The sequence below is a fragment of the Flavobacterium ginsengisoli genome (assembly GCF_029625315.1).
Lineage (GTDB): Bacteria > Bacteroidota > Bacteroidia > Flavobacteriales > Flavobacteriaceae > Flavobacterium > Flavobacterium ginsengisoli.
The window spans coordinates 4,182,501-4,239,655 of the sequence record NZ_CP121110.1; the positions used below are offsets into that span (position 1 = coordinate 4,182,501).

General features: G+C 32.3%; 57 protein-coding genes, 2 tRNA genes and 7 pseudogenes (1 of these 66 only partly in view). 35 read left to right on the forward strand and 31 right to left on the reverse strand.

The window, feature by feature from the left end:
• Positions 1-84 precede the first annotated feature (84 nt).
• The 4 genes from P5P87_RS19615 to P5P87_RS19625 all read left to right on the forward strand — a co-directional run bounded on the left by P5P87_RS19615 (position 85) and on the right by P5P87_RS19625 (position 2,135).
• A complete protein-coding gene (locus P5P87_RS19615; RefSeq protein ID WP_278020336.1) occupies positions 85-648 on the forward strand; it encodes a Crp/Fnr family transcriptional regulator in 564 nt (187 codons plus the stop codon).
• 63 nt (positions 649-711) lie between these two features.
• Entirely contained in the window at positions 712-1,383 is a 672-nt protein-coding gene (gene lpxA / locus P5P87_RS19620) for an acyl-ACP--UDP-N-acetylglucosamine O-acyltransferase (RefSeq protein ID WP_479724219.1), read from the forward strand.
• Complete coding sequence (locus P5P87_RS26305) at positions 1,335-1,484, forward strand: hypothetical protein (protein WP_479724224.1); 150 nt, start codon at positions 1,335-1,337, stop codon at positions 1,482-1,484. The genes lpxA and P5P87_RS26305 overlap by 49 nt, the downstream gene beginning before the upstream one ends.
• Positions 1,485-1,541: 57 nt before the next feature.
• The gene (locus P5P87_RS19625) at positions 1,542-2,135 is read left to right on the forward strand and encodes a YdeI/OmpD-associated family protein (protein ID WP_278020337.1); all 594 of its coding nucleotides are present in this window, start codon (positions 1,542-1,544) and stop codon (positions 2,133-2,135) included.
• 61 nt (positions 2,136-2,196) lie between these two features.
• Here the strand turns inward: P5P87_RS19625 and P5P87_RS19630 are convergent, their stop codons facing one another.
• Positions 2,197-3,087, reverse strand: a complete 891-nt coding sequence (locus tag P5P87_RS19630) for a DMT family transporter (protein WP_198857847.1) — start codon at positions 3,085-3,087, stop codon at positions 2,197-2,199.
• 339 nt (positions 3,088-3,426) lie between these two features.
• On the opposite strand from P5P87_RS19630, the gene P5P87_RS19635 reads away from it, so the two are divergent.
• From P5P87_RS19635 to P5P87_RS19660, 6 genes are all read left to right on the forward strand, one after another.
• On the forward strand, positions 3,427-4,509 hold the full coding sequence (locus P5P87_RS19635) for an acyltransferase family protein (RefSeq protein WP_278020338.1): 1,083 nt from the start codon (positions 3,427-3,429) through the stop codon (positions 4,507-4,509).
• A gap of 120 nt (positions 4,510-4,629) precedes the next feature.
• The gene (locus P5P87_RS19640; RefSeq protein ID WP_198857845.1) at positions 4,630-5,262 is read left to right on the forward strand and encodes an SMI1/KNR4 family protein; all 633 of its coding nucleotides are present in this window, start codon (positions 4,630-4,632) and stop codon (positions 5,260-5,262) included.
• Between the two features lie 121 nt (positions 5,263-5,383).
• On the forward strand, positions 5,384-5,764 hold the full coding sequence (locus tag P5P87_RS19645; protein WP_278020339.1) for a hypothetical protein: 381 nt from the start codon (positions 5,384-5,386) through the stop codon (positions 5,762-5,764).
• Complete coding sequence (locus P5P87_RS19650) at positions 5,758-5,988, forward strand: hypothetical protein (RefSeq protein ID WP_278020340.1); 231 nt, start codon at positions 5,758-5,760, stop codon at positions 5,986-5,988. The genes P5P87_RS19645 and P5P87_RS19650 overlap by 7 nt, the downstream gene beginning before the upstream one ends.
• Positions 5,985-7,355 carry a hypothetical protein gene (locus P5P87_RS19655; RefSeq protein WP_278020341.1) on the forward strand — a complete coding sequence of 457 codons (1,371 nt, stop codon included), beginning with the start codon at positions 5,985-5,987 and terminating at the stop codon, positions 7,353-7,355. Before P5P87_RS19650 ends, P5P87_RS19655 begins: the two co-directional genes overlap by 4 nt.
• A 95-nt stretch (positions 7,356-7,450) precedes the next feature.
• Positions 7,451-8,914, forward strand: a complete 1,464-nt coding sequence (locus P5P87_RS19660; protein ID WP_278020342.1) for a serine hydrolase — start codon at positions 7,451-7,453, stop codon at positions 8,912-8,914.
• Positions 8,915-9,008: 94 nt separating this feature from the next.
• On the opposite strand, the gene P5P87_RS19665 is transcribed toward P5P87_RS19660, so the two are convergent.
• Entirely contained in the window at positions 9,009-9,572 is a 564-nt protein-coding gene (locus P5P87_RS19665; protein WP_278020343.1) for an adenylate kinase family protein, read from the reverse strand.
• A gap of 248 nt (positions 9,573-9,820) precedes the next feature.
• On the opposite strand from P5P87_RS19665, the gene P5P87_RS19670 reads away from it, so the two are divergent.
• The 3 genes from P5P87_RS19670 (at position 9,821) to P5P87_RS19680 (ending at position 12,334) form a co-directional block, all read left to right on the forward strand.
• Complete coding sequence (locus tag P5P87_RS19670; RefSeq protein ID WP_278020344.1) at positions 9,821-10,876, forward strand: hypothetical protein; 1,056 nt, start codon at positions 9,821-9,823, stop codon at positions 10,874-10,876.
• A 168-nt stretch (positions 10,877-11,044) separates the two neighbouring features.
• Positions 11,045-11,407, forward strand: coding sequence for a MerR family transcriptional regulator (locus P5P87_RS19675; RefSeq protein ID WP_198857839.1), 363 nt, complete (start codon positions 11,045-11,047; stop codon positions 11,405-11,407).
• A gap of 219 nt (positions 11,408-11,626) precedes the next feature.
• Entirely contained in the window at positions 11,627-12,334 is a 708-nt protein-coding gene (locus P5P87_RS19680) for a DUF6090 family protein (RefSeq protein ID WP_278020345.1), read from the forward strand.
• Between the two features lie 50 nt (positions 12,335-12,384).
• Here P5P87_RS19680 and P5P87_RS19685 read toward each other — a convergent pair whose 3' ends face one another.
• Positions 12,385-12,789, reverse strand: coding sequence for a helix-turn-helix domain-containing protein (locus P5P87_RS19685; RefSeq protein ID WP_198857837.1), 405 nt, complete (start codon positions 12,787-12,789; stop codon positions 12,385-12,387).
• A 446-nt stretch (positions 12,790-13,235) separates the two neighbouring features.
• Between P5P87_RS19685 and P5P87_RS19690 the strand changes: the two genes are divergently transcribed.
• The gene (locus tag P5P87_RS19690; RefSeq protein ID WP_278020346.1) at positions 13,236-13,925 is read left to right on the forward strand and encodes a hypothetical protein; all 690 of its coding nucleotides are present in this window, start codon (positions 13,236-13,238) and stop codon (positions 13,923-13,925) included.
• Positions 13,926-14,185: 260 nt separating this feature from the next.
• Here the strand turns inward: P5P87_RS19690 and P5P87_RS19695 are convergent, their stop codons facing one another.
• The 4 genes and pseudogenes from P5P87_RS19695 to P5P87_RS19710 form a co-directional block, all read right to left on the reverse strand.
• Positions 14,186-14,509 carry an NUDIX domain-containing protein gene (locus P5P87_RS19695; protein ID WP_278020347.1) on the reverse strand — a complete coding sequence of 108 codons (324 nt, stop codon included), beginning with the start codon at positions 14,507-14,509 and terminating at the stop codon, positions 14,186-14,188.
• Between the two features lie 76 nt (positions 14,510-14,585).
• Positions 14,586-14,663 (reverse strand) — tRNA-Val (locus P5P87_RS19700).
• A gap of 155 nt (positions 14,664-14,818) precedes the next feature.
• Positions 14,819-14,893 (reverse strand) — tRNA-Val (locus P5P87_RS19705).
• A gap of 178 nt (positions 14,894-15,071) precedes the next feature.
• A pseudogene (locus tag P5P87_RS19710) lies at positions 15,072-16,299 on the reverse strand (bifunctional folylpolyglutamate synthase/dihydrofolate synthase).
• A 130-nt stretch (positions 16,300-16,429) separates the two neighbouring features.
• Here P5P87_RS19710 and P5P87_RS19715 point away from each other — a divergent pair.
• Positions 16,430-17,125 carry a MotA/TolQ/ExbB proton channel family protein gene (locus P5P87_RS19715; protein WP_278020348.1) on the forward strand — a complete coding sequence of 232 codons (696 nt, stop codon included), beginning with the start codon at positions 16,430-16,432 and terminating at the stop codon, positions 17,123-17,125.
• 3 nt (positions 17,126-17,128) lie between these two features.
• Complete coding sequence (locus P5P87_RS19720; protein WP_008464192.1) at positions 17,129-17,524, forward strand: ExbD/TolR family protein; 396 nt, start codon at positions 17,129-17,131, stop codon at positions 17,522-17,524.
• Positions 17,525-17,923: 399 nt separating this feature from the next.
• Here P5P87_RS19720 and P5P87_RS19725 read toward each other — a convergent pair whose 3' ends face one another.
• The 3 genes and pseudogenes from P5P87_RS19725 to P5P87_RS19735 form a co-directional block, all read right to left on the reverse strand.
• Positions 17,924-18,787 carry an energy transducer TonB gene (locus P5P87_RS19725; RefSeq protein WP_278020349.1) on the reverse strand — a complete coding sequence of 288 codons (864 nt, stop codon included), beginning with the start codon at positions 18,785-18,787 and terminating at the stop codon, positions 17,924-17,926.
• A 480-nt stretch (positions 18,788-19,267) separates the two neighbouring features.
• A pseudogene (locus tag P5P87_RS19730) lies at positions 19,268-20,495 on the reverse strand (Glu/Leu/Phe/Val dehydrogenase dimerization domain-containing protein).
• A gap of 144 nt (positions 20,496-20,639) precedes the next feature.
• Positions 20,640-21,215 (reverse strand): chalcone isomerase family protein, encoded by a 576-nt coding sequence (locus tag P5P87_RS19735; RefSeq protein WP_198857830.1) that lies wholly within the window; start codon positions 21,213-21,215, stop codon positions 20,640-20,642.
• 495 nt (positions 21,216-21,710) lie between these two features.
• Here P5P87_RS19735 and P5P87_RS19740 point away from each other — a divergent pair, with 495 nt between their 5' ends.
• From P5P87_RS19740 to P5P87_RS19765, 6 genes are all read left to right on the forward strand, one after another.
• Positions 21,711-22,853 carry an acyl-CoA dehydrogenase gene (locus tag P5P87_RS19740; protein WP_278020350.1) on the forward strand — a complete coding sequence of 381 codons (1,143 nt, stop codon included), beginning with the start codon at positions 21,711-21,713 and terminating at the stop codon, positions 22,851-22,853.
• Between the two features lie 141 nt (positions 22,854-22,994).
• The gene (locus P5P87_RS19745) at positions 22,995-23,972 is read left to right on the forward strand and encodes a M28 family peptidase (protein WP_278020351.1); all 978 of its coding nucleotides are present in this window, start codon (positions 22,995-22,997) and stop codon (positions 23,970-23,972) included.
• A gap of 35 nt (positions 23,973-24,007) precedes the next feature.
• Positions 24,008-24,685, forward strand: a complete 678-nt coding sequence (locus P5P87_RS19750; RefSeq protein ID WP_278020352.1) for an SDR family NAD(P)-dependent oxidoreductase — start codon at positions 24,008-24,010, stop codon at positions 24,683-24,685.
• Positions 24,686-24,712: 27 nt separating this feature from the next.
• Positions 24,713-25,078: a four helix bundle protein gene (locus P5P87_RS19755; protein WP_278020353.1), complete on the forward strand. Its 366-nt coding sequence runs from the start codon at positions 24,713-24,715 to the stop codon at positions 25,076-25,078.
• Position 25,079: 1 nt separating this feature from the next.
• The gene (locus tag P5P87_RS19760; protein WP_198857825.1) at positions 25,080-25,682 is read left to right on the forward strand and encodes a SprT-like domain-containing protein; all 603 of its coding nucleotides are present in this window, start codon (positions 25,080-25,082) and stop codon (positions 25,680-25,682) included.
• A gap of 15 nt (positions 25,683-25,697) precedes the next feature.
• On the forward strand, positions 25,698-26,234 hold the full coding sequence (locus P5P87_RS19765) for a hypothetical protein (RefSeq protein WP_198857824.1): 537 nt from the start codon (positions 25,698-25,700) through the stop codon (positions 26,232-26,234).
• Between the two features lie 71 nt (positions 26,235-26,305).
• Here P5P87_RS19765 and P5P87_RS19770 read toward each other — a convergent pair whose 3' ends face one another.
• The 6 genes and pseudogenes from P5P87_RS19770 to gcvP form a co-directional block, all read right to left on the reverse strand.
• Positions 26,306-27,067, reverse strand: coding sequence for an ABC transporter ATP-binding protein (locus P5P87_RS19770; protein ID WP_198857823.1), 762 nt, complete (start codon positions 27,065-27,067; stop codon positions 26,306-26,308).
• On the reverse strand, positions 27,067-27,813 hold the full coding sequence (locus tag P5P87_RS19775) for an MlaE family ABC transporter permease (protein WP_198857822.1): 747 nt from the start codon (positions 27,811-27,813) through the stop codon (positions 27,067-27,069). The genes P5P87_RS19770 and P5P87_RS19775 overlap by 1 nt, the downstream gene beginning before the upstream one ends.
• 79 nt (positions 27,814-27,892) lie before the next feature.
• A pseudogene (locus tag P5P87_RS19780) lies at positions 27,893-28,740 on the reverse strand (glycosyltransferase family 2 protein).
• 94 nt (positions 28,741-28,834) lie between these two features.
• Positions 28,835-29,356, reverse strand: coding sequence for a methyltransferase (locus tag P5P87_RS19785; protein WP_198857820.1), 522 nt, complete (start codon positions 29,354-29,356; stop codon positions 28,835-28,837).
• Between the two features lie 141 nt (positions 29,357-29,497).
• Positions 29,498-30,555: pseudogene (locus P5P87_RS19790) on the reverse strand (3-oxoacyl-ACP synthase III family protein).
• Positions 30,556-30,969: 414 nt separating this feature from the next.
• A pseudogene (gene gcvP / locus P5P87_RS19795) lies at positions 30,970-33,820 on the reverse strand (aminomethyl-transferring glycine dehydrogenase).
• Positions 33,821-34,016: 196 nt separating this feature from the next.
• Here gcvP and P5P87_RS19800 point away from each other — a divergent pair.
• Positions 34,017-34,829, forward strand: a complete 813-nt coding sequence (locus P5P87_RS19800; RefSeq protein WP_278020354.1) for a UbiA prenyltransferase family protein — start codon at positions 34,017-34,019, stop codon at positions 34,827-34,829.
• 359 nt (positions 34,830-35,188) lie between these two features.
• On the opposite strand, the gene P5P87_RS19805 is transcribed toward P5P87_RS19800, so the two are convergent.
• The 7 genes from P5P87_RS19805 to P5P87_RS19835 form a co-directional block, all read right to left on the reverse strand.
• The gene (locus P5P87_RS19805; RefSeq protein WP_278020355.1) at positions 35,189-35,584 is read right to left on the reverse strand and encodes a DUF1090 domain-containing protein; all 396 of its coding nucleotides are present in this window, start codon (positions 35,582-35,584) and stop codon (positions 35,189-35,191) included.
• Between the two features lie 65 nt (positions 35,585-35,649).
• Complete coding sequence (locus tag P5P87_RS19810; protein ID WP_278020356.1) at positions 35,650-36,105, reverse strand: SRPBCC family protein; 456 nt, start codon at positions 36,103-36,105, stop codon at positions 35,650-35,652.
• A 143-nt stretch (positions 36,106-36,248) separates the two neighbouring features.
• Entirely contained in the window at positions 36,249-37,157 is a 909-nt protein-coding gene (locus P5P87_RS19815) for a TIGR01777 family oxidoreductase (protein ID WP_278020357.1), read from the reverse strand.
• A 122-nt stretch (positions 37,158-37,279) separates the two neighbouring features.
• Positions 37,280-37,666 carry a hypothetical protein gene (locus P5P87_RS19820; RefSeq protein WP_066033505.1) on the reverse strand — a complete coding sequence of 129 codons (387 nt, stop codon included), beginning with the start codon at positions 37,664-37,666 and terminating at the stop codon, positions 37,280-37,282.
• A 12-nt stretch (positions 37,667-37,678) separates the two neighbouring features.
• A complete protein-coding gene (locus P5P87_RS19825; RefSeq protein ID WP_278020358.1) occupies positions 37,679-38,032 on the reverse strand; it encodes a hypothetical protein in 354 nt (117 codons plus the stop codon).
• 19 nt (positions 38,033-38,051) lie between these two features.
• Positions 38,052-38,789, reverse strand: a complete 738-nt coding sequence (locus P5P87_RS19830; protein WP_278020359.1) for a YqjF family protein — start codon at positions 38,787-38,789, stop codon at positions 38,052-38,054.
• A 60-nt stretch (positions 38,790-38,849) separates the two neighbouring features.
• Positions 38,850-39,353, reverse strand: a complete 504-nt coding sequence (locus tag P5P87_RS19835; protein ID WP_177211992.1) for a GbsR/MarR family transcriptional regulator — start codon at positions 39,351-39,353, stop codon at positions 38,850-38,852.
• Positions 39,354-39,682: 329 nt separating this feature from the next.
• Between P5P87_RS19835 and P5P87_RS19840 the strand changes: the two genes are divergently transcribed.
• From P5P87_RS19840 to P5P87_RS19880, 9 genes are all read left to right on the forward strand, one after another.
• On the forward strand, positions 39,683-40,096 hold the full coding sequence (locus P5P87_RS19840; RefSeq protein WP_278020360.1) for a DUF1842 domain-containing protein: 414 nt from the start codon (positions 39,683-39,685) through the stop codon (positions 40,094-40,096).
• Between the two features lie 137 nt (positions 40,097-40,233).
• Positions 40,234-40,902, forward strand: coding sequence for a hypothetical protein (locus P5P87_RS19845; RefSeq protein ID WP_278020361.1), 669 nt, complete (start codon positions 40,234-40,236; stop codon positions 40,900-40,902).
• Entirely contained in the window at positions 40,844-41,722 is an 879-nt protein-coding gene (locus tag P5P87_RS19850) for a hypothetical protein (protein WP_278020362.1), read from the forward strand. The genes P5P87_RS19845 and P5P87_RS19850 overlap by 59 nt, the downstream gene beginning before the upstream one ends.
• Positions 41,723-41,916: 194 nt before the next feature.
• Positions 41,917-43,179 (forward strand): cation:proton antiporter, encoded by a 1,263-nt coding sequence (locus tag P5P87_RS19855; RefSeq protein WP_177211995.1) that lies wholly within the window; start codon positions 41,917-41,919, stop codon positions 43,177-43,179.
• A gap of 246 nt (positions 43,180-43,425) precedes the next feature.
• Entirely contained in the window at positions 43,426-43,557 is a 132-nt protein-coding gene (locus P5P87_RS19860; RefSeq protein ID WP_278020363.1) for a hypothetical protein, read from the forward strand.
• Between the two features lie 8 nt (positions 43,558-43,565).
• The gene (locus P5P87_RS19865; protein ID WP_278020364.1) at positions 43,566-44,246 is read left to right on the forward strand and encodes a helix-turn-helix transcriptional regulator; all 681 of its coding nucleotides are present in this window, start codon (positions 43,566-43,568) and stop codon (positions 44,244-44,246) included.
• Between the two features lie 378 nt (positions 44,247-44,624).
• A complete protein-coding gene (locus tag P5P87_RS19870) occupies positions 44,625-44,843 on the forward strand; it encodes a hypothetical protein (RefSeq protein ID WP_177211997.1) in 219 nt (72 codons plus the stop codon).
• A gap of 115 nt (positions 44,844-44,958) precedes the next feature.
• Positions 44,959-45,669, forward strand: a complete 711-nt coding sequence (locus tag P5P87_RS19875) for a hypothetical protein (protein WP_278020365.1) — start codon at positions 44,959-44,961, stop codon at positions 45,667-45,669.
• A 109-nt stretch (positions 45,670-45,778) separates the two neighbouring features.
• A complete protein-coding gene (locus tag P5P87_RS19880) occupies positions 45,779-46,501 on the forward strand; it encodes a hypothetical protein (protein WP_278020366.1) in 723 nt (240 codons plus the stop codon).
• A 10-nt stretch (positions 46,502-46,511) separates the two neighbouring features.
• Here P5P87_RS19880 and P5P87_RS19885 read toward each other — a convergent pair whose 3' ends face one another.
• From P5P87_RS19885 to P5P87_RS19920, 8 genes and pseudogenes are all read right to left on the reverse strand, one after another.
• Positions 46,512-47,171, reverse strand: coding sequence for a SanA/YdcF family protein (locus P5P87_RS19885; RefSeq protein WP_198857805.1), 660 nt, complete (start codon positions 47,169-47,171; stop codon positions 46,512-46,514).
• A gap of 143 nt (positions 47,172-47,314) precedes the next feature.
• Positions 47,315-49,342, reverse strand: coding sequence for a M3 family metallopeptidase (locus P5P87_RS19890; RefSeq protein WP_278020367.1), 2,028 nt, complete (start codon positions 49,340-49,342; stop codon positions 47,315-47,317).
• Between the two features lie 127 nt (positions 49,343-49,469).
• Complete coding sequence (purE, locus tag P5P87_RS19895; RefSeq protein WP_278020368.1) at positions 49,470-49,952, reverse strand: 5-(carboxyamino)imidazole ribonucleotide mutase; 483 nt, start codon at positions 49,950-49,952, stop codon at positions 49,470-49,472.
• Between the two features lie 108 nt (positions 49,953-50,060).
• A complete protein-coding gene (locus P5P87_RS19900; protein WP_278020369.1) occupies positions 50,061-51,209 on the reverse strand; it encodes a 5-(carboxyamino)imidazole ribonucleotide synthase in 1,149 nt (382 codons plus the stop codon).
• Positions 51,210-51,399: 190 nt separating this feature from the next.
• Positions 51,400-51,696: a hypothetical protein gene (locus P5P87_RS19905; RefSeq protein ID WP_278020370.1), complete on the reverse strand. Its 297-nt coding sequence runs from the start codon at positions 51,694-51,696 to the stop codon at positions 51,400-51,402.
• A 23-nt stretch (positions 51,697-51,719) separates the two neighbouring features.
• On the reverse strand, positions 51,720-51,950 hold the full coding sequence (locus P5P87_RS19910) for a hypothetical protein (protein WP_278020371.1): 231 nt from the start codon (positions 51,948-51,950) through the stop codon (positions 51,720-51,722).
• Between the two features lie 23 nt (positions 51,951-51,973).
• On the reverse strand, positions 51,974-54,073 hold the full coding sequence (locus P5P87_RS19915; RefSeq protein ID WP_278020372.1) for a TonB-dependent receptor: 2,100 nt from the start codon (positions 54,071-54,073) through the stop codon (positions 51,974-51,976).
• A 212-nt stretch (positions 54,074-54,285) separates the two neighbouring features.
• A pseudogene (locus tag P5P87_RS19920) lies at positions 54,286-55,570 on the reverse strand (PQQ-dependent sugar dehydrogenase).
• Between the two features lie 187 nt (positions 55,571-55,757).
• On the opposite strand from P5P87_RS19920, the gene hpt reads away from it, so the two are divergent.
• The 3 genes and pseudogenes from hpt to P5P87_RS19935 all read left to right on the forward strand — a co-directional run.
• On the forward strand, positions 55,758-56,288 hold the full coding sequence (gene hpt, locus P5P87_RS19925) for a hypoxanthine phosphoribosyltransferase (RefSeq protein WP_233074177.1): 531 nt from the start codon (positions 55,758-55,760) through the stop codon (positions 56,286-56,288).
• Positions 56,289-56,354: 66 nt separating this feature from the next.
• Positions 56,355-56,927 (forward strand): adenylate kinase, encoded by a 573-nt coding sequence (locus P5P87_RS19930; protein ID WP_233074176.1) that lies wholly within the window; start codon positions 56,355-56,357, stop codon positions 56,925-56,927.
• 201 nt (positions 56,928-57,128) lie between these two features.
• A pseudogene (locus tag P5P87_RS19935) lies at positions 57,129-57,155 on the forward strand (hemolysin family protein); it runs 1,251 nt beyond the window's last position.

Here is a 57,155-nt window from a genome sequence, read left to right on the forward strand (position 1 = left end):
GGTTCGGTTTGTAGTTTGCTGGTCGAATTTAGTTTTTGTCTTAATTAAGTTTTATTTTTGATTTATTATGGAATTAAAAAATAAATGGAAGAGCTGATTCTAATTATAAATAGTTTTCAGGAATTAGATTTGGAGACTGAGCAGGCTATTAAAAAAAGTTTTGCCGAAGAAATTTTTAAGAAAGGCGAATTTCTTGTTGAAGAAACTAAGGTTTGTAATAAAATCTATTTTATTAAATCGGGTGCGGTTAGAAGATTTTGTATTGAAGATGGTGTAGAAGTTACCAAATGGATTTATACCAATAATCAATTTGTAACTTCGATGAGCAGTTTTTTTGAGCAGAAACCTTCTTTTGAAAATTTTCAGACTTGTGAAGAAACAATCCTATATTCCTTGTCTTATTCTGATGAGCAGGCTTTATTAGAATATCCGTTATTTGTAAAGTTTCATATTAAACAACTTCGACATTATCTTTCTAAATTAAATGAGTTCAATCATTTATTTCGTCTAATGACTGCAGAGAAAAAATACTTATTTCTTTTAGAGTCATTTCCTCAAATTATTAAAAAAGGTAAACTAAAACACATTGCCTCATTAATTGGCGTGAGTCAGGAAACTTTAAGCAGAATTCGAGCGTCAATTATTTGACATTAGATCAATAAAAAGAATAAAAAGTTTTTCAATTTTTGCTGTTAATTAAAGATTTTAAAATTGAAGAATACGTTTATTCATAAAAATGCTGTTTTGGGTAATAACATCTCGTTAGGAAATGGTGTGACGATTGAGCAGGATGTTGTAATTGGCAATAATAGTCAGATAGGAAATAATGTTACAATTTTAAGCGGAACAAGAATTGGAGAAAATTGCCAAATCCATTCTAATGCTGTTTTGGGTGGTATGCCTCAGGATTTGAAATATAGAGGCGAATACACTCTTCTAGAAATTGGTGACAACAATATAATCAGAGAGTTTGTTACGATTAATAAAGGCACAATTTCTAAGGGTAAAACTAGTATTGGGAATTCGAATCTCATTATGTCAAATGCTCATATTGGGCATGATTGTGTAATAGGAAACAATTCTATTATTGGGTTTAGCGTTGGTATGGCTGGCGAAGTAATTGTTCAGGACTGGGTAAATATAAGTGGCTTAACTGCGATACATCAATTTTCTATTATTGGCGAAAATACCATGATTAGTGGTTTGAGTCGTGTAGTTAAAGATGTTCCGCCATATATTATTGTTGCTCATGAACCCTTACGATTTGCAGGAGTAAATACTGTAGGTTTAAAAGAAGAGAATTTACTTCGGATAAAATTGACGAACTTCGATCTATATATCGCGTTTTATTTCAGGAAAAGAGAAATACTAAATTTGCTTTAGAATTGATTACTGAAAAGTTTCGAAAGACTGTTGAGCGCGATAAAATTTTAAGTTTTGTAGAGCAATCTAAAAGAGGGATAATTAAAGGTTATGAATTTTAATGAGATAAAAGATTGTCTAAATTTTTATATTTATAGTAAATTTTAAAAGAATTTATTATGACTGCTTATAGCGAAAATTTTAAAGTTGATTTTTATTTTGAAAAAGCTGAGAAATGGAAAGCTGAACTAGAACAATTAAGAGATATTGTTTTAGACTGTCACTTGTCGGAAGAATTAAAATGGGGATGTCCGTGTTACACTTTTGATGGAGCCAACATTGTTTTGATTCATGCTTTTAAGGAATATTTTGCTTTTTTGTTTTTTAAAGGAGCTTTAATGAAAGACCCTGATAAAATATTAATTCAGCAATCAAAAAATGTACAAGCGGCACGGCAAGTTCGATTTAGGAGTGTTCAAGATATTTTGGCTAAAAAAGAAATTTTAAAAAAGTATATTTTTGAAGCGACTGAAATTGAAAAGTCAGGAAAAAAAGTTGATCTGAAAAAAGTTTCTGAATTTGAAATTGCCGAAGAACTTCAAAACAAATTTGATAGCGATCCTGATTTTAAAAAAGCTTTTTACACTTTAACTCCAGGAAGACAACGAGGTTATTTACTCCATTTTTCTCAACCGAAACAATCTAAAACTAGAGAAGCTAGAGTAGAGAAAAATATGCCAAGAATTTTGGAGGGAAAAGGTTTGAATGATTGAGGCATTTTATATAAAAAGAAAAACTCCTTTTGAGAAAAAGGAGTTTTTTTGTTTTAAAGCGTTAAGAAATTTGATGTTCGATTGTGTTTTTATTTCGAATAGAAATTATGGACTGAAGTAAAACAGAGGTCATAACCAAACTAATTCCAATATAAAATGAGAAATTAACTGATTGTCCTTCGTTAAAAAATAAAAAGGCTAGTATTATTGAATAAATCGGTTCTAAGTTAAAAGTTAGGTTTATGGTAAAGGCAGGAATCTTTTTGAGTGATTCTGCGAACATTACATAAAGTGCAACTGTACAACAGGAAGCCAAAATCAATAAATAGAATATGTCTGTTAAGTTTGGAATAAAAGTCTGATTTGGAAAATTGTAAAAATAGAATGGCAGAGCGAGTCCTAACACTATAGTTCCGCCAAGCATCTGATAAAAATTAATTAGTTTGCTATCATAAAATTGCACTAACCTTTCATTGTAAATGGTATACAAAGCGGCAAATGCAGACGAAATTACACCTAACAAAATCCCAAGCTGATATGAAGAATCAAAATGAAAAATTAGACTTATTCCCAATAAGGTTAGCATACTTAATAAAATTTGAATCAGATTAAATCTTTTTTTATTGAGAATAGGTTCAAAAAAGGCAGTAAAAAAACTAGTCAAACAATAGCATACAACACCTATAGATATGTTAGAATATTTAATGCTGGCATAGAAAAAAATCCAGTGAATGGTAATAAGAACTCCAGCTTTAGAAATTTTTGCTATTTCAGAAAATGATTTGAGCGTTTTAATATTGTATATTTTTAAAACAAAAAATAGAATAATAGAAGCAAATAATACTCTATACCAAACTAAGGTAATTTCGTTAAGAGAAATAAGTTTTCCGAAAACGCCAGTAAAACCAGCAAGTAAAACTGCAGTATGCAGTATCAAATAAGATTTTTTCATAAAAGTTGTCTATCCTTTTGAGGGATGTATTTTGAATATTAATAATTGAATTGAGGTAAAGACATACAAAATTTGACCAAGAATAATCGGTCTAATGTCAATACTAAAAACGTATTATTAATTTATGGAGGAGGAAGACAACCTTTGAAACTCATGATTAAATTTGAATTTTAGCAAACTTATAAAAAGGATATGGAATGAAAAAGTTAAAAAAGTTATTTAAATGTGAAACTTGAGACGTTTTGCGAGAGAATTGAATAAATCTGATTTTGATTTGAATATTTATTTGTAGAACTTGCGTCGGCACCAAATCACTTTAATTAAGAATATTACAATTTAATGACTACCAACCAATCAACTACAGCAGTTCTTGAAACAAAACAGCATTTTGAAATTTTAGACGGACTAAGAGGCATAGCAGCTTTTGCTGTTGTCGTGTTTCATTTTATGGAATGGATTTTTACAGATCCAAGTCAAAACTTTATTGGACACGGATTTTTAGCTGTTGATTTTTTCTTTTGCCTTTCGGGATTTGTAATTGGATACGCTTATGATGATCGTATTGCAAAAATGGGTCTTCGCAATTTTTTTATATCTAGAATTATAAGATTGCACCCTTTGGTTATAGCGGGATCAATATTAGGATTATTGGCTTTCTTGTTTGATCCGTTTGGAGGGCATTTGGAATTGTATAGCACAGGAAAAATTATTTTGACATTTATATGTTCCTTATTTCTTATTCCGTTTCCAGTTATTGAAGATCGCGGATTTAATTTATTTAGTTTTAATGCTCCTGCATGGTCTCTTTTTTGGGAATATATTGCTAATATCGTTTATGCACTTGTACTTTATAAAATTCGCAAAAACTTTTTAGTTGTTCTTACTTTAATTTCTGCAGTTGCAATTTGTTATGTTGGATATAGTTCCGGAAATTTAATAGGAGGATGGAGTGGACCAACTTTTTGGGACGGCTGCGCCAGAATATCGTACTCTTTTTTGGCCGGATTACTTATTTACCGATCCAATTGGATTATCAAAAATAAATTGGGATTTACCGGATTGACTATTTTATTGCTTTTGGCTTTTGTAATGCCTTTTTCAGAGTGGAATTGGCTGACTGAACCTTTTGTGGTTTTATTTTACTTTCCATTATTAATTTCTTTGGGTGCTGGCGCTCATTTAAAACCTTGTTTGAAAAAGATATGCACATTTTCGGGTAGCATTTCATATCCGTTATATATGACACATTATGCTGTACTATGGATGTTCGGAAATTACTTTGTCAATTATAAACCAAACACAATGCAGCTTACATGTATCGTAACAACGAGTGTGATACTTTTAGTTGGTTTTGCGTATTTCGTAATGAATGTTTATGATAAACCATTAAGAAAATATTTGACAGACAGGAGAAAAAAATGATTGTGAAAAAGATAATCTTTCGATATCATAAAATTTAAGATGAAAAAATATTACTTAATTTTAATACTTACATTGTTTTTTAATTATTCAAAAGCACAAATCAAAAAAAATCAATCTAAAATGAAAGCAGAAGCAACAGTCAGTTTAATTAATGTTTGTAAAAGTAAGCTTGATATTTTTGATCGTTTTATGAATAAAGGAGCAACCGATGTTGAAATACAGGAACTGGAAAAATTTACAGGTCAAAAATTGCCTGCATCTTATATTCAATTATTGAAAACTTATAACGGAGAAAAAAGAAGTTTGGGTTTCTTGGGAGGATTTGGATATTTAGGTATTGAAGAAGTTAAAAGAGAATGGTTGTTTTTTAAAAATGCTCCCGAAACAAAACCTGAAGCTATTAATCAGGTAAAAAAAATTACCGATATTTTGTATTCCACTAAAAGAATTCCATTTGCTCATGATGGCTCGGGAAATTTTCTTTGTATAGATTTTATTCCAAATACAGACGGTATTTTAGGCCAGATTATCTATCTTCCATGCGGAGATCCTGAGCCAGTTTCAGTAATCGTAGATGACTTTGAAGATTTTCTAAATTTGATAATTGGAAAAATTAAGTCTGAGAAATTGAAGCTAGTTGATGAAAGAGAAGATTGGGACGCAAAAGATTGGGAGAAGGCAGATATTTATTTTGAGAGTACATGGAATGATGATTGGAGTGATATTGCAGAAGAATATAATACAAAAAAATAGTTTCGTTATTCAAAATACAGAACCAATTCGGAGAGGTTGGAGTCGAGAAAAAGATGTCTAAAAAAAATGATTAATGAAATTTTAGGAACAGCATCATTTAGAAACAACAAAATAAAAATAAATGGGCTTTAACCGATTAGAAATTCAAAAACCTGATGAATCGGGCTATTATGTTTTAGATGAAGAATATCTTCTTTCCTGTATTTACTCAGATGGTTGGACAGAACGTCTTTTAAGATTTGAAATTTTCGTTGATATTTATTATGAATGCAGAGGAGAAATTGCCTTTTATGCTGGAGAAAAAGATAGTAAAGAAATTGAAAGTTTATTGGGGTTTGAATTGCCTACTGAAATCAAAAAACTGATAGATCTTTTAATGAATCAGAAAGAATTGCAATTAAAAAGTACTATTCCGATTTTTTTATGGAAGATTCCAGCAGACTTCATTTTGTTATTAATCGTGACGGAATTTCGCATAATTCAGGAATTGGAATTATGTTGAAAAAACTCGAAAATCCAAACGAATCAGAAAAGTTACTTTTTCTTTTGAAAGAAGAATTTGAAAAACTTCGCGAAGGTTTTTACAACAAAATGCTTTTAGAACGAGGTTTGATTAAAGAAGTTGTAACATCTAAAAAAGAAACGAAACAGGCGCTTGTAAAATATCTTATATTTATAAAACGTTATTCGAAATCTAAACTTTTACTGCTAATAGAAATTGCATGAAAAATACACTTTTGCTGATTTTTTTATTATTAAGTTCACTTTCATTTGGGCAAAATCCTTCTTTTAAAATCAAATATTCTGAACAACTTGCGGTTTTTGTGTTCTTAGAGAATTTATCTGATTATTATCCAGATAATGTTTTTAAAACAGAATTTCAAAAATCAAAGTACAATGTTGAGAAGTATAAAAGCTTAATCTCAAAATTTGATCAATTGTCTATTTCGTATAGTTTTCGGTTCGAAGATTTTCCGTACGGATCAAAGAAAACAATGCAGACAAAAGATATCTTAAAAAAGAATTTAATAGAGACAGATAATTTAAATGATTTCAAACTTCGTTCTGCAGGAATGATTCCTAATAAAACTTTGAGTGATTTAGGCGAATGTATTTCTGAATTTACACCAATTTATAATGAACTGATTTATAATTCGAACAAAGAAAAATTTGAAAAACAGTTGGATGAAATTATCAAATATTCTAATGAACATCACATTGAAGATTACTTTAAAACGGGATTAATATTTTATAATTCTAGTTGGGATAATTCAATTCCGTTTGAGGCGACCTTTTATCCTTTACCCAATTCAAAAGGTTTTACTGCTTCTGCATTCTGCAATAATTTTATGAGTGCCATCCAAACCGATTTAAAATCGCATAAAGATTTGTTTAGTGTAATGATGCACGAAACATATCACATCGTTTATGACGAACAATCGCTTGAAGTTAAAACGGCAATTGATACTTATTTTAAAGAAAATAAATCGAAATGCAGTAATTATGCTTATCAGCTCATGAATGAGGTTTTGGCGACGGTATTGGGTAACGGTTATGTTTACGAAAAATTAGATAATAAAGTTGATGAAGGAGAATGGTATAATAATAAATATATCAATTTGATGGCAAGACAAATTTATCCGTTAACTAAAGAATATATCGAACAGAAGAAACCGATTGATAAGAATTTTATAGATCAGTACATTCAACTTTACGAAACCAATTTTCCAGATTGGATAAACGAAATGAATAATATTATGACGTATCGTTATGTGATTACTGAAAATGAAAAAGATTTTAATGTAATAAACAAAATGTTCCGTTATCGCTCCAGAACAGAATACGAAGATCAAATTACAGACAGCAGTATTGAAAAAATGAAGCAGACACCATTGACCAAAATGGTAATTATTTCAAAAGACAATAAAGAAAAGATTAAACTTTTAAAAGGGAAGTTTAAAGAACTGAAAAACTGGAAAGGAAATCCAGATAAAGAATTTGGAGAGAAAATTCTATTGGACGATAAAAGTCAATTGATAATTGTGAATCAGAAAACATCTAATTTAGAAACATTAATTAAATCAATAATATGAAAAAAGGAAATAGTTTTTTTATCACAGTTATTTGCATTTGTTTTTCATGTGCAACAGCTTTTGGCCAGCTAACATCAGATAAAATTGATTTGTTGATGGAATCTGCATTAACAAAGTTTAAAGTAGCGGGAGCGTCGATTGCGGTTGTTAAAGATGGAAAAATAATTCACTTAAAAGGTTACGGCGTCAGTTCTATAGAAACAAAAAAAGGGGTTAATGAAAAGACAAATTTTCAAATAGCCTCAAATAGTAAAGCGTTTACAACGGCTGCACTTTCTATTTTAGAAGATGAAGGAAAATTGAAATGGACCGATAAAGTAAAAGATTATGCTCCTGAATTTAAAATGTATAATGATTATGTGACGGAGAATTTTAATATACAGGATTTGCTGACTCATCGCAGCGGATTAGGATTGGGAGTAGGTGATTTAATGTTTTTTCCTGACGGCACTAATTTTACCATTAAAGATGTCTTGACAAGTTTTCAGTATTTTAAACCTGTTTCAGCTTTTCGAACGAAATGGGATTATGATAATTTGCTTTATATCGTAGCTGGTGAAATAATTGCAAGAGTAAGTGGTATGAGTTATGAGGAATTTGTACAAAAAAGAATTGTTGATCCTTTACAAATGAACAATACATTTGTTGGAAGTAGTTTAATAAAAGACAGATCTAATTTTGCAGTTTCGCATTCGTCTGAATCTGGAACGATAAAGAAAATCGAGGGGTTTAATGATCAAATTAATGCTGCTGCAGGAGGAATATTTTCTAACGCAGAAGATATGGCGAAGTGGATGATAGTTCGTTTGAATAAAGGTCAGTATGGGCCAGACTCGAAAACATCGCTTTTTTCCTTAGAAAACCACAATGAAATGTGGAGAATACATACCGTTCAGGAAACAGATCAAAATCCGAGATATAATTCTCATTTTAATGGTTATGGTTTAGGCTGGCAATTGTCAGACGAGAAAGGAACTTTAAAAGTATCGCATACTGGAGGTTTGCCAGGAATGCTTTCTATTGTAACCATGTATCCAGATTTGAATTTAGGAATTGTAATTTTAACTAATACAGAAAATGGAGGAGGCGGGCTTTTTACGGCAGTTAGTAATACAATTTCTGACAGTTATTTAGGTTTAGACGATTTTGGATGGACCGATAAATTGGTAGAATGGATGAACGAAGATAGAAATAAAGGCGATGATGTAACTAAAAATGTTTGGGAAAAAGTAAAACTGTCTAAAAAGGTAAAAATAAAGAATGAAGATTTTATAGGCGTTTATGCCGATAAATGGTTTGGTGAAATTGAAATATTTGAAAAAGACAAACAATTATGGTTTAAATCGTATCGTTCGCCTAAATTAAATGGACCAATGGCTTTTTACAATGCCAATACATTTGCTATAAAATGGGAATATCAAGCGATGAATTGTGATGCGTTAGCAATGTTTTCTCTAGACGAAAATGGTAAAGCTCAATCTATTAAAATGAAAGGTATTTCTCCAAACATCGATTTTAGTTTTGACTTTCAGGATTTAGATTTAATAAAGGTTAAATAACAATTAGTATGAGATAAAAAAAACTCCATTATTTCTAATGGAGTTTTTTTATAGAATTTAATGAAGTTTATAATCGAATAAACTATTACTGTTGTTACAAATTATCCTTAATTCGTTTTGTTATTTCTTCAATTGTGCCCATCCCGTCAAAAGTGAGAACTTTAATTTTTGACTTCATATATTCAATTGCTGGCCTGGTCGAGTTTTCAAAAACCTCAATTCTTTTAAGATGAATATTGGCATCTTTATCATCTTTTCTGTTAGAAGTTTCCGCTCTTTTTTTTGCTCTTTTTAAGAGTTCTTCTTTTGGAACATCAATATTAATTACTTTTCCAATTTCTAGGTTTTTAGATTTAACAAGTTCCAATAAATCATTTACCTGTGGTTCTGTTCTTGGATAACCGTCTAAAATGATTCCTTTAGCGACTCTATTTTCATCCAATATTTTACTGAAAAGATCTTTCATGATAGAATCAGGAACTAAATCTCCTTTTTCTTCATATTGAGACATTATTTTTCCAATTTCCGTTTCATTTTGTTTTTCCAAGCGACATCTGTCTCCGGTTGAAATATGTTCAAAATGAAGTTCGTCCTTTAGAATTTCGCATTGCGTACCTTTTCCAGAATAAGGAGGGCCAGTAATTATTAATATTTCCATTTTATTTATAAAGTTTTTTAATTCTATTCCGATTCTTTAAAGTTAAGAATGATTTATTCTAAGCTGACACGAATTGTAAATTTACAAGAAAAACACTTGTCTTTCTGATTCATGTGACAAATCTATAAAAACAGTTGTTGGTGAAACAATTCATCTGTTGGAAACAACAATTCAGTCAATAAAAATTGAATGTTATGCTGAATAAAAATATTTTTACATCAAAATCAAAACAACCATAATAGATAACCATGAAGAAAATTTTAAAATTTATCAAAATCACTTTTATTAGCCTTTTGAGTATTATTTTACTTTTTATTGCTTATTTATATATCAGCAATAAATTATTTTTAGAATCTAAAGATGATGATAATATTAGTTATTTATCAAAAAATAATGTTCAGATAGGAACTTCTATTGACGAAAAACTATTTGATGATGAGTTTTATAAATCGCAAGTTTTTTTATTAGGCGAAATTCATGGTTATGCAGATAATCAGAAAATAGATCAGGAAATGCTTTTTTTCTTGAATAAAAAAGTGGGAATTAAATATTATATTGCCGAAATGGATAGTTTGACGGCTCAAAAGCTGAATGCTTTTTTATCTGAAAAACAAAAAAATAAAACGGCCTTGAAAGAAGTTGTTGAATCTATTAAGAGAAGAATTCCACAGCAGGCCAGTCAAGAATTATTTAATAAATGGAATGCTATTTACGATTACAATCAAAATTTGGCCGATTCTCTAAAAATTACCGTAATTGGAATTGATAAAAATTTTGATGATGAATCTAAAGGTTCTAGAGATGAAGCAATGGTGAGTAATTTTAAAAATGCAATTAAGAAGAAGCATCTTGAAAATGAAAAGTTTTATGGACTTTTTGGATATTTTCACACACTGCAAAAGAAAACAGAATCGAGTAGAGCAACTTTTGTCGCGGGATTAAAAGATTCTGGCGTAAAGGTTACAAGCTTTGTAAGTTATACCATTGATAGCGAAATGTATCTTCCAAAAAATCCTCAGTTTCCAACACCTGAAAATGAAAAAGTTAATTGGATAAATGTTGACGGTCCGCTAATGCTTGTAAAAGGAATTAATGATATAAAAGAATTGAGCAAGCCAGAATCAATTACACTTTTTAAGCTTAACGCGAAAAATTCACCTTACCTGAAATCGCAAAATTTGATAACAGTAAAATCTAGAGCTTTTGGAGAAAATATCGTACCTCTAAAAGATGCTTCTGCGACTGATTATTTTCAATACGTGTTTTTGCTGATGAATTCTAAAGCGTTGACGAAATTGAAATAAAAAACTTCTATATAAAAAAAGCTCCATTAGAAATAGTGGAGTTTTTTTATGCAAAACCTCATTTCTGGCATTTAAAAATTTTAAAACTAAAAACAATTAGTATATTTGTGACATAAAAGTATAGACTATGCTCTATGCTTTGTTGTTTATGTCAAAAAAATAAAAACTATGCTTGTAAACGAATTATCAAAAAAAACAGGATTATCAATCCATACGATTAGATATTATGAGAATTTAGGAATGATCAAAGGATTGACTGATGAAAAAGTGACTTCTAATAACTATAAACATTACGATGCTAATACTATTGAGCGTTTAGAAATCATTATAGAAGCAAGAGAAGTCGGGTTTACTTTAGCAGAAATAAAAAAGATATTGATTAGCTGGTTCGAGACAACTGACTCTAAACCAGAGACACTAGAGCTTTTTCAAGCCAAAATAAAAGAGATCGATGATAAAATGAAATATTTTAAACAAACCAAAAGTCTTCTTGAAAAAGTATGCGAGAAAATACAGAGTAGCAATGATTGATTTTTAAAGTTTAAAAGCATGTAGAGAACTCCTTAAGAAATTAAGGAGTTTTTTTATGGTTCTTATTTTAACTATTTAAGAAAAGTTTTATGCGGAATTTAGGAAATTAATAAGAGATTTTGCAAATAGTCTTATATTCGCTTTTGAATTTATAGAATTAAATAGCGTACTAAAATAAACTTCAAATAACAACCAAAGTTAAAACTAGAAAACTAAATTATGCAAGAAGAAATAACTAAGCATTCAAACAAAATTTATAAAACGGTGAAAAATTCAGAACATACATTAGGAGAGAAAGTAAAAGAAATCATAATAGAAATATTCATAATCGTTTTTGCTGTAACGCTTTCAATATGGCTACACGGTTGGAGCGAACATAGACACCAACAAAAAGAAGTATCTGTGTTTCTTGCTAATTTAAAGAACGATTTAAAGAATGATATAGAAAGTATCGACAGAGAAGTGAAAGCATACCAAGATACAAACACTAGTTATGAAAAAATTTTGGCATTAACGCCTTCTCAGCTTGACAGTATTTATAAGTCTAAAAGTAAAGTTGATTTCCCAATTCATTCGCACGGACAAACATTGACTGTCGGTAATTATGAAAGTTTTAAATCAAGCGGTAAACTTGGTTACATTGAAGACGAAAAATTAAAACAGAAAATCTTAAATTATTATCAAATATTTGTTCCAGCTGCCAATGAAGTTGATAAAATGTACACTGAATTTTTGTTTAAGTGTTTTGATAAAGAAATAGAAAATGCAGATAAACCAGAGAAAGAATTATATTCTGATCCAAAATATAAAAAGACACTTTCATATCTTGTTAAACTAGGTAAAAATAACATAAGGGTTTACAAAGAAAATACAAAACCACTTGCAGTTGAACTTATTAAGGAAATTGAAAAAGAGTTGGGTAAATAAAAAGAAAAACTCCATTAGAAATAATGGAGTTTTTTTTATGCTTAAAAAGGTTATTTACCTTTTACTATTTTTTCGAGATATTCAACTTTGTCTTTTTCGGCTTGGATTAAGCGTTCATAAAGATTTTCTTTTTCTTGATAAAGTTCTACAACTTTATCAAGTGGATTAAAGCTAGGTTGAATATTAATTGCTGTTATTGTTGAATTGTCATGACTACTTATGACATTTAATATGGTTTCGTCGCTATAATTTTTGATAGCTTCCGAAGTCACGCCAAGTGCTTTTGCAACTTCAGCGAGTTTAGTGTCATCTATAGTTTCGCTGTTTTCAATAGCGGAAACCGTTTGCTGACTTGTACCTAAAGCTTGCGCCAAAGCTTCCTGCTTCATGTCGCGAAGTTCACGAATACGACTAATATTTCTTCCGATATGTTTTGGTCTTGATAGTGTGCTCATAATTCAAAGATAATAATTAAGTGAATAAACCAGAACTGTAAAAAACAGATTTTAAATGTATGTTACAGATTTTCTTGGGGAGCGGTAAACAAAAATACAATTTTTATGGTGAGAATTTTGAATTCTGTTCTCAGGCTTAATTTTAGGCAAAGATTTGTCATCCTGAGGAACGAAGGATCACACTAGAAATTCTGCAAAGTATGTCGCTAATCCGTGTCGATTTCCGAGTGAGATTTCTTGTTCCTCGAAATGACAATACTTTGTGTTTGTTTGAATTAATATAAAAATTGTGGAGAAATAGACCTGAATAAACTCCTTAAGATAAATAAGGAGTTTATAATTATGCTAAAATAATTTTACATTTGAACAATTGAAAAACTATCATTATAAATTATATTTCGATTTGATTTTTTAAACCATTAAAAAATAAATGCATTCAAAAATTTATGTCTCAAGATATATCCCTATTAATTTTTAAAGAAGACAATTCAGAAATTCCAGAAACAATCCCACATTTCATTAATGGAGGAATTGTTTACATGCCAATCTGCAATCCGACGGGATATCTGTTTGGGGAATTAATAACAACAGCTCTTAATAAAAAGCAATATGATATACTGGATTATAAAGATGAGTTTAGTTTTGTGAAATTAGCTCATGGTCTTGGTGTTGAAAATTATATGGCTTTTCATAGCTCAGATTTCGGTATGATGCCAATTAATTATTATGAGTTTGCCGTTGTAGAAAATGTCTTTATGAAAGATTCTGTCTGGAGTACAGATGGTATTATAACTTCTGAAAATATTTGTGACTTTGAAGATAATTATGAAAAGAATAGAGGAGATGTATTGTTGGAAATAAAGATTGATTATAATTTTAGAGGTTTTTTAAGGAGTTATGATGATTGTAAATCGGTTTATGAAAAATGGGGGAATCGGGTCAATTTTTATGATATTCAAAAAAGTTATTATCAGCAGAAAAATGACGCTATAAATAATGGTGTTGATGATTCAGGAAACAAATTTTTTACTGGTGAAATCTTCAAAGATGGGATGACAGAAGTTTATTATTCAAAAGAAGGAACGGGGGTAATGAAAACATTTTGGATGCTTGTGAAGCGAAAACTTGGATTTTGAAAGACCTAAAATTTAAACGTTGGTAAAACGATTAACTTAAAATAAGCATAAAAAAAACCTCCTGCTAGCGCGAGCGTCTCGCTCGTGAATCCAGTTTATGCACGAGCGAGACGCTCGCGCTAGCAGGGGATGAAAATTGGATAAAAATATTTATCTTATTTGATTACTGACTTTTTTCTTCAATTTCTCAAATGCAATTATATCCGCTTTTAAAACAAAAGGATTGTTTTCTGAATCAATATCAATCCATTCTAATTTTTCTAATCCCGAATTTGAACATTTAAATCTTCAATATTTAGTATTTTGACAGTATAATAAATATTAAGAATCTGTTTATTGTCTTTTATACGAGATTCAATAAAATCTTCCTGCGTATAATGATGATCTAAGATTTCGATTTTTAAATTTAATTCTTCTTCAAATTCACGATGAAGACATTCAATTGTTCCTTCTCCAAATTCAAGACCGCCTCCAGGTAATTTGCATATTTGTGTTCCTGCATATCTTTCGTGCAGTGCTAAAATTTTATTGTCGTTTATGCAAAAAGCATAAACCCTAACGTTAAATCCGATCAGTTCGCTCATAATTTTAAATTTTTTGATGTCAAGAAATAATATTGAGAAGGCAAAAAAAAACTCCTTAATTTCTTAAGGAGTTTCTTGGTGGGCGATGAGGGGTTCGAACCCCCGACCCCCTCGGTGTAAACGAGGTGCTCTGAACCAGCTGAGCTAATCGCCCTATTTTACTAGGTTGCTATCGTTTATGATTGCGAATGCAAATATACGTTTGTTTTTGAGTTCTGCAAAGAAATTTAAACTTTTCTGAATTTTTAAATATTCTTTTTAGTCTTCTTATTTAAAAGAAAACTCCTTAATTTCTTAAGGAGTTTTTTGTGGGCGATGAGGGGTTCGAACCCCCGACCCCCTCGGTGTAAACGAGGTGCTCTGAACCAGCTGAGCTAATCGCCCTATTTTACTAGGTTGCTATCGTTTGTGATTGCGAGTGCAAATATACGCCTGTTTTTGAGTTCTGCAAACAAAAAACAATAAAAAATAAAACTTTTTTTAAAATAACTTATATCTATTTGTTTATGAATTTGTTATTAAAAAGAATTTTTTAAGTTTTTTTCTAAATCAAAAGTATATTTTAGTCCAAAGGCAATTCGGCAACAACAAAAGTGCTTCCGCCAACGTAAATAAAATCATTTTCTGAAGCATTTTTCTTTGCTTCCGCGAAAGCGATTTCAACAGAATCGTATTTTTCTCCTATTAAACTGAATTTTTCAGTCGCATTTTTTAAAGTTTTAGCAAGCAAAGCTCGTGATGAATTTGGATGGCAGAAATAATATTGCGCTTCTTTTGGAAAAAGTGGCAAAATAGAATCCAGATCTTTATCATTCACAACACCCAAAACAATATGCAGTTTCTCGTATTTTTCATTCTTCAGCTGATTCATCACAACCGACAATCCGTGTTTATTGTGAGCAGTGTCGCAAATAATTTTTGGGTTTTCTCCCAATTGTCGCCATCTGCCTTGCAAACCCGTATTTTTTACAACATGCAATAAACCTTCTTTTAATTGTTCAATCGAAACTTTAAAATCGGTTTCATTGTTCAAAATCGAAATCGTCTGCTGAACCGTCTTTTTATTATGAAACTGATAATCTCCAATCAAGTCAGACAAATAAATCTGATCAATTAAATCTGATGCAAAATAAATCGACGCATTATTCTCTTCGGCCTTAGCCAAAAAGACAGGTTTAGTTTCGTCATTATATTCGCCAATAACAACTGGAACATTCGGTTTTATAATTCCCGCTTTTTCTCCTGCAATCGCTTCCAAAGTATTTCCTAAAAATTGAGTGTGATCTAAACCAATATTAGTAATTACCGAAATCAAAGGCGTAATGATATTGGTAGCATCCAATCTTCCACCCAAACCAACTTCGATTATAGCAATGTCTACTTTTTCTGCGAGCAAAATAATCAAAAGCCAATCCAACCGACATTTCGAAGAAACTCATATCATTGGCTTCAAAAAAATCTTTGTGTTTCGCAACAAATTCAATAACAAACTCTTCCGAGATTTCTTTACCGTTTATTTTAATTCTTTCTCTAAAATCTTTCAAGTGCGGAGAAGTATATAAGCCAACTTTATATCCTGCTTCTTGTAAAACAGAAGAAAGCATATGCGAAGTAGAACCTTTTCCGTTTGTTCCTGCAACGTGAATACATTTCAGTTTCGTTTGCGGATTATCAAGATGAGCTGCCAACAATTTGATATTCGTTAAATCTTCTTTATACGCAGAAGCACCTTGCAATTGGTACATTGGAAGTTGATTAAACATCCAATTGGTAGTTTCTTGATAGTTCATTTGTTTAGATAAAATGGTTGTTGATTGAAATAAATTTCGATTTTTGTAGTTTAATATTACAGCGAAAATTATCTTTATTGCAAATTTCAAATATTTTTTAGAATTAATTATTAAAAACCAGAATTAATATATGTTTAGTTTTATTCAGTTACAAACAGATACAATCGCAAATGCTTCAAATGTAGTGGTCGAGAAGATCGCAGCACCGCAAAATGAAATTTCAATGTTTGGCTTCATCATGAAAGGGGGAGTGTTCTTAATTCCGATCGCGATTTTATTGTTTTACACTATTTACCTGATTTTTGAACGTTATATGTACATCAACCGTGCATCTAAAATCGACAGCAGATTAATGCAAGATATTAGCGAAAAATTACATTCTGGAAATATCGAATTGGCAAGAACAATTGTAGAAAGAAATAATACAGCAACTGGAAATATTTTAAAAGAAGGCGTTTTGGTAATTGGAAGACCAATTTCTGAAATTGAAGCTAATATGGATCGCGCTGCCGATATCGAAATTGGCGAAATGGAAAGACATTTAGGTCACTTAGGACTTATTGCTGGTATTGCGCCAACATTAGGTTTCATAGGAACTATTTCTGGGGTTATCAAGATTTTCTACAGTATTTCGGTTACTGAAAATATTAGTATCGGAAATATTTCTGGAGGTTTATACGAGAAAATGATCAGTTCTGGTTCTGGATTAATTGTGGGTATTATTGCTTATAGCGCTTACCACTTATTAAACGGAAAGATTGATAATTTTGCTTTAAAAATTCAGAAACAGATTTTAGAATTTGTCAATATAATTCAAAGAGCATAAGTCATGTCTATTAAAAGAAAAAGAAGATTTCACGCCGAAGTTGCGACTTCGTCTTTGAGCGATATCATGTTTTTCCTGCTGTTGTTTTTCTTAATTATTTCAACACTGGCAAACCCGAACGTGATTAAGATGACATTGCCAAAAGCTAAAGCGAATGAAAAGACCAATAAACAGCTAATAAGTTTATCGGTTACAGAAGATAAAAAGTTTTACATTGACAAACAGGAAGTAGATTTTGAAAATCTAGAAACCAGTTTAATGTCAAAAATCGGAACAGATAAAGAACAAACCGTTGTAGTTCGAATTCCGTTTAACCTACAAGTTCAAGACTTAGTAGATGTTTTACAGATAGGAGTGAAGAACAATTTGAAGTTTGTAATTGCAACAAGTCCGAAATAGATTTTATATTAGGGCGTGACCACAATAAAGAAAATGGGCCAATCAGCTAAGCGTTGATTCGCCCATTTTTTTATTCTGGTCGGGCTATCCGCGCTACTTCGGTAGCCAGCTTCTATCCCTCACGCGAACTAATTGATAATCTTGACCTGACAGGTTTTTAAAACCTGTTATTTAATAGGAGAAGCAAAAAACGCAATTTTGTCATTTCGACGAAGGAGAAATCTCCACAAGTAGCTCCGCAACGAAAATCCAATCTTTGTAGAGCTTCTCGCGAAGATTTCTCCTTCGTCGAAATGACAAACTGAACGAAAGAAATGAGTCAAACAAGTTCTATAAAAAAGGCTTTCAGATTTCTGAAAGCCTTTTTTATAGAAAACAGATTTAGTGTAAATCTGTTTTTTAATCCAAACTAAAATTATAAATAATTTTTCCAACTTGTTTTGCAGGAGCATCACTGTCAGATTCCCATTTGGTATTCATTGCTGCAATTCTTGCTTGATCTAATAAGCATTTTGCAGTATTTGTTGTTCCTTTAATTCCTGGTGTTGCGCTTATTGTTTTTCCGTTTTGGTCAACACTTACTTCAACAACGACTTTTCCTTCTTCGTTACAAGTATATTTTGGCGCTGGTTTAGATAAGGCTTTTCTGTTTCCTAGAGAATATCCAGATCCTCCGCCAGATCCTCCGCCAGTTCCTGCTCCGTAACCGCTTCCAGTGCCAATGCCATTTCCAGTTCCGTTACCGCCTCCAGTTCCTCCACCAGAACCACCAGAGCCATAATATCCGTTTGAGTTTAAACTTCCGTTAGCTTTTCCTTTGTTTCCTGCTGTTTTATCGTCTCCGTCTCCGCCTTTGTTCGAACCTTTCATAATACTTGCTAAAGCATCGTTTGTTGAGTTAGAAACTTTTGGTTTTTCCGGTACAGGTTTTTGTACAGGTTTCTCAACAGGAACAGGTTTTTTAGGTTTTTCTTTTGTCGGAATTACAACATCATTTTCTGTTGTCGTGTTTTCCTGCGTAATGATCGATTCTTCTTCTGGAGTTGCTTTTGCAGGAGCTTGTTTTACATTGTTTTTTACATCCAAAACTTCGCTTTTATAATTGGCACCAGAACCTAAATCACTATCTCCGAAATTTATGGTTACGCCTCCGCCACCTCCGCCGCCATCAGCAAGAGCAACGTTGTTTTCTGGATTATATGGTGGCCAGAAACGGATAAAAAACAAAAGTAAAATTATGATACCACATATTATACTTGTCATTATAAGAGATTTCTTTTTATCGGAAAGAGAAGATTTTAAAATAAAACCAAAAAGTAATCCGAAAAAAAGGAATGTAAGACGACTTATATTTCTTGATGTGATACTCATTTATACTGTAATTTGATATTTCTTTTTTTAAACGTTTAAAAGTAGTAAAAATTGTTTAGAATGAAAGAGAGAATTTAACCGCAAAGGGTGCTAAGGTTTTTTAAAAAATTATAACGCAAAGCACGCTAAGATTTACGCAAAGAAACGCAAAGTTTTAATTGACTTAAATTTGAGTGAATCTTAAGATTAAAAGTTAGCAAAGCTTTGTCAAGATAAAGCTTTGTCAAGATAAAGCTTTGTGAACTTAATATTTAGATATTGCTTGCGCTCTGAATAAAAATATCTTAGCGTACTTTGCGTTAAATATCTACAGTACAAAAAAACGAGCCAAATAGAAATCTGGCCCGTTTATATATTAAAGTGTAGAATACATTACACTAACTGTTTCAATGCAATCTCAAAAGCAGTTGCACTAATATTTGTTTTTGACGAACTCAGAGCGTGAGCTTTAACAATCGCATTTTTAATGGTATCAGATGTATCGTTAAAAATAGCCTCATCGGTCATTTGAACTTTTTTCTCCATGAAATAAGCAAAAACTCTTGCCATTCCGCAGTTTGAAATAAAGTCAGGAATCAAACTTACTTTACGGTCTACTTCTTCCATGATAGAACCAAAGAAAATTTCTTTGTCAGCAAAAGGAACATTTGCTCCGCATGAAATTACTTCCAATCCGTTTGCGATCAAGCTGTCAATTTGAGCTTGAGTAACCAATCTTGAAGCCGCACAAGGAGTGAAAATTTCAGCACCAATAGTCCAGATTTTAGAATTGATTTCTTCAAACGGAATCATATTGTCAGCAACTAATTTATTTCCGTCTTTATTTAAAAATAACGTTCTGATCTCTTCAAAAGAAAAACCTTCTTCTTTTATTAATCCGCCATCGCGATCAATGATTCCGATAACTTTCGCTCCCATTTCTGCTAAATAAAAAGCAGTACGCAGAACCTACGTTTCCAAAACCTTGAACGATTGCTTTTTTCCCTTTAATGTCTCCGCCATAAGTAGCGTAAAAATGACGAACTGCTTCTGCAACACCAAAACCAGTAATCATGTCGGCAACGGTATATTTTCTAGTAACGTCTGGAGAGAATTTCGGATTTTCAATTACTTTAATTACACCTTGACGTAATTGTCCGATTCTATTAATTTTATCAGCTTCAGTTGGTTTAAAGTGTCCATTAAAAACACCTTCCTGCGGATGCCAAACACCACATTCTTCCGTCATTGGAATTACTTCGTGAATCTCATCAACATTTAAATCTCCTCCAGTTCCGTAGTAGCTTTTCAATAAAGGAGAAACGGCTTTGTACCAACGTTGCAAAACACCTTTTTTGCGAGGATCGTTTGGGTCAAAGTTAATTCCAGATTTAGCTCCTCCAATTGCAGGACCAGAAACTGAGAATTTAACTTCCATAGTTTTAGCTAATGACAAAACTTCGTTCATGTCTAAGCCTTTTCTCATTCTTGTTCCTCCACCCGCAGCTCCTCCACGAAGTGAATTAATAACAGTCCACCCTTCGGCTTCTGTTTCTGAATCTTTCCAATTGAAAACAATTTCAGGTGCTTTGTTTTCAAATTGTTGTAATAAATCTTTCATTTTGTTGTGATATGTTTATTTTGCGTAAATGTATAAAATAGAATAATGCGAATAATGTATTTTGCATCAAATTTATAAAACAAAAAAGAAAAGCCGTCCCGAAATTTTTCGGGACGGCTTTTTGAATATTCAGAAAATTAAGAATTATTGTCCTAATAAATGTTTTTTCAAAGTTTCGTCAACTGGTTTATCAGAAAGCCAGATTCCGAATAATGCTTTTTTGAAATCGAATCCAGGAATTTTTCCTTTCAAAACTTCGTTTTTAGAAACATAAACATTTTGGTCTAATGGGTTGTATGCTAAAATGAAAACATCTTTTTCTGTAATGGCATCGCTTAAGAAACTTTTTAACTGCTCAATTCTAGGACGTAATTGTTCAAGATTTGCACCCGCAGATTTTTCAAAACCTGTGTTCATAGCTTTTGTCAGTTTATTTGAAGAAACCATAGAAGAAGTAATTTCGATTCTAACTGCCATTTCAGTATCACTATCAATAATGAATTGAGGATCCTGCGCTAATTGAGATAAATACAATGCCTGCACATAAACTTCCAACCACATTTTTGATCTTCCACCAGCACCGTTAAGTTGTAAAGTCTTACCTAGAAAATCTATTTTTCTAGGAACTGTTACGCCATTAACATCGATTTGAGTTTGTGCCGAAACAGTAGAAAATTGTAAGCTTAAGAGGAATGTTAGTAATAGTAAAATCTTTTTCATGTTCTATCAATTATTTATTTTTTGGTCAAAAATAATGTTAATTTATTAATATTTGGTTCATTTTCAATATGTTTTTTTTCTGTAAAATTTACATTTAATTTTTGTATTACATTAAAAATCAATTTAGTAAGACTAGTTTTACGTAGATTTACGTGTTTTAAGAATTGTTTAATGAAAGACTGGTAAAAAGTCATCAAAATGTCCGTTTTTATATGCTCTAAAAAGAAAAAAAGACTTTTAAATTTTAAAAGAATTGTTGCGAGATTAACGCTCATTTGGAGAAAAAGCTAAATAATTACGAAAACGTTATCGTTATCTTTGCTGATCTATTAATTTTATATGCATGCATTGTAAATTACACTTTTAAAAAGTATCTTTGGAAGCCTTTGCTTTAAAAAAAGAGGCTCCGAAAAAACACAAAAAACATAAAAAAACTATCAACTAAAGAAATCTGTTTTGAAATCTGGTTGAGAAAAACATTTAAAGTAAACTACTATGGATTTTAATCTTACCGAAGAACATTTAATGATTCAACAGGCAGCAAGAGATTTTGCTCAAAATGAATTATTGCCGGGAGTTATTGAACGAGACGAAAAACAAATTTTTCCAACTGAGCAAATCAAAAAAATGGGTGAGCTTGGATTTATGGGAATGATGGTTGATCCTAAATACGGAGGAAGCGGTCTTGACGCTATTTCTTATGTTATTGCAATGGAAGAAATTTCTAAAATAGATGCTTCTGCTTCTGTTGTTATGTCTGTAAACAATTCATTAGTTTGCTGGGGATTACAAGAATATGGTACCGAAGAACAAAAACAAAAATATTTACCAGGTTTAGCTTCTGGAGAAATTCACGGAGCTTTCTGTTTAAGTGAGCCTGAAGCAGGAAGTGATGCGACTTCTCAAAAAACAACAGCGGTTGATATGGGAGATCACTATTTAGTGAACGGAACTAAAAACTGGATTACAAACGGAAATACAGCTTCTGTATATTTAGTAATTGCACAAACTCATCCAGAATTAAAGCACAAAGGAATCAATGCTTTAATTATGACGAAAGATATGCCAGGTTTCTCAGTTGGTCCGAAAGAACAAAAAATGGGAATCCGTGGTTCTGATACACATTCTTTAATGTTTTCTGATGTTAAAGTTCCAAAAGAAAATAGAATCGGAGAAGATGGTTTCGGATTTAAATTTGCTATGAAAACTCTTGCGGGAGGAAGAATCGGAATTGCTTCTCAAGCGTTAGGAATTGCTTCTGGAGCTTACGAAATGGCTTTGAAATATTCTAAAGAGCGTAAAGCTTTTGGAACAGAAATTTGCAATCATCAGGCAATTGCTTTTAAATTGGCAGATATGGCTGTAAACATCGAAGCGGCGCGTCATTTATGTATGAAAGCGACTTGGGATAAAGACAATCATAAAAACTACGACGTGAGCGGTGCAATGGCAAAATTATTTGCTTCGCAAGTTGCAATGGATACTTCAGTTGAAGCTGTCCAAATTCACGGAGGAAACGGATATGTAAAAGAATACCACGTAGAGCGTTTAATGCGTGATGCTAAAATCACTCAGATCTACGAAGGAACTTCTGAAATTCAGAAAATTGTAATTTCTAGAGCAGTTATTGCAGGATAAATAGATTTCAAAATAAATTTTAAAACCCTTTCAGCTTTTAGTTTGAAAGGGTTTTTTTATGAATATTCTATTACTTTTCATAAGTTTATGCCTTAAAGTAAATTTTTGTTTCTTACTCAGTATTAAATCAAACCAAACATTATGAAAAAGCTATACTTTCTGCTTCCTCTTGTTTTTCTAGCATGCAAATCGGGAACTTCAACAACAAAAGAGAATGAAATAAAAGGAGTTTCAAAACCTATAGAAATCAGTTATAAAGTAAAGGAATCTGAAATTTCAGATTTCTTAAAATATCTTTCTTCTGATGAATTAGAAGGACGTGAGACTGGAACCAAAGGAATTGAAAAAGCGACCGTTTTCTTGGAAGACTTTTTAAAGAAAAATAAAATTAAACCGTATTTTAAAACTTATCGCGATACTTTAACCAATTTCGAAAAGCCAGCGTTTAATATTGTTGGAGTTATTGAGGGAACAGATCCCGAACTAAAAAAAGAATTTGTTGTTTTGAGCGCGCATTACGATCATATTGGTTTAGAGACAAAAGATCAGGCTGATAAAATTAATAATGGCGCAAATGATGATGCTTCGGGTGTGACTTCTGTGGCTGCAATGGCAAAATATTTTAGCACAACTAAAGCTAACAAACGAAGTATATTAATTGTCTTTTTTGCTGGAGAAGAAAAAGGATTGTTAGGTTCTAAAAGTTTAGTAGAGAAATTAAAAAAGCAAAATTTCAATCTTTACACACAATTAAATATCGAAATGATTGGTGTGCCAATGAAACGAGATTATCTAGCTTATATTACTGGTTTTGATAAATCGAACATGGCACAGAAAATAAATGAATACACAGGAAAAAACACCATCGGATTTTTACCTAAAGAAGCAGAATATAAACTGTTTTATAGATCTGATAATTATTCGTTTTTTCAGGCTTTCGGAAAACCATGTCAATCTCTAAGTACTTTTGATTTTGAAAACTTTGATTATTATCATCATGTTTCAGATGAATTTAAATTAATGGATATTCCGCACATCACGGCATTCACACAAGAATTATTGCCTGCAGTAACCAAAATTGCTATTTCGCCTACACAAGAAATAACCATGAATAAATAAGAGGCTGTTTTACAGCATTTGATTATTTTTGTCTAATGAAAAATATTATCGTTACAGGAACAAGCAGAGGAATTGGTTATGAATTGGCCTTGAAATTTGCTGAAGCAGGTCATCAGGTTTTGGCCATTTCCAGAAAAATCCCGCAAGCACTTTTAGAACATCAAAATATAACTTGTCTGTCTGTTGATTTGGCAGATGAAAATGCTTTGGGACAAGTTGAAAATTTTCTTTCTTCGACATGGAAAAAAGTAGATGCAGTAGTTCATAATGCAGGTGCTTTGCTTTTAAAACCTTTTGAGCAAACTACACAAGCAGATTTTGAAAGCATTTATAAAGTGAATGTTTTTGCTGTTGCGAATCTAACTCGTATTTGTATTCCGTATTTAGAAAAAGGAAGTCACGTAGTTACGATTAGTTCGATTGGTGGAGTTCGCGGAAGTTTGAAATTCGCAGGATTAGTCGCTTATAGTTCGAGCAAAGGTGCTGTAATTACTTTGACTGAATTACTAGCCGAAGAATATAAAGAAAAAGGAATTTCATTTAATGTTTTGGCTTTAGGTTCTGTTCAGACCGAAATGCTAAACGAAGCTTTTCCTGGATATCAAGCGCCGATTTCAGCAGAAGGAATGGCAACTTATATTTATGATTTTACATTAAACGGAAATAAGTATTTTAACGGAAAAGTTCTTGAAGTTTCTTCAACTAATCCATAATTAGTTGTGAATTATGAGTTTTGAATTATGAGTGAGAGTATTGTGAAAACTAAAAGTTTTGAGTTAGCTGTAAGAGGAGTTAACTTTTATAAATGGCTAGTAGCAGAAAGGAAAGAATTTGTAATGAGTAAACAGTTTTTGCGTTCGGTTACTTCAGTTGGTGCCAATGTTCGGGAAGCTGTGAATGCACAAAGCAAAGCTGATTTTATTCATAAATTATCAATTTCTCAGAAAGAATGTGATGAATCAATGTATTGGTTAGAAATATTGATTGAAACAAAGTATATTACTATTGCTGAATTTGAATCAATGCACAAGCAATGTGAAGAAGTGCTAAAAATCATAAAAAGTATAATTTTAACGACAAAGAAAAAACTCATAATTCATAATTAAATTGAGCGATACTTTAGCTAAATATATTCCAGAACATGCGGTAAAACCTGTTTTTGATTTGATAGTGGCCAATCAGGTTCATTTGAAAATTGTAAACGAACGCCAAACGCGTCACGGAGATTATAGACGCGGACCAAGTGGAAAACATGAAATTACGGTTAATGCAAGTTTGAATAAATATCGGTTTTTAATTACGCTAATTCATGAAATTGCGCATTTAGTTGCTTTTGAAAAATTTGGACGAAATATAAAACCGCATGGAAATGAGTGGAAATTTACTTTTCAGCGTCTGATGGTTCCGTTTATTCGACCAGAAATATTTCCTGGACAAATATTGCCTTTGTTGGCAAGACATTTCAAAAATCCTTCAGCAAGTAGTGACACCGATACCACTTTGTCTTTGGCTTTAAAACAATATGACAAGGATAATGATAAGAACTATGTTTTTGAAATTCCGTATGGAAGTGTTTTTAGGATCAAAAACGGAAAAGTTTTCAAGAAATTGGCCGTTCGTACCAAACGTTTTGAATGCATCGAAATAAGCTCAGGGAAAACATATCTTTTTAATCCGAATGCGGAAGTGGAACTAATCAATGTTCAATAAAAAATTAAATGAATAATGAATAAAATAATACTAAATGACAATTTTGAGTTTAAGCAAAAAGCAATACTCTTAGTGCCAACATTTTTTTTCTTATATTTTTCATGTGTAGGTTTGCAAACACTCATTAATCACAAAATAAAAGATTTAAATGTTGCCTTTTTTATTATGTTATTTGTTTTTTCAATGATTGGAATATCCTTATTGGTTTTGACATTTTCTAAAGTTGGGTTTAAAGTTCAAGATAATGAACTTTATAGGATATTGTCTTTTTTAGATTTCAATTTCTATTCAAAAAAGATAAATGCAAAAGGAAATAAAATATTCTCTATTTTATATAAAAAAGCATTTCAGCGAAATGAGTACTTAAGCGCTGGAGGTGCAGATGTGAGTTATAATTTCGCTGTTCAAGATTTTGTTTTTTTAAACGAAAATCATTTAGAAAAGGAATCAATAGTTAAGTTGAATTCACAGAAACACTCAGAGGAGCTAAAATTATTTTTAGAGGAATCTGGTAAATTAAAGTTTGAAATTTATTCACCTAACTTTAAATAAAAAGAAATCCCAAATTTCAAAGTTTACAACAACTGGAATTTGGGATTTTTTTATTTAAATTTTGAAAGCTTTTAGCCTTTCAAATAGGCTTCTCTTACTTTTTTGAAAAGGTTTGAAGAATAAACAAACTTTACGATGTCTTTGTTGTCAGTTCTAAAGATTTCCTCTTTAGTTCCTTGCCAAGCTTTAAGACCTTTCTTTAAGAAAACAATATTCTCACCAATCTCCATTACAGAGTTCATATCGTGAGTATTAATTACGGTTGTAATGTTGTATTCTTTTGTGATTTCCTGAATTAAGTTGTCAATCAAAGTCGAAGTATTTGGATCTAGACCAGAGTTAGGTTCGTCACAAAACAAATATTTCGGATTGTTTACAATAGCACGTGCAATAGCCACACGTTTTTGCATACCTCCAGAAATCTCAGAAGGTAATTTTTTGTGAGCGTCAACAAGATTTACTCTTTCTAAAACAAAGTCAACTCTTTCTTTAATTTGTGCTTTGCTATTATTGGTGAACATTTTTAGCGGGAAAGCTACATTTTCTTCAACTGTCATCGAGTCAAATAAAGCACTTCCCTGAAACACCATTCCGATTTCGGTTCTCAAGTCACGTTTTTCGTCTTTGTCCAAATCAGAATAAACTCTTCCGTCAAATTCAATTGTTCCTGAATCTGGCGTATGAATTCCTAATAATGTTTTTAATAGAACTGTTTTTCCAGATCCACTTTGTCCAATAATCAAGTTGGTTTTTCCTGTTTCAAATATTGTTGAAACGCCTTTTAAAACTTTACTATCACCAAATGATTTTTCTATATTTTTTACTTCTATCATTATCCTAATAATAATTGAGTTAATATATAATTAAAAAGAATGATACAAACTGAAGTCCATACGAATGATGTTGTACTTGCCTTACCAACTTCTAATGCACCACCTTTCATATAATATCCGTGAAAAGATGGAATTGTTGCCAATAACATGGCAAAGATTAAAGTTTTAATAAAGGCATAAGTAATATGAAATGGTATGAAATCTTTTTGAGCTCCCATTATAAAATCGGCACCAGTTGAAAATCCTCCATAAGCACAAGCCATCCAGCCGCCAAAAATTCCTAAAAACATACTAATCCCGATTACAAAAGGATACATTAGTAAAGCGATTATTTTTGGAAAAACAAGATAGTTTACAGAGTTAACTCCCATAACCTCTAAAGCATCAATTTGTTCTGTAACGCGCATTGTTCCGATACTTGAAGTAATATACGATCCCATTTTTCCGGCCATAATTACCGAAATAAAAGTAGGAGCAAACTCCAAGATTACAGATTGGCGTGTAGCAAAACCTATTAAATATTTTGGGATTAGAGGGTTAGTTAAGTTTAACGCTGTTTGAATGGCAACAACTCCTCCGATGAAAAAAGAGATAAAGCAAACAATTCCAAGTGAATCAATAATAAGATCATCGATTTCTTTTAGAATTAGATTTTTCATAACAGGCCATTTAGTCTGTTTATTGAAAATTTCCTTCAGCATTAAAAAATATTTCCCGATTTGGGATAAATAACGGATTAGCATCATAATTTTTAAATATTGGCTAAATTAAGGATTAGTTTACAGTTTACCGTTTCGGCTTGGCAGTTTTTTAATTTTTTTAAGATTAAAAAAGCTTTTGTTTCATTTTCTGGAAACGATAATTTCTAATAAATTTAGCTTGTTCTGGTGTTACCAATAAAGGAGTTTTAGCTTTTTTAGCTTTCCAAAAACCTCTAATGTAGTCTAGAAATAGAAAAGGTTTTTTCTTCATCATTGCCAATTTTGCAGAAGCAATTGAAGTGATCCAAAAACCATATCCTAAAGTATAAAAAGCTTCGCCTTGTTTATAACGAGCTGTTTTGTTATAATTTGCACCAGTTGGTTTTAAGTGTTTTACATGTAAAGATTCGTCTGTAACAATTTTCCAATCGTAATACTTGCAAAGCAATTCGTCGACAGTATCCCAACCCATTGCAGGACGTAAACCTCCAATCTGCTGAAAAGTTGCTGCGCGGTATGCTTTTAAAGCACCGCGAATATGGTCTTTATCAGTAAGGTTTTCCAAAATCCATTCGCCATTTTTATCTATGTAGCAGAATCCGCCAGCCATTCCAACCCTTGGATCTGATTCGAAATGTTTAATAATGGTTTCAAAATAATTTGGAGGAAAAATTAAATCGCCGTCAATTTTTACAATAATGTCGTAATTAGAATCTAAAGTTTCAAAACCTTTTTGAAAAGCTTGAATCACTTTACTTCCGGCATATGAATCGCATCTGAAGTTTTATTTACAACAGAGATGTACGGATTCTCTTTTGCAAAACCCAATACAACTTCTTCTGTTTTATCAGTCGAATTGTCATTTACAACCACAACTTTTGAAGGCAAAACAGTTTGTGAAACCAATGATTGTAAAGTAAGACCAATGAGATCTTGTTCGTTGTGTGCGGGAATGACGATGTAATATTTCATAAAATTTTCAATTTAAATCCCAATTTTTATAAATTCCAAATTCCAATCGAAACGAGTTCAATTGGAATTTGAGATTTTTTATTAGAATTTGAAGTTAAGCTCTCTCAGCTACAACAATATAATATCTTGGAGTGAAGTATCTTAATAAAGGTCTTAAACCAAACTTTTTTACTGGATGTGTAAATTGTAATCGGTCGGTTATTTTCCAGCCTGTTTTTTCTAAAAGCCAATCCAATTGCCAATCTTCAAATTCATGGTAATGTCTGTCCCACATATCTGTCTTCGAACGATATGCTGGCGAAAACCATAAGCGTAACGGAATTGAAATTAGTAATTTATCACATTTTACATTTTGCAAAATGGTATATGGATTTAGTAAATGTTCGAAAATCTCAAATGCAGTAAAAACAGTATATTCTTCTGTTTGTAGCGCCTTATGATTGTTGTCTAAATCTTCGCCTTTTGTATTTTTTACAGTGTATCCATTTTCTTCCATTATTTTAGAGAACGGATTTGGAACTCCAAAATCAAAAATAGTCTCTGATGTGCTAACGTGCTTTTGTAAAAACTCTAAGGTAAGTTTGAATCTTTTATTCGGAAACGTTTTTTCGTACATAGTTATTGCGAACGAACAATCTCTCGTTCTTGATTTTAATTAGGTCGCAAATATACTAAAAAAGTCCGCACCTTATAGTGCGGACTTTTTTAGTTTTCAGTCTCAATCAGAGTTTTCAGTCTATGAAACTGAAAACAGCGACTAGTATCGGTAAACAAAAGCATTAATGTTCATTCCTGCTCCAACCGAAGCAAAAATAAGAACGTCGCCTTTGTTGATTTCGTGATTTTCTATTTTTCCTTGTAAAATCAAATCGTATAAAGTAGGAACAGTGGCAACACTACTGTTTCCTAAATCATGAATACTCATTGGCATAATATCTTTTGGAGGTGTTTTATCGTAAAGTTTGTAGAAACGTTCGATAATTGCTTCGTCCATTTTTTCGTTTGCTTGGTGAATCAGGATTTTTTTGACTTCATCAATTGAAATACCGCTTTTATCTAAGCAACTTTTCATGGCGCATGGAACATTGCTTAAAGCAAATTCGTAGATTTTACGTCCGTACATTTTGATGTATTTAATGTCTGGATCTAAATCTGGATTATAAGATTTTCCGAAGAAAAGATAATTGGCTTCATCATTGGCGAAAGTGGCGCTCTCATAAGATAGTAATCCAGTTTCATCTGTTGATGCTTCTAAAATTGAAACTCCAGCTCCGTCAGAGTAAATCATAGAATCACGATCATGATCATCAACAACTCTAGATAGGGTCTCGGCTCCAATTACCATAACCCTTTTTGCCATTCCAGATTTGATAAAAGCGTTTGCTTGCAATACGCCTTCAATCCATCCAGGGCATCCAAAAAGAATATCGTAAGCCACACATTTAGGATTTTTGATTCCTAATTTGTTTTTCACACGAGTTGCTAAGCTTGGCAAAACATCTGTTTGATGTGTTCCTGTTTTTACGTCACCAAAATTATGGGCGAAAATAATATAGTCTAGAGTTTCGGCATCTATTCCTGCATTTGCAATTGCTTTTTGTGCAAAGAAAAAGCTAAATCAGAAGCATTATATTGAGGTTCGGCATAACGACGGTTTTGGATTCCAGTGATGCCTTTAAATTTTTTAATTACAACTTCATTCGGGTAACCAAAAGGAGTTCCATCCTCATTTAAAAAAACATGTTTATCAAAATCTGTGTTTTTTACTTCTAGATTAGGAATATAGCTCCCAATACCAATAATTTTTATTTTCATTTTTTCCCTTAATTATCCGATAAATTTATTGCTAATGTATAAATAATATTATGATAACTATCATAAAAAATAGTATGCATGCATATAATTGTGAAAAAACGATTTTTAAGTTGATATATTGTTTTTTTTCTAATGATTTTTTAATATTTCCTAGATTTCAAACGATTGAAATAGTTTTTAGGACTGATTTTTTTTTCGGTGTAATGTTTATTTTATTGAAATAATTTCACAAAAGATTAGCAGAAAGTTATGTTTCTTTAAATCAGATTTCTTCTTTAGTCTTTTGTTTGAAGAAAGTTTAAAGTTTCAGGTTTAAAGTAGCAATCATAAATGGAAACTTAAAAACCAAAACAAAAAATAAACCCGACAGGTTTTTGAAATCTGTCGGGTTTGGATATTTATAAAAGCTAATTCTTAGCTTTCCATGTAAGCTTCAATAGGAGCACAGCCGCAAACTAAGTTTCTGTCACCATAAGCATCATCAACACGACGAACAGATGGCCAGAATTTATTATCTGCGATGTAATCTAATGGATAAGTCGCTGTTTCTCTTGAGTAAGGGAAATCCCAAGTATCAGAAGTTAACATTGCTAATGTATGAGGTGCATTTTTCAATACATTGTTTTTGTCATCAGCAGTTGCGCCTTCAATCTCTTTTCTGATTGAAATAAGTGCATCACAGAAACGATCTAACTCAGCTAAATCTTCAGATTCAGTTGGTTCGATCATTAAAGTTCCAGCAACTGGGAAAGAAACCGTTGGAGCGTGGAAACCGTAATCCATTAAACGTTTTGCGATATCACCAACTTCGATTCCGTTTTCTTTAAATGCACGGCAATCTAAAATCATTTCGTGAGCTGCTCTTCCGCATTCTCCAGTATAAAGAATTGGGTAGTGACCTTCAAAACGAGATTTCATATAGTTGGCATTCAAGATTGCGTGTTCTGTTGCACTTTTTAATCCTTCAGCTCCCATCATTGTAATGTAGCCATAAGAGATTAAACATACTAAAGCAGATCCGTAAGGAGCAGATGAAATAGCTGTAATCGCTTGTTCACCACCTACTTTTAAGATTGGGTTTGTTGGCAAGAACGGAACTAATTTTTCGTTCACACAAATTGGTCCAACTCCAGGTCCACCACCACCGTGAGGAATAGCGAATGTTTTGTGTAAGTTTAAGTGACAAACGTCAGCGCCAATTGTAGCAGGATTTGTTAATCCAACTTGCGCGTTCATGTTTGCACCATCCATATATACTAAACCACCATTATCGTGGATTAATTTTGTAATTTCAATAATTGAAGATTCGAAAACTCCGTGAGTAGAAGGGTACGTTACCATTAAACAAGATAAATCATCTTTGTGCTCAATCGCTTTTTCTCTTAAATCTTCTACGTCAATATTTCCTTCTGGAGTTGTTTTAGTAACGATAATTTTCATTCCCGCCATCGCAGCAGAAGCAGGATTTGTTCCGTGAGCCGATGAAGGAATCAAACACACATTACGGTGCCCTTCGTTTCTTGACATGTGGTAAGCACGAATCGCCATTAAACCAGCATACTCTCCTTGAGCTCCTGAGTTTGGCTGTAATGTTGTTCCAGCAAAACCAGTAATTACATTTAATTGTTGCTCTAATTTTTTAAGCATTGTAATGTACCCTTCAGCTTGCTCAACTGGTGCAAACGGGTGAATGCTGTTCCAGTTTGGCATTGAAAGAGGCAACATTTCTGAAGTCGCATTTAATTTCATTGTACAAGAACCTAAAGAAATCATAGAATGATTTAATGATAAATCTTTACGCTCTAATTTTTTGATGTAACGCATCAATTGGCTTTCTGAATGATGATTGTTGAAAACATCATGCGTTAAGAAAGAAGAAGTTCTTTCTAATGAAGCCGGTAATTGACTAGTTTCAGTTAATTTAGAAACCGTAACAGTTTCTTTTCCTAAAGCTTCAGCAAAAATCGCAACGATTTGGTTGATGTCGGCAATAGAAGTTGTTTCGTTTAATGATATTGAAACTGAGTTAGCATCAGGATAGAAGAAGTTTACTTCGTTTTTCTCAGCAATAGCTTTTACTTTTTGAGCATCTGCTTTTACCAAAATAGTATCAAAATAAGCTGAGTTAATTTGAGAAACTCCAATTTTATTTAAAGCCTCAGCAGTAGTAACCGCCGATGCATGAACTTTATTTGCAATGTATTTTAAACCTTCTGGTCCGTGATAAACCGCATACATTCCAGCCATAACTGCTAATAAAACCTGAGCAGTACAAATGTTAGAAGTTGCTTTTTCACGTTTAATGTGTTGTTCACGAGTTCCTAAAGCCATACGTAAAGCACGATTTCCATTTGTATCAACAGAAACTCCAATAATACGACCCGGCATAGAACGTTTGTATTCGTCTTTAGTTGCAAAGTAAGCTGCGTGAGGACCACCGTAACCCATTGGTACACCAAAACGTTGAGTAGTTCCAACCACAACTGCAGCACCCATTTCTCCTGGAGAAGTTAAAGCGACTAATGATAAAATATCAGCAAGCAAAGGCAACTTTAATTTCGTTTTCTTTTGCCTTAGCAACAAAAGCACTATAATCATTTACTTGACCGTATTTTCCTGGGTATTGTAAAATAGCTCCGAAAAATTCATTTGAAAAATCAAATGTTTCGTGGTTTCCAATAACCAATTCAATTCCAATTGGAGTTGAACGTGTTTGCAAAACAGACAAAGTTTGTGGTAGAATTTCTTCAGAAACGAAGAATTTATGAGTATTGTTTTTCTTTTGATCTCTTGTACGAACGTCAAATAATAACGCCATTGCTTCTGCGGCAGCAGTTCCTTCATCTAGTAAAGATGCGTTTGCGATTTCCATTCCTGTTAATTCGATAACAGTAGTTTGGAAATTCAATATTGCTTCCAAACGACCTTGAGCAATTTCTGCTTGGTAAGGCGTGTAAGCTGTATACCATCCTGGATTTTCGAAGATATTTCTCTGAATTGGAGCCGGAACGATAGTTGGATGATAACCCAAACCAATATAAGATTTGAATACTTTGTTTTTTCTTCCTAATTCTTGAATGTGATTTGCAAATTCGTACTCGGTCATCGCAGGATCTAAATTCAAAGGTGCTTTTAAACGAATGTCATCTGGAAGGGTTTCATAAACAAGTCGCTCGATCGAGTCAACTCCAATAGTTTTCAGCATATGCTGAAGATCAGTTTCTCTTGGACCAATGTGTCTTAAAGCAAAAGCATCTGTTTTCATGTAGCTATCTAAGTTTTTTTAATTAATGTGCTCGTACACCATTTTATGGTACGAATCACATTTAAAAGTAAATGTGTTGTTTTTTTGTGGCGCAAAATTAAGTATTATTACTAATTTAATAGGTATTTTTAACTTCATTTTTTATCAAATTTATAATCAAATACTTGGTTTGTTAATAAAATATTAGATTTGGGGTATGATAGTATCAAAACGCATCTTAGATTTTTATCTAAATAGCAGTATTCATGTGGCTTTATCTTGTTACGCTCTTGTACGAATTACGTTTCATGTATTTCATATTCAATATGATGAGCCGATGGCACTTTTTGTTTTTTTTGGCACAATTGTAGGATATAATTTCGTAAAATATGATGCGCTGGTTCGCGTAAAGAAAAATCAAATAGGAACGCGACTAAAAATTATAGCCGTTTTGAGTTTTATTTCGCTGATTTTGGTTGGATATTATTTTTTCCATTTAAAGCGAATTACCCAAATTGTCTCCGTTGGAATTTTTGCCATAACTGCACTTTATACATTACCATTTTTTCCAAACCGAAAAAATGCCAGGAATTGGGCTGGCGTAAAAATTTACATTGTAGCGCTTTGTTGGGTTGGAGCAACTTTAGTTTTACCCTTAATAAATGCCGAAATTCCATTTACAACAGATTTCTTTATCAAATGTATTCAGCGATTTATATTGGTTTTTGTGTTGATTTTGGTTTTTGAAATTCTGGATCTCGCAAATGATGACCCGCATCTTCAAACCGTTCCGCAGACAATTGGCGTTAAGAAAACCAAACTTTTAGGATTTCTATTATTGATTCCGTTTTGGTTTTTAGAAGTTTTTATTTCAACGTTCAATTATCACGATGCGATTATAAATCTTATCATGGTCATTATGCTGATGTTGTTTATTGCATTTGCCAATCCAAATCGTTCCAAATATTATACTTCTTTTTGGGTAGAAAGTGTACCTATTTTTTGGTGGTTGATGATTCTTTATCTGTAAAAATATTTATGGCGTGCCCCCGATAATGCAAGCGGGCAAAATTACTTTGCGCTTATTCGCCCGCCTGTATTATCGGGGTCGGGCTATCCGCGCTACTTCGGTAGCCAGCTCCTATCCCTCACGCAACCGTAAAACGAGAAGATTCATTTTCAAAAGAAAATTTTATGAATTATTAAATTTTGGATTGCTCCAGCTTTAGCTGGAGGTAAAAAAAGTCTTCAATAAGGGTTTTAACTAAATGACAAAGTTTGGCTAACGCCAAGAAACAATCTGTCATAATTTATCCTCCAGCTAAAGCTGTAGGCAATTAAAATGTTTTTTTGAAATCTGCTCAAATCTGCTAAATCTGCGAGAGAAAATTATTTGGTTTTCTGTTCCGCCAAAGCTTTATTCAAATCTGCTTTAGCCTCATTTAGCTTTTTCCTTTTTTTGTCGATTTTTTCTTTGCTTTCATTGTCTTTAATAGCTTTGTTCAACTCGGCTGTTCTTTCATTTACTTCTTGCTGTTTCTCTTTTACTTTTTTGTCAAGATCTTTATTCACTGTTTTTGTAGTGCAGTTTTTCTTGGTTTGCGCAATAGCCTTTTCAACACCTTTTATCTGATTTTGATTTCCAGCTTTTTTCGCAGTGACTAATTTTGTATTTAATTCACATAATTTTCTTTCGCATCCTTTTAAAGTGGTGCAGTTACTTTGAGAAAATCCAACAAAAGAAATGGTAAAAAGAAGTATAGTTAATATCGTTTTTACTTTCATAAGTATATTTTTTATTTGTAATTAATTCGTTTTAAGAATAATACTTATAAAGTTAAATAATTTATCTAAACGTACTTCTCTGAAACCGCTTTTAAAATTTTATTTCTTTCTAAAAGAAAATTCGTCAAATGTTTTTTCAAAAACAAAACATCAAATAATTTTCCAAATATCCCAAACGGAGTTTTATATTGCAATTTATCTTTCATGATTGTAAAACCATTTTCTTCATCGAAAAAATGCTCATGTTTGAAAAATTTGAATTTACCTTTTTCCATTTCATCTACAAAATAATCATAAAAATTCATTGCAGTAATTCGGCTTTTGTGCGTGATATAAAATCCGAAATGTTTACCGCGCCAGGTTACCGTTTCGTTTAAATTTATTAAACCAGATGTTATTCCAGCAATCGCTTTTTCTTTTGAAGGACTAGCAGATTGTTGGTGAATATCGATATTCCTTGAGACATCAAAAACGATTTGTTTCGAAGCGTTTATTTTAGTTATGAGATTTATTGTTGTCATTGGTTTAAGTTTTTCTTTGTGTAATCTTGTCATCCCGAGGAACGAGGGATCACACTAGGAACTCCGCAATTTATATCGACAATTCTTTGTCGAGCTTCGTGTGTGATCCTTCCTCCGTCAGGATGACAAAAATGCACATTGTTTTATCGCAATAAATTTTTAAATGCCTCATCAATATCCCCAAACTTAAATTGAAAACCATTTTCCCAAAGCCGTTTCGGAATTACATTCCTGCTTTTCAAAACCAATTCGGTTTCTGTTCGAATAATAAAAGATCCGATTTCAAGAAAGAATTTGCTCAACGGAATTCCAAAAGGAAAACCAACAGCTTTTCGAAGTTTTTCCATAAAATCAACATTTCGAATTGGAGTAGGAGAAACTACATTTATAACTCCAGTCATTTCTTTTTCAATAATAAAATCAACCGCATTGGCAAAATCTTCTTCGTGAATCCAGCTTACAAACTGATTGCCATTTCCTTGTTTTCCTCCAAAACCTATTTTTGCCAAAGTCTTTAACGGAACAAAAGCACCGCCATTTTTACCTAAAACAATTGAAGTTCGCAAAGCTGTTTTTAAAGTCTTTGGAGTTTCGGTTTTAAAGAATGCTTTTTCCCAAGAAAGCGCGACATTTATAGAAAAATCATTTCCAATTTCGCCATCAACTTCATCCATTTGTTTATCGAGAGAAAATCTGTAAATAGTTGCCGTAGATGAATTCAGCCAATGTTTCGGAGGATTTTTGCAATTCAAAACCGCTTTGTTTAGAATTTTTGTGCTTTCAATTCTAGACCAAAGAATTTCTTTTTTATTCTTTTTCGTATAACGACAATCTACAGATTTTCCTGCGAGATTAATTAAGACTGAAGCATTTTCTAATTCCTTTTCCCAGCCAGTAAAAGTTCTGGCATTCCAGTTCACATATTTGATTCCGTCAATTGTATTAGATTTTCCTCTGGTTAGAATTACAATTTCTTCAAATTTATCTCTGAAATGATGGATTAAAACTTGTCCAAGAAAACCAGTTCCAGTTGCTATAATGAGTTTGTTCATTGTGTTGATTTTTTTAGCCACGAATTACACGAATTACACCAATTTTTAAAATGTGTACAATCTGCATTAAAAATAATTAGTGAAAATTAGTGAAATTCGTGGCAGATCCTAACAGTAAATAATTAAGCTTTAAAAACTAATCTTTCTTCTCTCTGAGCTTCTTTAGCTTTTCTTTTTCCTCTAAAAAAGAAATACAAATTAAAGAACAACATGATGCCAAGATAAATAGAAAATCCACCAATTTTATAACTCAGTCTTTCAATTAATTCCTGATAACTGTCTTGGTTTAATTGCAGTTCCAGAATCATTAATGCAAAACCAATATTTAAAAGATAGAATCCAGTTTCAAAAAGTTTGTTCGTCGCTTCAGCAATTTCCTCGCGGCCTTTAAATATATCTAACATAAAGATTTTTCCGTTTTTGAAAAGGGTTTTAGAAACATAATAAGTTAAAAATAAAGCGACTGGTAAATAAATTCCGTAACCAATTAAGATTTTTGTAGTTTCCATAATATTTGAATTTTAGTTGTTGTGAATTATTTTTTTAGCGTATTTGGTGATAATCAAAATGTTGAGGTAATGCAGTATTGAGATAATAAAAATTATGACAGCAGTTTTGATGCAGAGTATTTCGACCAATTGAGACGAAGAAATAATTTTTTGCCAGGAAATTAAAGTCATTGCACAATAGCCAATGTTTAAAAGGTAATAGGCTAAAAGTAAAACCTGATTAATTTTTTGGCAGAGATCGGCGTGATTTGGAATTAGTTCTAAAACAAAAATATTCCCGTTTTTATAGCAGATTTTTCCAACTTTTAGGATAATGAAAATGGTTATGCTGAGGTAAACAAAATACCCAATGATATTAAAATTCATGATTTCCCAATTTATGAGGTTAATACATCTCTTTCAGAACAGGAAGTATTTGCAATTTCCTTTTGTTCTTCACTGTAATTTTTGAACCTTGAGCTAAGAAAATGGAAGTTGGTTTTTGAGTTTGAAGAAATCCAAAATCACTTCCATAATTTTTTTCGAAATCAATATCAATTCTATGATTTACAACTTCAAATTGTTCCCATCTTGAATGTGTCACTTCATATTCAAAAGTGGTTTCTTCATCGATTTTTGTATAGCCGAAGTAATGTTCTGTAATGAATTCAGCTTCAGAATCGATTTCGATTTTACTTAAATCTTTTTTGGTTTCAATTTCAATTGTATTCCATTCTTTGTCATTCTTCCATTGATAGATAAAAGTATTCGTGTTTTGATGTTCTATTATTTCATGTCTCATTTTCTGAGTTTCATAATGTTCTTGATACAAAGTATTGGCGATAAAAGTGATAGATTTTTTAGGAACAATTTCTTTAATGAAAACTACACCACGTTTCCATTCACCGTTTTCAAAACGTTTTACATAAAATCTCAGATTCACTTCTTCAAAATCGATATGAAACGGAACTTTCAATCCTAAAACTCTGGTATTTTTAAACATAAATCCAACTAGACTGACATAACATTTGTTGTCCCAAATATCGATCTCAGTTCCTGTAGGAAGATATTTTTCTAAGATTTCAGCATCAATTTCATAATTGACAAGCGCTAAGTTTTTCCATTCTGCTTTTAAGAAGTTCATATCAATTGTTTTTAAAGTTTTAAACTTTCAGAAAAAAATGAAAGTTTGAATTAAATTTTTTTACTTCATCATTTTCATGACCAATTTTCCTAGCCAGTTATCATTGAATTCAGTCATTTTGTCTAACATATTATCTGCTTTCAAAACAAAATCGTATAATTTGGTAGTTTGATCTACAAAGTGTTTTTCTTCTGCTGAATCTTTTGCTTCAATAGTCGAAACTTCTTTTAAGATTTTCAGCGTTGGTTTAATTTCTCTTTTACTTCTTTCTCTGGAAATTTTAACCGCTAATTCGTCTAAATCTTTTTCAGCTGTAAAGAATTCTTTTCTTTCTCCAGCTTTAAATTCTTTATAGACAATTCCCCAATCCATTAAACTTCTTAAATTCATGCTTGCGTTTCCACGAGAAATTTGCAATTCTTCCATAATGTCTTCCATAGAAATAGGTTCGTTTGAAACCATCAATAAAGCGTGGATCTGTGCCATCGTTTTATTAATTCCCCATTGAGAACCTAATGCTCCCCAAGTTTGTACGAACTTATTTTTTGCTTCTTTGAATTCCATGAGTCAAATGTAAGTAAAAGTTTTTAAACTTTCAAAAATAATTGAAAGATATTTTAAAAAGAGGAATATTCTTAAAATCAGGTATTTATACTTATTTCTTTTTCTTACAATCTTCTTTACTTTGTTTTCTGTAAGAAAAGCCTCTGTCTCATTTCTCATTTTAAGCCTACTATTCGAATCTGCACTTTTGATTTGATAAAATAAACCTAAGTACTTATCTGAAATGAATTCTGAGCTGTTTTTTTAACAAAAGCGTGGAGCAGAACCCACTATAAAAAACGAGGCGCATCCGAAAAGCCTTATGAGTAGGAAACCAAAAACAACAAATTATGTCAGAATTATTAGCAGGTGCTTATTTAGCAAAAGGCACAATCGGAAATGTAGGAACACCAGGTGCTCCAATTGCGGCATTTAGTTTAGTCGTTGTTCCATCGCAACATTCTGTTTCAGGGACAGTAGTAATTACACAAGCTGTTAAAGGAGCAGATAGCCACATTGTAGTTCAAGTAAAAGGAAAGATATTTTCTACTGGGTTTGGCGAATTTACGCAGGTAGTGAGTTTGCAAGGACAATACGTTCAATCTGTTCCGCCTCCAGGGATTGGTTCTTTCTTAGCAGAATTTAATGCTCATTTAGCAATTGATAATGCTTGGAATGGCAAAGGCGGTTTCGGATATTGGAATCACGCTGTTGAAAATGTACCAGTTGCAGTTGCAAAAGAATTAAAGTCTGAGTTGGTTTAAAAAAAACAAAAAGTGAGTAACTCGGATGAATTAAATTTTCGTGTGTTATTTACAATTTGGATTTAGAGGAGCCGTCTGTAATAGGCGGCTCTTTTACATTCAATTCCCTAAAAAAAAACTTAATCAAAAAAAAACAAATGAAAAGAAAACAAGTTATAATCGGTTTAGTAGTTGTTGTTTTGATAGCAGCTGTTACACTCTTTTTTCTAAATAAGGAAAAAATAATAAACAAATATGATTCATCTTCTGGATATGCGAATGCATCGGTACCTTCGACGCCATGCGAATGTGAGTCTAGCTGGTTTCCCCATGAACAGACTCCAGCTCCAGCAGAAGGTGATGGAAGTCCGTTTGATAGCAAGACGACTACAAACTGTGATTTTCATCAATGGTCATGGCAAAAGTTTTTGTGGGTAACAAAACCTTTGCCAAGCGGAAATCCTTTCTTTTTAGATTCTTTAACTTTGGTGAGTCCTCAAATGGAAGATGTAGCACCACAGTTAGGTATAAAATTAGCGCTGAGTTCTATTAATCAGGCTGGTTCCCGTGGCATTTTGCGATCTAATCCAAAATTTAACAATGCTGCAGATACTGTTTATTATTCAATTCACGTTAACAATCTGCTAAAAGACAAGGCCGTTACGACTGCTGCGTTGATCAACAGCGGAAAATTACCGGTTTCGAATTCAGAAACATTTCCTGTTGGGGCATTAGAATTAAAAGTTTCCTGGATTAACATAGATGCAATTGCAAAAGAGCGACAAAAAAATTATTTTACAACAAAAGCTCGCTGTTTTAAACAATAAAGGGAAATATGTTGTAAGAACTGTGGCATTATTAGGTATGCACGTGGTGGGGATTGTAAAAAATCATCCTGAATTTGTCTGGGCTACTTTTGAGCATAAAGATATGGCGCCTGTCTACGATAAGAAAAACAATTCTGTAACAGCTGCAAATGAAATGTTGTTTTATGAAAAAGGAACAAGTACTGGTATAAATGGGATTAAATGGCAAAAAAGTACAGCCTCGCCGATTACTCCAAATAAGGCATTTATTCTTTATGAGTATGGTATTCCAAAAGATTTAGGTACGGGTTCGTTTATGGCAACAAGTCAGACAGAACCAGTTAACTTTAATAATATAGATAATATTAATAAGTGCGTCGCTTCTAATCTGAAAGATGTTTTTAATAATTATTTTTATAATGGTTCTATTTGGTTAGATTTTGATGGATTTTCTTCTCAAGATCAAATCAAAGCAATTGTCACTAGAGATATTTCAAGTGCACTTCCAGATTCATTAGCAAGAGGTTCGGTTAATTTGGCAAATATTACAATGGAAACCTATACGCAGACTTTCCAAAATGATATACACCAAATTAATAATACAAATTTAATTAGTTGTTTTTATTGCCATCAATCTGAAAACTTTGACGACAAAAGACCAGGTAAATCTCCATTATTCTTAAGTCATTTATTTGGAGATTATTTACTATTTACCAAACCTGCAGTTGCACTTACTGGTAAAAATGCTACTAATTCTGCTAGCTCAAGAGCAAAACGTATAGAAGAAATAGAGGCTTTGAAAGTTAAACAGTTAGAGAAATTTATTAAAGAGAAAAAGTAAAAAAATAATTTTCATATTAGAAACTAAATTATACTATTTCGATTTTATAAAGCCAAAGTAGATTTAATTTTACTTTGGCTTTTATTTATAGTAATGGTTCGAAGTTATTTAACGAATAATAAAGTTATGTTAATTCAACGCACGAAATTTTTGATTAAATAATGGTACAGCTATTTTTGTAAAAATCACAATTTATGGAATTATACTACACATTTTCGGTGCTAATTGTATTGGCATCTTTCTTCGCCTATTTGAATTTAAGATTTTTAAAACTTCCTGGAACCATCGGAATCATGATTATTGCCATGCTGGTTTCGGTTGGAATTCGCCTTTTGGGAGATTCTTATTTTCCTGCAACTACTAAGCATTTTTTTGATTTAATAAAGGAATTTGACTTCAACGAAATCCTAATGGGAGCCATGTTGAATTTTCTTTTATTTGCTGGAGCATTGCACGTAAATATGGCTGATCTGAAAGAACAAAAAGTGCCTATTATGATTTATTCTACGGTAAGTGTTGTTTTATCGGCTTTGATAATTTCGATGCTTCTATTTTATATCGCGCCACTTTTAGGAATAAAAATACCTTACATATTTTGTTTAGTTTTTGGAACTCTAATTTCTCCAACTGATCCAATTGTGGTCTTAGGAGTTTTAAAAGAAGCAAAAGTTCCAAAAAGAATAGAAACTAAAATTGTTGGTGAGTCATTGTTTAATGATGGAGTAGCAGTAGTAATGTTTGCTGTTGTTCTAAAAATGGCAACCGATCCAACATTTGATGCAACTTTTAGCTCGATCTCTTTGTTATTTATAGAAGAAGGAATCGGTGGACTTTTATTAGGAGCGGTTTTCGGATTTACAGCTTCAAGAGTCATGAAAAAAATTGACGATTATAAAGTTTCTGTTCTTATAACGCTTTCCATAGTAACAGGAGGATTTTTGGTGGCACAGGCTTTACACGTTTCGAGTCCGTTAGCAATGGTTGTTGCCGGATTGATTATTGGAAATTATGGTAAAAAAGTGGCCATGAGCGAAGTGACCAAAGATTATTTAGGGAAATTTTGGGAACTTATTGATGAGATTCTAAATGCCGTTTTGTTTTTATTTATTGGTTTCGAATTATTATTGCTTCCAAATTTAGACAAACAGTTGTTGACAGGTATTGTTGCCATTTTTATTGTACTGTTTTCAAGATTAACTTCGATTGTTTTACCTTGGAAATTCTTCGATATCTTTAAGTTCTTCGGAATTAAATCGGCTTACAATAAAGGTTCATTGATGGTTTTGGTTTGGGGAGGAATTCGCGGTGGAGTTTCTATTGCGTTAGTTCTTTCAATGCCAGAAAGCGAATATAAAAACTTGTTGCTTGAGGTAACTTATATTGTTGTTTTATTCTCAATTGTAGTTCAAGGATTAACTGTTGGAAAGTTGGCAAAAAGAGTTTTAGAGAAAGAGTAAAATTAAGTTATAAAAATAAAGAGACCTACAAAGAATATTCTTTGTAGGTCTTTTTTGTTTCTCTATTATTTAGTTTTGTTTGATTTGACAGTTTTAGATTACTTTTTGTGATTGTTTGCAATACTTTTATGTGTAAATTCGTATGCCTTATATTTTTTTTGAAAGATATAAGATACATTTTTTGTTTGCGCTTTTTTAAACAAATAAAGAATTAACCACTAAATATTATCCAAAAACAAATTAATCATGAAAGAATTCGAAAGAAAGAAAAGTGCATTTGATTTAAGTAATTATTTTTTAAATGAGCCTTTTTTAAGTCAAGTGCATGTTATAATACAAGAAAAAAAACAGATGCATCTTTTGGCGTTTACCAATTAGCAAATCAATTGAAAATTAGCAAATCTCAGCTTAACCGTAAGATGAAAAAAGAAATGAGTTTCTCGCCCAAGAAACTCATTTTGCATTATAAAATGGATCTAGCAAAGCATATTCTGAGTCAAAACAGATATTCTATAGAAGAAACAGCGTTTTATTGTGGTTTTAGCGGTGTAACTCATTTCAGCCGTAAGTTCAAGCAGGAATTTGGGATTTCTCCATTGGCATATCGTAAAAACGGACTTATAATTGTTTTTAATCCTCATGATTGGAAAATTCCTCTTAACGATGAGTGTTTTAATAAACTAATTCAATTAAAGGATGAAAATAAATGGTTTGCAAAATTGCTAATTACTATTATTGATAATCTTGATAATGAAGCATTTTCTATAGAAATGCTATCAGACAAACTTTTTATGAGTTCCTCAAATCTCAATCGGAAAGTGAAATCCTTATTTGAGTTCTCACCAGTTCGCCTCCTTCGCGATATACGTCTTCAATACGCTACCGAATTAATAGTGCTACAAAACAAATCAATAACTGAAGCCGCTTTTCTTGCTGGTTTTTTTGATGTTGCCCATTTATCTCGTGTCTTCAAGAAAAATTTTAATTGCAGTCCCAGTAAATATGAAAGCAGAACTACTTTATTCCCCTTCATTAATTTATTAAAAAAGGAATATGAATCAAATTGATAATAAGTGGCTGATTTTGTACAAGTTAAATGAGTGATTGACTTGTAATTTTGACTTATTAGAATTCAGGATTTGTACAAATTGAATCTAAGAAGCTTGTTAACTTATTCTGCAGATAAGAAAGATAAGAGTCCAAATTCAAATAAAAAAAGATAACAGAAATACCTGGTATATAATATATCCAATAAGTTACAAGAGAGACATTACTGTTACATCAAATTTTGTTTGAGTTTAAGATTTTTTTTTAGTGCTACAAATTTGCTTTAAAAGGTTATAAATAGATGTATTGAAACCCGAATAAAGTAGAGATGAAAAATGTTATCGGCAAAGAAAAAAGCCGATAGCTTAAATTAAAATTAGTAATCAAATAAGAAAATTATGAGCAAATTACATTTTTACAGAAATAGTGTCAAAGACGCTGACGGAGACGGAACTTTAGATAAAGAAGGTTTTTCTGCCGTTCTATCATGGGGAGAAGTTAAATCTGGATATACCTATGAAGTTAGAAGTGGTACAAGAGTGAGTGGAGATAGTTATCCGTGTACTACGGGAGCTACGAAAGATGGTACTGCAAAGTTTGGAAAGAAAAGTGCTTAATGCATTTTAGCGGAGCAATACCCACTTTAAAAAACGAACTGTTTGCATTCAGGAAATAATGCAGGGCGGAACCCGAAAAGCCAATGAGTAGGGACATACAAACAAATATGAAATTATGGCAACTTTTACCACAACAATTAATATTAGTCCGGCTGATGTAAAAATTTTAAAAGATCAGGGATATTCTTTATACGGATTTAAATCGGTAGCGGCTACTGGTGATGGTTCTCCTACTGTTTGGTTTAATCTACCAACAGAAAAATTATTGGGGAAAACAAAAATTACTTGGGAAGAAGAGTTTCAAGCATACAATTCGACCACTACAATTGCGCCTAAAACTAAAATTGAAGCAAGTAACACAATTGCAACTGATTTAGGACAATTAGTAACGATAGAAAAAGGTTCTGGAAATATTGAATCTAGTACAGACGGATATGATGGTGCTGTATCTTTTCTTAATAAAGATACACAGCAATTTACAGTTGGAATTAATCAATTGGTAAATGGTAAATCAAATATTTTATGTGCTTTTCCAATTTTAGGAGCTGGATCTTCAAGAGTGATTACGCCAATTACTAAAATTGCATTGATTTTTTCTACAGAGCAAATTGTAACTGCAACGGTAATTACTAAAGCAATGTCGGCTGGAGCTTTTATTAATCTTACAGGAGTAACTTCACGCGAAACTAATTATTCGATAGACTCAGGCTGGGATGCTGGCGGAGGAACGTGGCTAAAAAATTTCGATGCTTTTACAGATTTAAAAAAACTGTTAATTGAAAACACAAGTAGAGATGAAAAAGCTCTAAGTGATAAAAACAAATAATTTGTATTGATAAGTTTTATTACTCTTCATCATTATTTGGTGAAGAGTAATTTTTATATCTAGTATACAGGATTCGAAAAACCTTATTTCAACATTTAAAAAAAAGCTGATGAAATATTCATTAATAACTACGTTTTCTCAAGATACGGTAGAAATATTAAATCAAGGAAATTACACTTTATGTTGCTTTCTTGCCAGTAAAACCGAAAACCCTTCGTTATTTGTGCCTTTATGCTGGAGTATCACTAAAGATTTTTTGCAATCTGTTTTGATTGAATGGGAAGATACTCTTTGCAGTTATTTATCGACAAGTGAAATTAAAGAAAATAGCGTTATATACATACCTCAATTGGGACCGCAGAAAGGAAGCGCCACAGGTAGAAGTTCTGTATCAGGTTCAAGTTATCAAATTGAATTAAAACAACGCATGCTTATTGAAAATTCAGGTAAGGTTTCTGTTGATTCTTTAAATACTTTTGATAATGTATTAATCCAAAATAACTCAAATAATAGATATTCAACAGGAATTTCTATTTACAATAATAGTGAAGAGAAGTATTATGGAAATTGTACTTTTAACTCCTATTACGGACAGAATATTAAAATTGCACCTGTTAATAAAGCATTTTTAATGTTTACTAATAATAACATTGAAAACAATACGGTTGTTTCAATTGCCGAAAATCCTGGAATAATGGTTGATTTGACTGCAAGTGCAGATCATTCCAGAACCGTATCTTATGATATGAATAATGGTTGGAGTTCAAATGGACAAACTTGGGCAAAAAAATATCCAAGCGGTACAAATTTAAAAACTTTCTTGCTTTCTTGATTTTAGTATTTTATCGCTTATCTTCTTTAGAGTAATTTGATTCTCCATTAATATTAATTTCTCCGCCTAGAAAATGAGGTTCGCGATTTCGCAAAACATCAAAAAAGGATTTACAAATAGAAAGAGACTCTCTAAAACGAACATAATTATATCCAAGATATTCTCCATTATTAGCAGAATATCCAGAAGATTTAATGCCTAGTTTTTGTCCAATATAAATGGCACGGTTTAAATGATATTCCTGTGAAATTAAAGTTGCTTTTTTAATCTTAAAAATATGTTTGGCGCGATACATTGTTGAATACGTATCAAATCCCGCGTAATCAATAAAGATTTTCGTAGTGTCAACGCCATGATTGTAACAGTAATTTTTCATTACCGTCAATTCATCATACTCATCACGGCCATTATCTCCAGAAAGTAGAATTTTATTGATACGTTTTGCTTTCCAAAGCATAATTCCTGCATCAAGTCGGTCCTTTAAATACTTGCTTGGTTGATTCCCGTTAATTCCAGCGCCAAAGATAATTCCGACATCGTTTTTCGGAAACTTTTTTACTGAATAATAGATATGGTTCTTGGTCGAAGATTTCACATAATAATTAATAGAAACAATCGCGACCAATCCTATAATGGCAAGATAAAGAGCTATTTTAAAATATTTTTTCAAAATGTATTTTGTAAGATTAAGATTTAAAAAGGCTAAGATAGTTAAAGTAAAACCAAATAAAAAACCGAAGCATTTCTACTTCGGTTTTAAAATTTAATTCTCTAGGAAACTTAGCAACTTAGGAGCTTAGTATCTTAGAAACTCTATAATAATCCAGCTCTTTTCAATAAAGCTTCTGGCTTAGGTTCTTGACCTCTAAAGCGTTTGTATAAAACCATTGGATGTTCTGTTCCTCCTTTAGAAAGTACATTGTCTTTGAATTTTTTAGCGATTTCTTTGTTGAAAATTCCATTTTCATGGAAATATTCAAAAGCATCTGCATCTAGAACTTCAGCCCATTTGTAGCTGTAATATCCAGAAGAATATCCACCTTGAAAAATATGTGAAAAAGCGGTACTCATCGCATTTTCTTTTACATCTGGATATAATTGCGTGTTAGCAAATTGTTCTGTTTCGAAAGTTTTAAGATCTGTAATGTTTGTTGGATCTTGTCCGTGCCAAGCCATGTCTAATAATCCAAAACTTAATTGGCGTAATGTTGCTAAACCTTCTTGGAAACTCGCACTTTCTTTGATTTTCTGAACGTACTCAATCGGAATAATTTCTCCCGTTTCATAGTGATTCGCAAACAAGGCCAATGCTTCCGGTTCGTAACACCAGTTTTCCATAATCTGACTTGGCAATTCTACGAAATCCCAATAAACAGAAGTTCCCGATAAACTTGGATAAACTGTGTCGGCCAACATTCCGTGTAATCCGTGTCCGAATTCGTGGAATAAAGTTGTTACTTCATTAAAAGTCAATAACGAAGGTTTTGTTTCCGTTGGTTTTGTAAAATTACAAACATTAGAAATATGTGGTCTTTCGTTTACGCCGTCTTTTACATATTGTGATTTGAATGAAGTCATCCAAGCACCATTTCTTTTTCCTTTTCTTGGGAAGAAATCAGCGTAGAAAATCGAAACCAAATTGTTTTCGGCATCTCTTACTTCGTAAGTTGTAACTTCTTCGTGGTATTTATCAATGTCAAAAACCTCTGTAAAAGTTAAGCCGTATAATTTTTTGGCAACTGTAAAAGCACCGTCTAAAACTTTTTCTAATTGGAAATATGGTTTCAGTTTTTCATCATCTAAATTAAAAAGCTGTTGTTTTAATTTCTCAGAATAATAAGCACCATCCCATTTTTCTAATTGCTCGATTCCGTCTAATTCTTTCGCGAAAGCAGTTAATTCAGCAAATTCTTTTTGAGTCGCTGGTTTAGCTTTTGCCAATAAATCATTCAAGAAAGAAAAAACTTTTTCTGGGCTTTCGGCCATTCTTTCTTCTAGAACAAAATGTGCGTGTGTTTTGTAACCTAATAAATTGGCTCTTTCGTGACGAAGTTTTGCAATTTTCAGAACATTTTCCTCATTGTTGAATTCGTTATTCTGAAATGCTTTTGCTCCAAAAGCAATCGCCATTTTTTTGCGCAGTTCGCGATTATCAGCATAAGTTAAAAACGGAATATAACTTGGATGGTCTAAAGTGAAAATCCAGCCTTCTTTTTCCTGATTTTTGGCTAATAATCTAGTCGCTTCGATTGTTCCTTCTGGCAAACCAGATAAATCTTTCTCATCGGTTAAATGTAATTCGAAGTTGTTGGTTTCTGCCAAAACATTTTCGCCAAACTGTAAACTCAATTTTGATAATTCTTTGTCGATTTCTCTTAATTGGTTTTTCTTGTCTTCTGGCAGGTTGGCTCCGTTTCTCGAAAAGCTTTTGTATTTTTTATCTAATAAAGTAGTTTGTTCGGGATTCAGATTTAAACTTTCTTTTTGATCATAAACGGCTTTTACTCTCGCAAATAAATCTGCATTTAAGCGAATGTCATTTCCAAATTCTGAAAGTAAAGGCGAAACTTCCTGCGCAATTTTCTGCATTTCGTCATTCGTTTCAGCCGAATTCAAATTGAAGAAAATGCTAGAAAGACGATCTAAAACATCACCAGAAAAATCCATTGCTACGATTGTGTTTTCAAAAGTCGGCGCATCTGGATTATTTACGATCGCATCAATTTCGGCTTTAGCCAAAGCAATTCCTTCATTGAAAGCCGGAACATAATCTTCGATTTTAATTTGCGAAAAAGGCGCTGTGTTATGTTTGGTATTGAAATATTGTGTTAATACGCTCATTTTTTTAGTTTTCAGTCTCAGTCCCAGTTTTCAGTATGAAAAAATGAGACTAAAGAGTTGTTTTTTTAGTTTTCAGTCACAGTCTCAATTTTCAGTGCTCACTGTGACTGAAAACTGAGACTGAGAACTATTTAAGACTTTCAGCCGCTTTATTAACCGCCGCTTTCAATTCTTCTTTATAAGAAATAATAGTATCTAAAACTTTTTTATCGTGGCTTCCGATGATTTGTGCGACTAAGATTCCAGCATTTTTTGCTCCATTTAAAGCTACCGTTGCAACAGGAACGCCTCCTGGCATTTGAAGAATTGATAAAACAGAATCCCAGCCATCAATCGAATTACTCGATTTTACTGGAACTCCAATTACAGGGAGCGGAGACATTGAAGCCACCATTCCAGGTAAATGTGCTGCACCGCCCGCTCCGGCAATAATTACCGAAATGCCGCGAGTATGTGCATTTTTACTGAAATCGAATAATTTTTCTGGCGTTCTGTGTGCCGAAACGATATCTACTTCAACTTCTACATTAAATTGTTTTAATATGTCGATTGCATCCTGCATAACTGGCATGTCTGAGATGCTTCCCATTATAATAGCTACTTTGCTCATGTTTTTTATTTGTTTCAAGTTTTAAGTTTCAGGTTTCAAGTTATTCCTGATACTTAAAAAAATATTATAGTTTTAAACTGTAAACTGTAACTGCGACTGAAAACTAATTTAAGCGCTAATCACTTTAATAGTTTCCTTAACTTCTTGTGCAATTCTTCTTGCCTCAGCCATATCTTCATTTACAATTGTAACGTGACCCATTTTTCTAAACGGACGTGTTTGTTTCTTTCCATAAATATGAGGAGTAACACCGTCCCATCCTAAAATGGTTTCGATGTTTTCATAAACCACATTTCCAGAATGACCTTCGGCACCGACTAAATTTACCATAATTCCGGCAACTTTGCTATCTGTGTTTCCTAAAGGAAGATCTAAAATAGCGCGTAAATGGTTTTCGAATTGTGAAGTATAACTTGCTTCGATTGAATAATGTCCAGAATTGTGCGGACGCGGAGCAACTTCATTTACTAAAATTTCGTCATCCTGAGTCTGGAACATTTCAACGGCCAAAAGTCCAACGTGATTGAAATTCTCTGAAACTTGCAAAGCAATCGCTCTGGCTTTTTCAGCTACTTTATCATCGATTCTTGCTGGGCAGATTACGTATTCAACTTGGTTTGCTTCTGGATGAAATTCCATTTCGACAACCGGATAGGTTTTCATTTCTCCTGATGGATTTCTAACTACAATTACTGCCAATTCATTTTTAAACGGAACCATAGTTTCTGCAATGCATTCTACATTTGGCAATGCATCTAAATCTGAAGCTTGGCGAACTATTTTTACACCATTTCCATCATAACCAAATTCGGTACATTTCCATACGAAAGGTAATTTCAGATCGTTGATTTTAGATTTTAGTTGATCTAAATTTTCAAATCTTTCGAATGGTGCTGTTGGGATATTGTTTTTAGCGTAAAAATCTTTTTGAACACCTTTATTCTGAATTCCTTTTAAGGTTTTAGGAGATGGATATATTTTTAAACCTTCGTTTTCTAATTGCGTTAAAGCTTCAAGGTTTACCAATTCGATTTCAAAAGTCAAAACATCGACTTGTTTCCCGAAATTATAAACCGTTTCATAGTCCATTAAATCGCCTTGAAAGAATTTGTTACAGGCAATTTTACTCGGCGCTTCGTCGCTTGGATCTAGAACGTAAGTTTGTATGTCAAATTTTCTGGTATCGAACAAAAGCATTTTACCTAATTGTCCGCCACCTAATATTCCTAATTTAAAATCAGAAGAAAAATAATTCATTTTGTGTTGTGTTTTTGCAAAGATACTTTTTAATCTTTTTTTAGCCAAAATTTAGTTTTTCTGCCACAGATTAAAAGGATTAGAAAGGATTTTTTTTGTTTACCACGAATTACACGAATTTTCACGAATTTTTTTAGCTGAATTTAAAAAAATAATTCGTGAAAATTCGTGTAATTCGTGGCTATAAGAACTATTTTATTTTCTTCAAAACTTCTTTGGCGACGGCTTTATAGGCTGCTGAATGGTCTCCGAAATCTTTGTCAATAATCACTTTTAGTTCGGGGTGAATCCAGTCGTAATGATTTCCTAAAACATATAAAGTTCTTATAGAATAGGCTTTTGTTGCCACTTTGACATCGTTTATCAACCAATCAAAAGAAGCTTCAATAATATCTTGTAAGTTGTTTTCGGAAAGAGAAATACTATTTTCGTTTTTTTTGTAATGAGATTTTACCAAAAGCTGCGTCACTTTTGCGATTGGACGCATGGAACTTTCGTCTTTTAAAATTTTTAGATTCGAACAGAAAAATCTAAATGAGGCTGGAGCCAATGCAATTCTTCGTACGAAACAAATTCTAAAATCCAGCAGGCTTTATGATTGTTTTTATCTTCTGGTGAAAAGCAAATCGAAACCAATTCACTAAAAAGCGATGGATTTTCTAAAACATCCTGCGCTGCTTTTAGACGATTTTCTCTATAAGCATTTACATAATCCAATTTTTTTTGCAATTCAGATGGCATTGTTTTTTGTATTTAGTACAATGCTAAAATAAGTAATTTAATGAGATAATTCCGTAATAGTTTATAGGCAATCCTGGATAATAGAATCGTGGTTGTGCATTTCCAACTCCGGTTGCATTGGTCAAAATCATGGAAGCGTATTTTTCGTTTGTAACATTATTAATTCCTGCATCGAGATGCGCTTTTAATCCAGACAAAATTTCAAATTGATAACCTGTTTTTAAATTTAGTAAAGAATAAGAATCTGAAAAATTGGCATTTGAATCATTCATCGGAATTTTATCTGTGAACTGAAAATCTGCTGAAAAATAAAAACCTGAATTGGTATTCAAATTAAAACCAGCACTTGCAGTATTGGCAGGAACTCCAGTTAATTTGTTGCCAGAATAATCATTTCCGTTGTCGACAAATTCTTTAAATTCATAATTTCCGATAGAAGCGCCAGTGTAAGAGTTTAAATTGAAAGTTCTATTGATTGTCCAATTGTGTTTTAATGCAATTTCGATTCCTTCATGAAATGTTTTTCCAGCATTTACGCCTTCATATTGATCGTCTCCAATTCTTTTGGCAACCAATAAATCTTTAATTTCCATTCGGTAAACGGCAATTTCAGCATATAGTTTTTTGCTGAAAAGATGAAGTTTGCTTCCTAATTCAAAATTATAACCTGTTTCGGGTTTTATGTTTTGATTGATATTTCCTGTGCTTGTTAAAGTTTCTTCGGTTGCAGGAAGAGAAAATCCTCGGCTTGCAGAGAAGTAAAAAGTCTGGATTTCATTTGGCTTGAACAAAAAAGAAAGTTGTGGCGAAAAAATGCCATCATAACTATATTGCTCCACTGGATTATTTGCGGAAGCGGGAAAATCATTCTGCAATTCAAATTTGGTTTTATTATAATTTAAACCTGCCTGAATTTCAAATTGGTCAGAAAGCAAAGTTCTGATTTGAGAAAAGATATTGTAAAAACGCCTTTTCTGATTCGTTGCTGTAAGCTGATCGCCTTGCAAACTTCCATTTCCGTTATTTTGCTGATAGAGATTTTGAAAAGTATTTCCGCTATAATTATCTCTGAAATATTCCAATCCAGCAATAAATTGATTTTTGATTTTTCCAATATTGAAATCTCCAGAAAACTGTGTCCTCACGCCCGAAGCAAAAGTATATTGACGCAAAATATCAAAAGGACGCGGTTCATTGCTGTCTTTGTAATTGATAAAAACAGAAGTCGAATTGTTTAAATGATCATTGATTTTAAAATCGTAAGCCAATCCGCCCAAAGTCGATTTGTATTCTTTAAATCCTTTTGAAGCAACCCAAGTCGGTGCACCTGCCTGTGGATTATTTTCGAAAGTGGTTTTATTGATCGAACTCGGAATATATGCTTTTAAATAGGTGTAATTCGAAAAATAAGTCAGTTTGCTGTTTTTCTTTCTGAATAATTCTCCGCCAAGTGTAACTCCTTCACGATTATAGGCACTGTTTTCGCGCCAGCCATCAGTTTTTAGATTGTGATAACTCAGATTTAAAGATGCATTATTTTCATTTAAATCAAAACTTATTCTGTTTTTCAATAATCCGTAAGAGCCAAAAACCGAACTGATTTCAGCTTGATAATTGCCACTTTTTAATGATTGAGGAGAAATCAAAATCGCACCGCCCAAACCAGCACCATAAACACTAGAAAGCGGGCCCTTTATAATCTCAATCTGATTGATGTTTTGAAGATCGATATCGTCAATTACAGTCTCACTGTTTCCTGAAGTTAATGGAATACTTCCATAAAAAGCTCTAATTTTATTCGTCCCATAAGGAGTTCTCGCGCCAATTCCACGAATCGAAATTCGGGTTGTGGTAATATTGGAAGACTGCATAAAAACGCCAGGAATTGTATTGATGACATTACTAATATCAGTTGTGTTATTTCGAAGTAATTCTTTTTCGGATAAAATACCAATTGAAGCGGGACTATTTTGTAAATCACGATTAATATGAAGCGGACTTATTAAAACTTCATTCAGTTTTTGAGTTTTAACTGAATCAATATTTTGAATTTTTTCTTGTGCTGAGATGCTTTTAGAAGTAAAAAGAATAAAGAGAAGGAGAAAATATTTTTTGGAGGGCATAAAATGAGCTGATTAAAAGGCAGTTTTATTTTAACACATAGAAACACAGCATTGATTGAGGCAAAAAAGGCGTTTTACTTGTCAAAAGCCACATAATAACTATGTGCGAAAACTAATTTTCTTAATAACATCTTTTTAAACAAAAATCTATGTCTCTATGTGTTTAAAATTTTCTTTTTAAAATTTGTTCCGATAATTTTCGGAATTGGAATTTATTTCTTTGCTGTAACCTTCCAAATAGTATTTCCGCTATCATCATTTACCAAAAGCGATCCGTCTTTCATTACAGTAACTGCAACTGGACGTCCGTAAACTTCAGCTTTATCATTGTCAGAAATAAAACCAGTTAAAAAATCTTCTGGTTTTCCTGAAGGTTTTCCGTCTTTAAAAGGAACAAATAAAACTTTATAGCCTGAAATTATAGATCGATTCCAAGAACCATGCTGACCTACAAAAGCGCCATTTCTGTATTTTGCAGGAAAAGCATCTTTCGTGTAAAAAGCCAATCCTAAAGAAGCGGTATGAGCGCCAACAGGAACATCGGGAACAATAGCTTTTTCTATCAAATCTTTTCGTTCGCCTTTACCTTTCCATCTTGGATCAGGAATACTTCCAAAATACGAATAAGGCCATCCGTAAAAACCGCCTCTTTTTACACTTGTAATATAATCTGGAACTAAATCATCTCCAAGTTCATCTCTTTCATTCACCGCTGTCCAAAGTTCTTTTTTTGTTGGCTGGATTCCAATCCATTCCCATTGGATTTCTAAGGCCTTCAGCATAAATTTTTTCGCCAGTTCCATCAGGGTTAATTTCTAAAATTGCAGCGCGGCGAACTTCTTTATCCATTCCGTTTTCTCCCACATTGCTTCCTGAACCAACACCAATATAAATTTTTGTTCCTTCGGGATTAGCAAGCAAACTTCTTGTCCAGTGATTGTTGTATCCGCCGGCTGGCAGTTCAACAATTTTAGTTCCTTGAGTTTCTAATTTTAATGGTGCGTTTTTATAAGGATAACGGTAAAGTCCGTCAGTATTGGCAATATAAAAAAAGTCTTTTAGGATTAACATTCCTAAAGGCCTGTTTAAACCAGAAATAAAAACTTCGCGAGTTTCATATGTTCCGTCTTTATCATTGTCGCGCAAAACTATAATTTGGTTTTTGCTTGTTCTGGTGCCACTTTCAACAACAAAAATATCATTGTTTGGACCTATATAACTCCATCGTGGATTCTCAAATCCGTCAGCAAATTTAGTTACTGTAAAACCTTCGGGCGCTTTTGGCGTTTTGCCTTCTGGCCATCCAATTACTTTGCTATTTTTGGTTTTAGATTCGGTTGCGTAAGGAGCGGGAAGCGTAATTTCTCCAATAGAAGTTTTTACAACATTGCCAGATTGTTTGGCTAGGGCTTCTTTTTCTTCTTTTTTTACTTGCCCATTACAGGCAGTCATTACGGCTAATAACGGTATCGAAATTAGGGCTAAGGATTTTTTCATTGGTTTTTTGGAGTTAAATAATTAGATCATAACAATTTACTTAAAATATGTAGAGTGACAAAAAAATATTTGTAAAGATTAACTGAGATTTAACATTCCTAAAAAATATCTCGAATACAGTTTGTTTTGATAGAAGCTGTTAAGTTCTAATTCTTTATCTTTGTCCATTATTTTAAAAAGAAAAATAATGATACAACTTCACGATAAACAATTTGTTCCGTTTATTTCGGCAAAAGAAATTGATTTTGCTTTGGCTAAAATGGTCGCTCAGGTAGAAGATGATTTTGGTGATGATACACCAATTTTTATTGGAGTCTTGAATGGTGCTTTTATGGTGGTGTCAGATTTTCTGAAAAAATATAAAAAACCGTGCGAAGTCTCATTCATCAAAATGGCTTCGTATGAAGGAACAGAAAGCACAGAATCGGTTAAAGAATTAATAGGTATCAGTCACGATCTTTCAGGAAGAACTGTAATCGTGATCGAAGATATTGTCGACACAGGAAATACTGTAGAAGAATTGAAGCATTTATTTAAAGCACAAAATGTAAAGCATTTTAAGATTGCAACGTTGTTTTTTAAGCCAGAAGCTTATAAAAAAGACATTAAGATAGATTATATCGGAATTCGTATTCCGAACAAATTTATTGTAGGTTACGGTTTAGACTATGATGGTTTAGGAAGAAACCTTACTGAAGTTTACAAATTAGCAGAATAACAAAACACAACTATATATTCATTTTAAAACTTCTGAAAGACAGAAGTAACAACACTCATTTCAATTATGATTAACATCGTTTTATTTGGAAAGCCTGGTGCAGGAAAAGGAACTCAGGCAGAATTTTTAAAAGAAAAATACAATTTAACACACCTTTCAACAGGAGATATTTTTCGTTTCAATTTAAAAAATGATACTGAACTAGGAAAACAAGCAAGAGTTTTTATGGACAACGGAGAGTTGGTTCCTTGCGAAGTAACAACTGCAATGTTAATTGATGAGGTAAAAAAACATCCAGATACTGCAGGATTCTTGTTCGACGGTTACCCAAGAACAATCAATCAAGCAGAAGCTTTAGACCAGTTTTTACCAACGATCGGATCTAGCGTAACAGCAACAATCGCTTTAGAAGCTGATGACGAAATTTTGGTAAAGCGTCTATTAGAGAGAGGAAAAACAAGCGGAAGAGTTGACGATCAAGACGAAGAAAAAATTCGTGTAAGATACCAAGAGTACAATGAGAAAACAGCTCCTCTTATTGGATATTATAAAGAACAAGGTAAGTTTCATGCCGTAGACGGTATCGGAACTATCGAACAAATTACAGAGCGATTAACGTCAGTTATAGATAATTTGTAGAAACTTATTCCAGCTGTACGTGAATCCTGATAGCTATCGGGACGCAAAAAAAACTATTTTTCTAACTCTAAAACGGGCTTTTCAAATGTTTTTGATGATCAATGTTTTTGAGTTAGAAAAATTAGTTTTTTAATTCACAGCCATTTTTTAAGATTACAAATTACATTTAACGAGACCATTTTATAACGAATCCACTATCAATTGGAAATACTAATTATATTTTTTCTA

What these genes read in the sequence shown, in the direction of transcription:
- P5P87_RS19615 (WP_278020336.1), top strand. Translation starts at nt 85, where the DNA reads ATGGAAGAGCTGATTCTAATTATAAATAGTTTTCAGGAATTAGATTTG.
- P5P87_RS19625 (WP_278020337.1), top strand. Translation starts at nt 1,542, where the DNA reads ATGACTGCTTATAGCGAAAATTTTAAAGTTGATTTTTATTTTGAAAAA.
- P5P87_RS19630 (WP_198857847.1), bottom strand. Translation starts at nt 3,087, where the DNA reads ATGAAAAAATCTTATTTGATACTGCATACTGCAGTTTTACTTGCTGGT.
- P5P87_RS19635 (WP_278020338.1), top strand. Translation starts at nt 3,427, where the DNA reads ATGACTACCAACCAATCAACTACAGCAGTTCTTGAAACAAAACAGCAT.
- P5P87_RS19640 (WP_198857845.1), top strand. Translation starts at nt 4,630, where the DNA reads ATGAAAGCAGAAGCAACAGTCAGTTTAATTAATGTTTGTAAAAGTAAG.
- P5P87_RS19645 (WP_278020339.1), top strand. Translation starts at nt 5,384, where the DNA reads ATGGGCTTTAACCGATTAGAAATTCAAAAACCTGATGAATCGGGCTAT.
- P5P87_RS19650 (WP_278020340.1), top strand. Translation starts at nt 5,758, where the DNA reads ATGTTGAAAAAACTCGAAAATCCAAACGAATCAGAAAAGTTACTTTTT.
- P5P87_RS19655 (WP_278020341.1), top strand. Translation starts at nt 5,985, where the DNA reads ATGAAAAATACACTTTTGCTGATTTTTTTATTATTAAGTTCACTTTCA.
- P5P87_RS19660 (WP_278020342.1), top strand. Translation starts at nt 7,451, where the DNA reads ATGGAATCTGCATTAACAAAGTTTAAAGTAGCGGGAGCGTCGATTGCG.
- P5P87_RS19665 (WP_278020343.1), bottom strand. Translation starts at nt 9,572, where the DNA reads ATGGAAATATTAATAATTACTGGCCCTCCTTATTCTGGAAAAGGTACG.
- P5P87_RS19670 (WP_278020344.1), top strand. Translation starts at nt 9,821, where the DNA reads ATGAAGAAAATTTTAAAATTTATCAAAATCACTTTTATTAGCCTTTTG.
- P5P87_RS19675 (WP_198857839.1), top strand. Translation starts at nt 11,045, where the DNA reads ATGCTTGTAAACGAATTATCAAAAAAAACAGGATTATCAATCCATACG.
- P5P87_RS19680 (WP_278020345.1), top strand. Translation starts at nt 11,627, where the DNA reads ATGCAAGAAGAAATAACTAAGCATTCAAACAAAATTTATAAAACGGTG.
- P5P87_RS19685 (WP_198857837.1), bottom strand. Translation starts at nt 12,789, where the DNA reads ATGAGCACACTATCAAGACCAAAACATATCGGAAGAAATATTAGTCGT.
- P5P87_RS19690 (WP_278020346.1), top strand. Translation starts at nt 13,236, where the DNA reads ATGTCTCAAGATATATCCCTATTAATTTTTAAAGAAGACAATTCAGAA.
- P5P87_RS19695 (WP_278020347.1), bottom strand. Translation starts at nt 14,509, where the DNA reads ATGAGCGAACTGATCGGATTTAACGTTAGGGTTTATGCTTTTTGCATA.
- P5P87_RS19715 (WP_278020348.1), top strand. Translation starts at nt 16,430, where the DNA reads ATGTTTAGTTTTATTCAGTTACAAACAGATACAATCGCAAATGCTTCA.
- P5P87_RS19720 (WP_008464192.1), top strand. Translation starts at nt 17,129, where the DNA reads ATGTCTATTAAAAGAAAAAGAAGATTTCACGCCGAAGTTGCGACTTCG.
- P5P87_RS19725 (WP_278020349.1), bottom strand. Translation starts at nt 18,787, where the DNA reads ATGACAAGTATAATATGTGGTATCATAATTTTACTTTTGTTTTTTATC.
- P5P87_RS19735 (WP_198857830.1), bottom strand. Translation starts at nt 21,215, where the DNA reads ATGAAAAAGATTTTACTATTACTAACATTCCTCTTAAGCTTACAATTT.
- P5P87_RS19740 (WP_278020350.1), top strand. Translation starts at nt 21,711, where the DNA reads ATGGATTTTAATCTTACCGAAGAACATTTAATGATTCAACAGGCAGCA.
- P5P87_RS19745 (WP_278020351.1), top strand. Translation starts at nt 22,995, where the DNA reads ATGAAAAAGCTATACTTTCTGCTTCCTCTTGTTTTTCTAGCATGCAAA.
- P5P87_RS19750 (WP_278020352.1), top strand. Translation starts at nt 24,008, where the DNA reads ATGAAAAATATTATCGTTACAGGAACAAGCAGAGGAATTGGTTATGAA.
- P5P87_RS19755 (WP_278020353.1), top strand. Translation starts at nt 24,713, where the DNA reads ATGAGTGAGAGTATTGTGAAAACTAAAAGTTTTGAGTTAGCTGTAAGA.
- P5P87_RS19765 (WP_198857824.1), top strand. Translation starts at nt 25,698, where the DNA reads ATGAATAAAATAATACTAAATGACAATTTTGAGTTTAAGCAAAAAGCA.
- P5P87_RS19770 (WP_198857823.1), bottom strand. Translation starts at nt 27,067, where the DNA reads ATGATAGAAGTAAAAAATATAGAAAAATCATTTGGTGATAGTAAAGTT.
- P5P87_RS19775 (WP_198857822.1), bottom strand. Translation starts at nt 27,813, where the DNA reads ATGATGCTAATCCGTTATTTATCCCAAATCGGGAAATATTTTTTAATG.
- P5P87_RS19785 (WP_198857820.1), bottom strand. Translation starts at nt 29,356, where the DNA reads ATGTACGAAAAAACGTTTCCGAATAAAAGATTCAAACTTACCTTAGAG.
- P5P87_RS19800 (WP_278020354.1), top strand. Translation starts at nt 34,017, where the DNA reads ATGATAGTATCAAAACGCATCTTAGATTTTTATCTAAATAGCAGTATT.
- P5P87_RS19805 (WP_278020355.1), bottom strand. Translation starts at nt 35,584, where the DNA reads ATGAAAGTAAAAACGATATTAACTATACTTCTTTTTACCATTTCTTTT.
- P5P87_RS19810 (WP_278020356.1), bottom strand. Translation starts at nt 36,105, where the DNA reads ATGACAACAATAAATCTCATAACTAAAATAAACGCTTCGAAACAAATC.
- P5P87_RS19815 (WP_278020357.1), bottom strand. Translation starts at nt 37,157, where the DNA reads ATGAACAAACTCATTATAGCAACTGGAACTGGTTTTCTTGGACAAGTT.
- P5P87_RS19820 (WP_066033505.1), bottom strand. Translation starts at nt 37,666, where the DNA reads ATGGAAACTACAAAAATCTTAATTGGTTACGGAATTTATTTACCAGTC.
- P5P87_RS19825 (WP_278020358.1), bottom strand. Translation starts at nt 38,032, where the DNA reads ATGAATTTTAATATCATTGGGTATTTTGTTTACCTCAGCATAACCATT.
- P5P87_RS19830 (WP_278020359.1), bottom strand. Translation starts at nt 38,789, where the DNA reads ATGAACTTCTTAAAAGCAGAATGGAAAAACTTAGCGCTTGTCAATTAT.
- P5P87_RS19835 (WP_177211992.1), bottom strand. Translation starts at nt 39,353, where the DNA reads ATGGAATTCAAAGAAGCAAAAAATAAGTTCGTACAAACTTGGGGAGCA.
- P5P87_RS19840 (WP_278020360.1), top strand. Translation starts at nt 39,683, where the DNA reads ATGTCAGAATTATTAGCAGGTGCTTATTTAGCAAAAGGCACAATCGGA.
- P5P87_RS19845 (WP_278020361.1), top strand. Translation starts at nt 40,234, where the DNA reads ATGAAAAGAAAACAAGTTATAATCGGTTTAGTAGTTGTTGTTTTGATA.
- P5P87_RS19855 (WP_177211995.1), top strand. Translation starts at nt 41,917, where the DNA reads ATGGAATTATACTACACATTTTCGGTGCTAATTGTATTGGCATCTTTC.
- P5P87_RS19860 (WP_278020363.1), top strand. Translation starts at nt 43,426, where the DNA reads ATGAAAGAATTCGAAAGAAAGAAAAGTGCATTTGATTTAAGTAATTAT.
- P5P87_RS19870 (WP_177211997.1), top strand. Translation starts at nt 44,625, where the DNA reads ATGAGCAAATTACATTTTTACAGAAATAGTGTCAAAGACGCTGACGGA.
- P5P87_RS19875 (WP_278020365.1), top strand. Translation starts at nt 44,959, where the DNA reads ATGGCAACTTTTACCACAACAATTAATATTAGTCCGGCTGATGTAAAA.
- P5P87_RS19880 (WP_278020366.1), top strand. Translation starts at nt 45,779, where the DNA reads ATGAAATATTCATTAATAACTACGTTTTCTCAAGATACGGTAGAAATA.
- P5P87_RS19890 (WP_278020367.1), bottom strand. Translation starts at nt 49,342, where the DNA reads ATGAGCGTATTAACACAATATTTCAATACCAAACATAACACAGCGCCT.
- purE (WP_278020368.1), bottom strand. Translation starts at nt 49,952, where the DNA reads ATGAGCAAAGTAGCTATTATAATGGGAAGCATCTCAGACATGCCAGTT.
- P5P87_RS19900 (WP_278020369.1), bottom strand. Translation starts at nt 51,209, where the DNA reads ATGAATTATTTTTCTTCTGATTTTAAATTAGGAATATTAGGTGGCGGA.
- P5P87_RS19905 (WP_278020370.1), bottom strand. Translation starts at nt 51,696, where the DNA reads ATGCGTCCAATCGCAAAAGTGACGCAGCTTTTGGTAAAATCTCATTAC.
- P5P87_RS19910 (WP_278020371.1), bottom strand. Translation starts at nt 51,950, where the DNA reads ATGCCATCTGAATTGCAAAAAAAATTGGATTATGTAAATGCTTATAGA.
- P5P87_RS19915 (WP_278020372.1), bottom strand. Translation starts at nt 54,073, where the DNA reads ATGCCCTCCAAAAAATATTTTCTCCTTCTCTTTATTCTTTTTACTTCT.
- hpt (WP_233074177.1), top strand. Translation starts at nt 55,758, where the DNA reads ATGATACAACTTCACGATAAACAATTTGTTCCGTTTATTTCGGCAAAA.
- P5P87_RS19930 (WP_233074176.1), top strand. Translation starts at nt 56,355, where the DNA reads ATGATTAACATCGTTTTATTTGGAAAGCCTGGTGCAGGAAAAGGAACT.